We start from the raw sequence: 57671 nt of genomic DNA, 5'->3' as shown, positions 1-57671 counted from the left end.
GTGGATACCAACCTGAAACTGGTGACGCTTCCACTGTGTAAGTTCCAGGAGAAACCCACCATTTAGAGAAATAGCCAAACCAATCTCCAACCATTGAGTAAGGAGCGAAGTAATCGATGTTTCGAATACTTCCATTCAAGTAGAATGTCACTTGCTTACCTGGCCCATCTGTTTCGGCCACAATGTTGATATGTGAGAACACTGAAGAACTGATATCAATAACTGAGCTATCGCTAAGAGTCATTAACACCTCTCCTGATTGATTAACCACATTCAGTGCTGTAACTGCAGTAGGATTAACTAAACTGAAGTAAGCAGTTTTAGCTTTACCTTGCTGACCCTTACCCCACTTCTTAGTGAATGGAGTTGCTGTTACCGCATGTGTACCACTTCCTACTCCTAACCAAAGCAATGGGAATAACCTATATGGAGCTTTGCTATCAGTATTCATTTGATGACCATTCAGATCAAACTTCACACTACCCACTGTTCCTGGATTTGTATTGGCTTGTACTACATAATACAAGAAGTCAGTATCATGCACATTGATCTCTACTGAATCTGAGAAGTTAGTTACGACCTGACCAGTTTTACTGTTGATCAATGTGAAACTAGCAACACCATAAGCATCTACTGTCAATGCAAAGCTTGCAGTATCCATTGCCCCACGTCTATCTTCAGCAATGACATTTAGTGTATATACTCCTTCATCTCCAATTATAGGGTCTACGGAATATGTTGCCGTACCCATTGATGAACTACTCAAGCTCATAAACGACGGCAGATTCACGATACTCACATTCAACACCGAATCATCCACATCTGTAGCAAGTACAGTAATATCGATAGAACCAAGTTCAATAACTGAAGTGTCAGATATCGCTACTATTTCAGGAGCAAAGTTTTGATCTACTTCCAACATAATAGGAATTTGAGTTGAAGTAGCCAACGGATCATTTGACGCCAAATTCAACACATCTGTGTAGATTCCTTTTTCAGTATCTGTAGCATCAAAGAATACTGTTACATCAGCACTTTCACCCATATTGACTGTTCCAGACAAAGGACTCAATGAGAACCAAGGTAACGCTGGAGCGCCATCCCAAATACTCAAGTTGTCAACATCAAGAGTTGGGCCAGCTACTTCCATTAAAGAGAGCACCACAACTTGCTCAATATCACCTGCAAACCCTTGACCTGCATAGACAGGCACACCATCGAAGTAGATAACGAATGCTGATGTAGCACGTTCCACGTCTATTCTTAACTCAAAATAACCTGATGGTAATGATGCACTGATAGGATCATAATAACCTGAACCTAAACTATCAGCTACCAAAACCTCCATTGAATTATCGGGATTAATAGCAAACCTGGTATTAACCAAAGCCTCAGTATTAGATTGTGGAATAATTTGCCAGGTCGCTCCTGTACCTTCCACTTGCATCATTAGCGTAAAAGATGAAATGGCTTCCGATCCAACACCAACTTGTGGTGAGAAAGCCAAAGATTGTCCAAAGCCATCCGAAAGTCCTCTAAAGTGTTGAGATCCTTCAAATGCATCAATAGATTCCACTGTCCAGTTACCCCACTGGCCTGACCAGTCATTTTGACCATCTATATCACCAGGACTGAATTCCTCGAACCCTGTTCCATAAACCGTAGTACCAGCATTTTTAGAAGCAGATTTACTCTTAATGGCAGAGATATCAAGTAGATCTAAGGTTGACTGTGACTGTCCCGTACGAACCACTTTTGATGCAATTCTTTCTTTCGCTGAAACAGCCGATGGAATTGAAGCTCCAAAAGAAAAATTCAATGGGCTTTCTCCTGAATTCGATATCGAGAACGACTGATTCGAAGTTTCACCTACGAACAAATACTCATACAACGAATCAACTGAAACAGTCATTTCAGGAGCACCCATAACCGTCATAGATGCAAGCACCCCAACAACCGGTGTATTGGCCGCATTGCTGGTTACAATCGCACCCGCTACATAGAAACCTTCTTCTACATCTGACGCATCGAAAGTAGCAGTAAGCTCATCCGAACCTCCTACAGGTACTATACCAGAGGATGGATTAATCGACAACCATGCTTTTGGATCACCCAACACAACGATATCGTCAATCTGCGCATACCAATCCCAATCATCAGAACCTGGATTGTAATAATGCCATCTTAATCTGAACGAAGTAGCGGATCCAATGAAATCATCCAATTCGAGAATTACTTGCTCTCCCGGACCAGCGAATAAACTACCATGATCCTCTTCCCATCTCAACACATTCGTCCAGGAAGAATCACCAGCCAATTGAATATCTACATCCAAAATGTCTGTGCTGTAATTATTGTAGTTCGCATTGTATTGAACAGCTACATTCTTGAATCCATCTGTAGAAATAAATGGAGTGATCAATTCTGTATCATAATCCAGGAAGCCTGCAGCATCACTACTTACTGTTGCTGCTTCTCCAGTCCCTGCATAGTTTCCTTCACCGTAATCGGCAGCAAAGAACCATTCCACACCTAACCCTTCATTGTCAACTACCGTCCATTCTGCTGGAGGGAACGTAGCTCCTTCAAAGTTCTCTTCGAATAAGGAAATTCCAGCCAATAACTGAACTTCTGGAAGTTCTTGTTTAGCAGATGTACTCGTCTTATCAGATGCAATCTTTGCCGTAGTTTTAGCATCTACTTTCCAATTAGCCACTTTTACTGGACTGACTGGCAAACTAGCCAAATCTGTATCGGCACCTATCACTTGAATTCCATAAGTCAATGGATTACCGCCTGTATTGCTAATGGTAATGGTTTTAGTAGTGTCTCCTTGATAAGGCACTGTCGCTTGAAGTACAGTCGGATCAACAGAAATAGTAGGATCACCTACTACTTGTAGACTTGCCGGTACAACAAATGCCTGACTTCCAACTAATATATCAATGTCAGAACTGTACTGACCAAACTCCAAATCTGTAGAATTGAAAGTAACAGTCAAATTCAATGTCTGACCAGGTCCGATAGAATCAAGTACTGGTGAAACAGTGATGAATTCAGGAAGTGCACTTGCTGGTCCATCATTAATAGACAAATCATCAATATCCATTGTAGGACCTGCAGTCTCCATCAAAGAAAGAATCACTAACTCTTCCATATCACCTGCAAAACCAGTTCCTGAGTACACTTGTGTTCCGTTGAAAGAAACGGTGAAGTCTGCTGTAGAACGTACCGACTCAATAACCAAATCAAAGTAACCTGTTGGTACTGGAGCCGCAATTGCTTCAAATACAGGATTCCCTAAACTATCAGGCACCAACACACTAGCTGAGCCATCTGGATTGAACTGTACACGAGTTACGATAAGACTTGCCGTGGTAGATTGTGGAATCAACTGCCAGGTAACACCTGTACCAGTTAAGTTCACTTTCATATTCATTGAAGAAACCGGATCGCTTCCAATACCTACATTCGGGGAGAATGCTAGTGATTGACCAAAGCCATCAGACAATCCCTGGAAATGTTGTCCACCGCTGGCCGGATTAGCAGATTCTACGGTCCAATTCCCAAATTGACCGAACCAATCTCCTTGTCCTGAAATATCACCAACAGCAAACTCTTCAAAACCTGTCTCATATACAGCAGCACTTTGTGCTACCATGAATTTAGTCTGGGATGATGAAGACTTCTTGTTGACTTTATTCGCCTTGCTTGTAATTATTTTAGCACCATCCATAGTGATACTACTTTTCACCACTCTGGATCTCGTTGTTCTGGAAGGTGCCAGAGTTCTTACAGACAATTCAGATGAAGTGGCACGCAATGCAGAAAAAGTGCTAGAAAGAACACTAGACACATCTGAACTTGTAGAGACTACTCCACCTGATACAGAAGCACTAACTGGATATGTCCCAAGGCCATTATTAACTATACTAATGGTTTGTGTACTTGTCTGATCTTTCTCTAAAACTTCAGTTAATGATTCTGGTGATACCTCTATCTCAGGACCGGTAACTTCTAAAAATGCCGCAACAGAAACCAGCTCATCACCAGGAACATTGCTGGTAATATCGATAGTAGTTGCATAATTTCCAGACGATAATCCACTTGAATTAAAGGTTACAGCAACGTTTTCACTGCTACCTGCACCAATTACTCCTTCAGAAACTGAGAAACTTACAAATGAAGATCCACCTAAATATTCAATAGCATTATGATAAAGCAGAGCCAAATCACCTGACCAGGAGAATCCATTTCCATCGCCATAATCAGGCAACATATTCAAAGCAACGACATCACCATTTGCAGCTAAAAGCAATTCACCATTATCCCATTCTGCAATGGCAGTAGCTCCTGACGCAATACCAACATTTTGTACAAATCCTGTATAATCAAGACTGGTCACTCCAGATATGATTGAATTGGATGGATCAAGTATAGCACCTAAACTAACTGAAGTACTTTGATCTGTAGTAGATGGAACAAACGGTCCGTAGCCTTCATCAATGAATCTACCAGCCATCTGCCACGCATCGTATGAGTATGCAAACTGATTTACGATCACTTTACCTCCGCCATCAACATAGTCAGCCAAAGCATCTCCAACTACTACTGGATCTACTCCACCTGCTGCTAGCCATTGGGTGTTGTTGGTTGTAAATACTATATCATATGGAGCTAAATCACTTACAGTAAGTGAAGGTAAGCTTGCCAAAGACAACACATCCGCTTCCACATCTGGAAAACCATCCAACATAGCTTCTGTAGCCGTAAGATCTGCATCTGGTGAAAGTATTAAAACAGATGTAGTCACGGCTGACTGACCTAACCATTGAATATCTACTTTTGATGCAGACTTATAACCAGCTGATGGAGTCATTTTACCACTACCGGTGCTTGAGATGGCTACGCCACCGTTAACTGGCAAATTGACAGAAGCCTTACCAGCAAGGGTTGTAGAAACTGTTCCTGATGTTGCTAATGAAAACTCAAGATCTGAATCTCCTGTATTGGTAATCGTCAAATATTGCGTACTTGTCTGATCAATAAATAGGGATTCACTCAAAGTATCAGGCGCTATAGCAATACCTGGAGCTAAAAGACCCTCTCCTTTCAAATTCAAAAAGAAGTTACTATTCAGCGAATCTGAAGTTGGAATATTCATCCCTGCTATATTCAGGCCAACAGATGTAGGTGCATAAGTAACATCTACTATTAGTGAATCAAATGGGGCAATAAATACACTATCTGAAAGTGATGTTGTGAAATCCGAACTAGTGAAACTTGGTTCAAATACCACTAAGCTTCCTGTACCATCGTTGGTGATGGTCACAAATTCTGTAGTGGTAGCTCCAACAAACAAACCGCCAAATTCAAGTGTATCGCTTGGGCTAAACCCGGCAATTGGTACACCATTATCAGTAACATTGAGTGTCAAAGTAACTGACAGCACCTCTGAAACCGGATCGTTGGAGAAAATCTCAAATATTTGCTCGTAACTTCCTCCAAATAGACCAGAAGCATCAAAAACAACTTCCAATGACAAAGTATCTCCTGCTGAAACAGTACCAGCTGATGGTGAAACTGTCGCGAATGTCCCCGGCCCAACTTGATTAATAACAAAGTCCAATGGTCCCGCCCCATGGTTAATCATATCGATATAACCCGTTGTAGTCTCGGCAGTAAGTAAGTTTGCTACCAGAACTGAATCCTGTAAGAATATCTCTGGAGCTTCATTAGTTGTCTGTGAAATCACATTCGAAATATCCGATACATTACCAAAGAAGTCACTAGACTTAACAGCAAAATAGTACAACGTACCAGCACTCAATCCATCGATTTCCACTGTTTCCAAAGCTCCGGCATTCGAAGGAGTTGGCGGATTGGACAATGCTGTTGCACTATCGAAATTTCCACTATTAATAGGTGAAGTGGAATAACGAATGTCATAATAGCTAGCAGATCCACTTCCAGAATCAATTGGAGCTGTCCAATTCAACAAAATAGATGTAATCTCAACATCTGCAACAGCTAAATCAGTAATTTCCAACGGAGCTGCTCCATCATCAGACTGTAGTGCTTTAAATGCATTGATTCTTCCTGAGCCCAATAGTCCTTCAAAACCAGGATTTAAACCATCTACGTCATCAGTAGTAGTAACTAGTCGATCTCTTAATACAGTAGGATTGAACCCTGTACCTCCATATTGCGAAATGACTAGAGCAGCAAGTCCTGACACATGTGGACAAGCCATAGACGTACCCTGGAAGAAACCATATTGATCATTACTTAATGTACTCAATACTCCTTCTATAGTCACGGTATTCGTTTCTCCACCTGGAGCAGCAATATCCACCCAAGTTCCAAAGTTGGAATACCAGGACTTCTGATCATTATGATTTAAAGCGGAAACAGCTAATGTTGGCGTGTAAAATCCAGGGTACCATTCACCATCAAAATCATCATTACCTGCTGCAAATATTACGATACCACCGTTCATTGGACCTGTTTGAGTTCCAAACTCATCCTTACCAGCTTCGGCAATAAAGTAGTCAATACCATCCAATACTGCTTGTTCGAATACACCAGGACTTGTATATCCCCAGCTATTCTGAGAAATAACAGCTCCCATATCGGCACCATACACATAAGTTTCAGCGAAACCGCCAGTTCCAACCGCACCAAATGCAGCACAAGACATGATTCTGGCACCATCGCCAGTACCTGACCCGCCAGCTACACCAGAAACTCCAACACCATTATTGGTCACTGCGGCAATTGTTCCTCCCACATGAGTTCCATGAGGGTCTGGTGCAATATCCCCAGTGTCATCTCCGAATCCGTAGCCATTAACATCGTCAATGTAACCATTGCCATCATCGTCAATGCCATTTCCTGGAATTTCTCCTGTATTGATCCAAACATTGGCAGCCAAATCTGGGTGATCTACTTGCACACCTCCATCAGTTATAGCTACAATTACATCTGAATTTCCTGTTTCGATTCCCCAGGCTTGTAAAAGACTGATATCTGCACCAGGAGTTCCTCCGTTCTGTCCAGTGTTTTCATAGTGCCACTGATCTTCGAAAAATGGATCATTTGGCACACCAGATAGAGTGTTCACACTCATTTCGCTAGGCTCAACAACTTTTGGTCCGTAACTCGGTGAGTTTGAACCAACGATCGTTTTCTTCAGCACAGCTTCGGAAATATCAACCTGATCAACCTGACCGAAAGCTTCAATTACGTCCTCTACAGTGACATCCATGTCAAGTGACACTTCATACCATCTGTGAAGTCCGTATTGTTTGTGTTTAGCTTCGAATTTGCCTGCATCACGGAAGACGCGTTTCAATCCTCGAACGGAATACGTTTCATTCACCCGGTCTATCGACGATATACCAGTTAATAAGACATTATCCGCAGACCTTTGGAGCGATGCCGCCTCCAGTTCGGCAGCCAGACTTTCTGACACCTTGATCCTCAACACACCATTAAGCACATCTCGCTGTTGTGCATAGGTTATTGATTGACCAATCATCAGAAAAATAACAAATAAAGGAATTATGGGCACACGCGCCCATTCCATGTACTGTTTTTTCATAGAGTAAGTGGTTTTTAAAAAAGGTTAGTAAAAGATGACCATCATCTGATGGCAGTGGAGTTTTTGAGTAGAAATGCTATTAAGTACAGTTATGAAACTGATGACAAAAACATTTCATGCATTCACTAAAAAGTGATGAGTTAGTTAGGTTCCCTTTTGAACTAGACATAGCTATTCTTTTAATAAGATAAAAATCCAAAAATTGATTATAGCTGAATGGAATTCAATGAGTTAAGAACTTGCTGAAGGCTGCTAACTCACAACTGATTGTTCAATAAAATTAGCAATCTTTACGATTCATACCAACGTTATTTGATAATTATTGTAAAATATTCATTATCAGCTACGTATAAGCACTTTTTCAAATATCGAAGTTTTCCCTCCCTACTTGAACAAGAAAAGCACTTCATCTGCACATCAAATTGAAAATCATTTAAATCAATTAACTACTTCACCTAATAATCTGAAATAAGATCTAAATTTGTTAGTTTCGTTCGCGCAAAAAATCACATCCACTGCATGCAGTTAACACGGTTAGAAATTAAGGGCTTTAAGAGTTTTGCTGATAAAATGACCATCAACTTTGATGAGGGCATTACAGGCATCGTAGGTCCAAACGGCTGTGGAAAATCCAATGTAGTAGACTCCATCCGTTGGGTACTGGGCGAACAAAAATCCAGAGTACTCCGCTCTGATAAAATGGAGAATGTGATTTTCAATGGAACCAAAGCTAGAAAAGCCACTCAATTAGCTGAGGTTTCTCTTACCTTTAATAATACCAAAAACCTCATCCCTACTGAATATACTCAGGTAACCATTACTAGAAGGTATTTCAGAACTGGTGAAAGTGAGTACCTTTTAAATGGTGTCCCCTGTCGACTTAAGGATATCAAAGACTTATTTCTGGATACAGGTATTGCCTCTAACACCTATGCCATCATCGAATTGAAGATGGTGGACGATCTTCTGAATGATAAGGATGGATCTAGAAGGAGTTTATTCGAGGAGGCAGCAGGTATTTCCAAATTCAAACAGCGTAAGAAAGAAACTCTCAAAAAACTAGAAGATACTGATGCCGATTTGGATCGTGTAGAAGATCTCTTATTTGAAATTGATAAAAACCTTAAATCTCTGGAGAAGCAGGCAAGACAAGCCAAGCGATACTATGAGATGAAGGAAGAATATAAAGAGTACAGTGTTGCTCTAGCTAAAAAATCTGTAGAGGATCAAACAGCTGTGTTTGCTACAGTAGAGAAACGCATCCAGGAGGAAAGCGACAAGAAGGGTGCTTTGAATACTCAGATGTTGGAAAGGGAGGCCACCTTGGAAAAAACTAAAACCGATTTAGTTACCAAAGAGAAGCTTTTAGGTTCACGTCAGAAAACACTCAATGAGCACGTCACACGCATTCGTAACTACGAGAGCGAAAAGAAAATTAAAAACGAGCGTCAGCGCTACCTACAAGACAAGATTGAGAAACTACAAGATCAGATTTCTCAAGACAAGCAGAGCAACGAGCGTGCGGCTTTCTCCCTTCAGAGTTTAGATAAAGAAAGAGATAATGCACAGCAGATTCTTTCTGACATCAGCAAAAAACTAGAGGAGCTGCAAGAGGCATACGAATCTCAAAAATCTTCAACACAAGAAGCGCAGAATATTCTCAACGAGAATAGCCAACAGTACAACACCAAACGTGAGCGAGTTTATCAACTTGGTAAAGATTTGGAGATCAAAGAAGTTCAAATCAATTCACTCAGAAGTGAACTCACCAAATCAAGAGAAGACTCATCAGTACAAAGCGAAAGCTTGAAGAACTTTGATCATAAACTAGAGGAGATCACTCTAGAGAAAAACCAAAAAAACGAAGAATACCAAGCGCTAAAGAATAAAGAAGCTGATCTTAAATTTAAGATCGAGACCTACCAACAGCGTATTGACATCATAAGAGAAGAATTAACTCAGGTCAATCGTAAATTGGATTCAAAACAAAACGAGTATAACCTTACCAAGTCATTGGTTGACAGTCTGGAAGGTTTCCCTGAGGCTATTAAGTTTTTGAAGAAGTCCAAACAATGGCAAGATGCTCCTCTCCTTTCTGACGTAATCGCTTGTCCTGAAGATTACCGTATTGCTATTGAAAACTTCCTGGAGCCCTACATGAACTACTATGTTGTAGAAACTCATGATGACGCTCTAAAAGCAGTAAATCTGCTAAGTGATGCTTCAAGAGGCAGAGCTCACTTTTTCGTATTAGATAAGCTAACGAAATACCACGCAAAGTCATCGCATATATTCCCTAATACTACTCCTGCTACGGAAGTTGTCGAATATGATGAAAAGTACAAAAGACTAATCGCTCACCTTCTAGATAATGTTTACATCTATGAAAATGAGCTTCCAGATTCAGACACTGACGAAGTGGTTTTCATTTCTAAGAGTGGTCAGATCACACATAAGAAGTACAGTATTCATGGAGGATCTGTAGGCCTTTTTGAAGGTAAACGTATTGGTAGAGCGAAGAACCTGGAGAAATTAGCTACAGAAATAAAAGATCTTACTAAGAAGCAAGAAAAAGCCAAGTCAAACTTGAACGACAATCTTGCAGAAATAGAGCAATTAAAAAACTCAACTCAGGCAGAACTGCTTGAGGAATTGCAAGGTGAAATGAGTAGAATCAATGAAACGTTCGTTTCTATTCAAACCAAACAACAACAGTATAGTGAACTTCTCAATTCCAATGAAACGAAGAGAGAGGATATTGAAGAACGCATTCAAACCCTTGCTGAGGAACTGGAAACCATGCGTCCAGAATACGAGTCTTCATCTGCTCTATTAACTGAACTGGAAGCACAAACCGCTGAACAAAGAGAAGCACTATCAGAAATGAATGAGTTGCTTTCTATCAAGTCATCAGCATACAATGAGCAGAATGTTCTATACCATCGTCAGCAAAATAAGATCAGCAGCATCAAGCAAGAGATCAGCTATAAAGACGAAACCTTTGTAAGTAGTGCTGCTAGAATTGAGCAAAACACCGAAGAACTTCAAAAAGCCACACAAGACCTTAATGATCTTGTTAAAAAATCAGAAGAAAGTGATGATGATTTGGTGGCAATGTACGAGGAGAAAGAGTCCATTGAAAATGGTGTAAACGAAGCTGAAAAAGATTATTACAGTGTTCGAGGACTGATCGATGAGCAAGAGAAAGGTCTGCGAGAGATACAACGTCAGCGAGAGTCTACAGATCACGTCTTGATGGAATGGCAAAACAAGCTCAATGAGACTAAGATGCAATTGAATTCCATTAAAGATCGTTTATCCGTGGAATTCAATATTGACATGAAGCAAATAGAAAGCTTCGAAAACGAAGAACTGCTCACTAAAACTCAGGATGACCTTCGTGAAAGAGTTGACAAACTAAAGAATAGGTTGGATGGTATGGGACCGATCAATCCTATGGCTATGGAAGCCTATGAAGAGATCAAGGAACGCCATGATTTCATTGCCAACCAAAAAGAAGACCTCCAAAAAGCTAAAGAGTCACTTCTAACTACCATCAGTGAGATAGATGAAGTAGCTAAAACTACATTCCTTGATGCTTTTGAAAAAATTAGAGAAAACTTCATCAAAGTATTCCGCACGCTCTTCACAGAAGAAGATGACTGTGAGCTGAAGCTTACGGATCCAGATAGCCCATTGGACTCTTCCATTGAAATCATGGCCAAGCCAAAAGGAAAACGTCCATTAACGATCAACCAGCTTTCTGGTGGTGAAAAGACACTTACAGCAACATCTCTCCTGTTTGCGATTTATCTAATCAAGCCAGCACCATTCTGTATATTCGATGAGGTAGATGCTCCATTGGATGATGCTAACATTGATAAATTCAACGAGATCATTAGAAAGTTCTCTAAGGAATCTCAGTTTATCATTGTGACTCACAACAAAAGAACAATGGCTAGCACTGACGTAATTTATGGCATTACCATGATCGAGCAAGGCGTATCCAGGGTAGTTCCTGTTGATTTGAGAGAACTTGCTTAAATCCATTTATCGGAGAAATAAAGCCATTTATCGACGCGATAAGGTTAACTCTTAATTTCTGGTTAACTTTCCTTTGTGCCTAAAAAGATTTACCAAAGTCTAACAAGCATGCTCTGCATGATTCTAGTCTCAACTGCTGTGGCTCAGGATTTCTTTACCTACAGCTATCGTTCGGCTGATGGATTGGACACAGACGTCATCAAATGCATTACACAAGATAGCCTCGGTTTCATATGGATAGGATCAGATGATGGATTATATCGTTTCGACGGATTAAACTTTGAGCGATATGCAGACGGTGCCCCTGGCAATTTTTTCAAAAGCTTCCTAACGACTTCAGATGGAAGGTTACTAGGCGTTCACGACATGGGTATCACGCTGATCCATCCAGACATAAGCAACCCGCGCTTCGAAGTACTATTACAAGGAAACAGAGCTGTAACAGACTCTACAGTTTATTATCCAAAAACGGCACTTGAAGACTCCAATGGTAGAATTTGGATTTCGGAACCACATGCAGTAGTTATTTACGAAAAAAATGGAAGTTGGAAAAGGATTTCATTTGAACCTGAAGACAACACCAACTCATTTGTTCGATCCTTCAATTTCATTCAAATGGCAAATAAAGATGTCATTGTTGTATCGAACCCAGGAAACTACTATCGGTATGAAGAGACCTCCAATCAATTCAAAAGATTAACCATACCAAAAAGGTTTACCACAAATGACTTAAAACAAATAGGAGATAAAATACTTGTTGCTTCAGGAGATGGCATTAAGCAGGCAATTTTTGAAAACGACAAAGTGTCACTCATCCCCTTTGAAATCAACAACATAGACAACACACAAGAATATCAACACATTGAGCCATTGAATAATCATCAGTTTGTATTAAGCGGCATTTACAACAATACTTGTATAGTCACTATCGACTCCTTGATACATGGAATAAAACTCTCCAATGCAGAAATGTTTGTCAATCAATCGTATGTAGATAGCGAAGGAAATATTTGGTTGAGTACGGAAAAAGGAGTTTTGCTGATTTCATTACCTGAATTTCGAAAGGTTAATTTAAGTAAGCCCAACAATTACATTGAAGCTTTAGTGACCAACTCAACATCTAATTTCATATATACCTTACGTAGCAATAGCGTATGGAAAATCAATAAAGAGACTGAAGTATCATCAGCGGTATTAACAGGTAAAGAGGAAGACTATTTCCTAAGTGGTATCATGACCAATGACATACTGTATGTAACATCAGGACAAAACCTCTACAAGATCAAAGACGATCTTATAATTAAAAAGCAATCCTTTGAATCAACAGGACGTTACATGTTTGATATTGTCTATGACTCCATCAACAATGACCTCTGGACAAGCCAAGAAGGGTTCAATGGAGTACACCAAATTCAACCTGAGGATTTCACATATACTTCCTATGACAGTGACAAAGGGATTATTTCAGAAATCACTGGAATTAAAGCTACTTCTGACGGCATTTACGCATTGTCTTCTAACCCGGATCATTATTTGTATTTCAAAAGCCACTCAGACACCGTTTTCACAGACCTAAGCACCCCATTTAGCAATCCGAACAGAATTGGGTTAATAGTAGACGACATTGCCTTAATTGACGAGTTTCTGCTTCTAGCTACCAATTATGGGCTCTTTACACTTGAAAATGGAGAATTAGTCAAAATGAGTATCAATCAAAATTTTGATAATAGCGGGATTCGTGCCATAGTAAAAGAAGATGATTATTTATGGATTGCAACAACTGCCGGATTAATACGATATGGCATTAAAACACATAATTATGTGCAGTTTTCTGAAGCCTCAGGACTGCCTGTGAACACTGTTAATAAACAGTGTCTGGTAATCAACAACAATAAATTATGGGTCGGTACCTCTCAAGGTGTAGCTGTAACAGATTATAAAATCAATAACACTTCCAGTAAAACCAAGAAACCAGTAATTCTGGATTTTGTAGTGAATGGCAAATCAATCAATTTTCAACCAAATAGAAAGATCGAAGTTCCTTTTGAATCTTACCTTTCCATTTATTTCAGTTCATTGCTTTATCCCACCAATGATATGGAATACAGCTACAAATTGAATGACAAATGGTCCACACCAGAACCAAACTCAATAGTGAACCTGGCAGACCTTGGAGATGGGGAATACACATTTCAACTTAAAGCTAAAAAAGTAGGAAACCACAAATGGAGTGACCCACAGACTCTCATATTTCATGTTGCTCCCCCTTTTTATAAAAGAGCTCCATTTATTCTGACTTTGGTTTTGATCTTGGCAGTTGCGGTGTATTTCACCCGTTTTTTCACTTCTAAAATGGAAAAAAGAAGACAGTTGTTATTGACAATGTTAGTAGAAGAAAGAACTCAAGAGCTTAAAAAAATGAAGGCTCAATTGGAGACCATGGTTAAGCAACGCACCGAAGAGCTTGAACTAACCGTCTCTCAGTTGCAAAACACTCAAAATCAGCTTATTCAAGCCGAAAAAATGGCTTCCTTAGGTGTCTTAACTGCTGGCATTGCTCATGAAATCAATAATCCGGTCAATTATTTGCAAGCTGGATTATATAGCGTAGAAACCATCATGGCAGAGAATGATACCCTCATTGCTGATCATGAGTTGGAGGAAGTTGTCAATATGATGAAGTTAGGTATTGATCGCATTACCAACATCGTCAAAGGATTAAGTAGATACAGCCATGGAGGAGATCAGCTGATGGACAAATGTGATCTCCATGAGGTGGTGAAAACCTCTTTATTAATCATGGAGCATGAGCTAAAGGGACGAATTGACGTAATTAAAACCCTCAATGCCGAAAATCACTTCATCACTGCTAATGATGGAAGTATACACCAGCTATTAATAAATCTGATTTCAAACGCTGTTCATGCTATAGATGGCACAGGAACCATCGAAATACAAACAACTAACATAAATAACTCAGTTGAATTAAAAATTATTGATTCCGGATCAGGTATTGATCAGGAGTTCCTTGACAAAATCTATGATCCATTCTTTACAACCAAAGCGCCAGGCATAGGCACAGGACTTGGATTGTTTATTTCGAAAAGAATTGTCACTGAACATCAAGGTCAAATACATTTTCGATCAAAAAAGAATAAAGGTACCACAGTAATTATTACATTTAAATCATGGTCAAATGGAGATGCAAGTGAAAAAGAAAGTACTATACGTTGATGATGAGTATCCAAACCGCATTACATTTCAAATTACCTATAGAAATGATGTGGACATCATACTGGCAGACTCCGCTGATGATGCCTTAGACATATTGGATGAAGAAAAGGACATTGAGGTAGTGATCACTGACTTACGAATGCCCGGCAAAAGTGGGTTGGACTTAATTCGAGAAGCTAAAATAACATACCCTGATGTGAGATTTTGTCTATTAACTGGCTTTGAGGTGACAAGCGAAATCAAAGAAGCACTTGATTCTAAACTATTGGAGCAGTACTTCAGAAAACCTTTTGAAAGATCTCAAATATTGGATTTTGTCAAAGGCTAACGATCTAGCCATACTTTAAAATCACTAACTCGCTCTCTGGCTACTATTACCTGATCATCTGTAAAGCCGTCAATCATTATTTCCAAACGGGAATTGGTATAGGAAACAATGTCCTTGATGTAGTCTATATGTACTAAGAACTTCCTACTAATTCTGAAGAATTCTTTTGGAGACAACATCTCCTCTACCCGATCCATCGTGTAGTCTACCAAAAATCGTTTTCCATCATCGGTAAACAAATACGTCCCCTTATCCTGACTATAGATCAATTGTACATTCTTCGTTAGTACTGACTTAAGGTGCTCACCTACTTTCACAACAAATCGCTCTTTCCCTTCTGGCTTTAGAGATTGCATTAATTGAGTGACATCCTTATCATCTTTCACTGAATGCTTTTCAAACTTTGCAATTGCCCCTGCCAGCTCTACTGGATCTATAGGTTTTAGTAAATAATCTACACTATTCGATTTGAAAGCCTTCAACGCATACTCATCATACGCCGTGGTGTAAATGATCGGAGCGTCGAACTTGATTTGATCGAAAATATCAAATGAATTCCCATCAGCTAATTGGATATCCATAAAGACCAAATCTAACTTAAGTGCAGGCAATGAAATCACTGCCGACTCAACCGAATCCAAAGTCAAGACACAGTGATAATCTGGCCTTAGATTAGCAATCATTTCCTTAAGTCTATTGGAAGCTATTTTTTCATCTTCCAGAATTAAATATCTCATGAGTCTATTTTCAAAAGTGGGAGTATTACTTCAAAGGTTTTACCGTCATTATTGACCACTACCTTCTTATTGGACAGAAATCCATAGCGATCTCTCAGATTATTTAAACCGATACCGGTCGAGTCTTTGGAGAGTTTTTCTTGTATGTTGTTAGACACCTTAATTTCATCTTTTGTGATGGACACATTCACTATCAATGGTTTAGCCTCAGAGACAATGTTGTGTTTTATAGCATTCTCTAGCAACAGCTGCATTGCCACCGGGGGAACCATTCCATCCCCATTTCGCTCTACATGTACTTTTAAGTTATCACCAAATCGGATCTGTTGAAGAAAGGCATAATTGTCGAAAAACTTCAACTCATCCTCTAGGGTCACCAATTCTTGATCACGTTTATCTAACACGTATCGATATACTTCAGACATTTTCCGAATAAACTGAACTGCTCTAGCCTGATCTTCATACACTAATCCAGACAGCACATTGAGTGAATTGAACAAAAAGTGAGGATTAACCTGGTTTCTAAGAGATTCAAACTTGGTTTTCAAGGTCTCATTTTTGAGTTTCTCTTCACGATAAAGCGCTTGCTTCCAGTTCAGATAAAAAGATCTTCCGTGTAAAAACATCGAAATAATCAAAGTAATCAGGATACTAACCAGGTAGTTTTCAAAACCCAACCTTGCTAAAGTTACTGACGGTGAATCTCCATAGTAATACCATATGGTGGTTACCAAAATGAGCCCAAAAGCAAATACCGTGTAAACAATCATGGCCACCATGCCGACTGTCAGCCTCAGGATTGGTTGGTCTACCCAACTAATTCGCTTATCAATAATCTCAACCAACCAACCGTTTCCTCTACTAAGCGAAATCCAGATTAGAACAGTCACTGTAATATTGAAAGCATTCAGATCACCAACGAAAAGGCTGTACACCAGCCCAATCATTCCCATGATGAAGATCTCTTTTAGATGACCTATGAATTGTTCACGTGAGTATTTCATTGATTGCAGTTTGCTAATGCAGCTCTAGCACTTCCCATTCCCCATGATGGATAAATCGTAGGTTCAGATGGCTGATTCTCAAATATATCATAAGCTTTCTTAACATTCACACATGCCTCTTCAAAGCCTGTCCCAAAAAACTGTGCAGTCCCGTATTGAAACTGACCCAAAAAAAGACGTGCACGAGGATTTTGCGGGTCTATTGCTAATGCCTGATTGTACAATCCAAACACAACAGGGCTTAATTTTTGACCTCTAGTAGCTGGATCTACAGAAACACGTAGCATTTGAACAAAACCCTCTAACGCCAATAACTCCGCATTCTTTTCAATTTTCTTTCCAGCCTCGATTAGTTCTAATGCTTTGTTAAGTTGATTTTCCTTAGCGTCTAAATCAGAATTACTACTCGCCATGAAACAGATTATTTGAGCTTGATAATACCATGGTAACCACTCAGTTGTCTCCTTTTGTGCAATTCGTTGAAAGTAGTTCACCGCATTTTGCATTGCTGTGACTGTATCTGCATCATTAATCATTTGCTTTCCTCGAAGAATAGCAGATTCGAACTTTGACTGACTGAATCCTAAAGTAACTGTTAAAATGGCAATAGTTGTGAATAGCGTTTTCATGTTATTTTTTAGTTTAATTTGATTGAATGAATTTGGTTTTCTTGATCCAAAGTGAACTTGGATTCAGCATATTTCGCAGGTCCAAATCGACTAGGAGCATTATTGGAAAATGCATAGGGCTCAGATGGAATCCCCATGAAGTTAGCATCCAGCTTTCCATTATCATTTTCATCATGGTAGATGGAGATGGCATATTCACCTGCAGGCAGGTTTGCAAATAGCACTTCTACCTTCTCTTGACTATAGACAATTGTATCCGAAGCAAACTGACTGTCTTTCAAATAATTAGTCTCATCTGTAAAGAGAGCTACACGCAACTTCCCATTGGCATTTTTGAAATTGGTCACTTCTACTGTTAGGTTATTAGTTTGGGCATTAGCTGCAAGTCCAATACATGCAAATGCTAGAATGAATAGAGTTTTCATTGATTTTAAGTTTATGATTTGATTATAGATTTTCTAATTGTTTGTTGAATGCACCAATGGTGATAAAGCATCCTATGAAAAGGAATCGTTTAGCGGGTAAGCGAATAGCCTCCGATGCAATTACACCATTATCATTTGGTGTGTTGGCATAGCGGTAACCAAACACCTGATCCTGACCTAGAAGGTTCGTTGCTGACAAGTAGATGATCACTTCAGGGCGTGGTAAAAAAGCCATATTAAAGCTCAAGTCCTGGTATACATCCGTCTTGCTTTCGTTGAACCCTTCCTTATTCGGGTTTTCGTAAGGTCTTCCAGATGTCACAGAGTAGGTTGCTCCCAATTGACTTTTGATAGCTGGCACGAATTTCTTGAGAACAAAAGACATGTTGTGCGCAGTGGAAAATCCAGGAGTTGTCTTCTCAGGATAATCCTGAAACAAGCGTTCACTTTTTAACCAGGAGTATGACACCCAGTAGTCGATGTTTTTAAACCCACCACGATCTCTCCAAAACACATCTAGACCGTAGGCATAACCTTCTCCATTATTACTGAAAGTAGTTGGGTCATATTGATCCTGAAAACGAATAAGGTGATCATAATCCTTCAAATAAGTCTCCACACGAAAGATCTTACTTTCCTTTATTCGTTGAAAGTTCAAGATATAGTGTTGAGCTCGCTCCTGATCTATGGTGTTTGTCACGAGTAAATAGTCCTTCTTTGGAGTTTGATAAAACTGGCCAGTAGCAAGCGAGAATTGAGCAAACTCTCCTACTTGATAAGCCATAGAGAAACGTGGCTCCAAAGTGGTAGAGCTAACTACCGACTGATTAGACAATCTTGCCCCAAAACGCATCATCAACTTCTCTGTGATGTACTGATCAAATTCTCCATAAGCTGCCAGATTATAATTAGAGTAGTCAAGGGTCACAGAATCCGTAGCAGTGGTAATCTCACGATCTACATGAGTATAGAATACTTCAGCTCCTGTGTTGATAATCTGCTTGGCATTGAACTCATGAATGAATTTGGCCTTCCAATGCATGTTAAAATCTGGAGTAGACAACTCCGTTTCATCATAAGTAAGATCGTCACGATTCCAAGATGCAGAACCTCCGAAGTAAAAGCTATCCTTATCACCTACCGGCAAATTCACGTTCGATGTAATGAATGAATTTTGGTTAGCCATCTGTACATCATAGTATCCTTTCTCTGATAATGTAGAGTACTGCTCAAGGTGAAAACCAGAAGTATTAGTCATTCCCAATACTTTAAACATTCCACCATTAGTTAGCTTCTTCTTATATGCCAGCGTGCCATCCCAACTTTTGGTAGCATCTATCCAATTCACTCGTTGATTGATCAGGTCATTGTATGGGTTCAAATTCATGTATCCAGCCTTCACATAGAGTGATTGATCGTTCCAAGAGCGAGTCACACCTGCATCCAAACCAACCGACATAATCGACAAGTCAATTTTGTTCTCTGGATCTACATCATTAGTGTTCAAAATCAGTGCAGAGGATAAAGCTTGTCCAAACTCTGCTGAATACCCACCAGTGCTGAAGAAAGTCCCTTTAAAAAGGAATGGTGAAAATCGACTTCTTGTAGGAACACCATTAGCCGTAGCGCCATAGTAATTAGACGCTTCTACCCCATCTATGTAGATTCTTGTTTCATCAGAAGTACCACCTCTCACGAATAAACGACCTGACTCTCCTACTTTCTGTGTACCGGGCAGCGTATTTAGTGCTCCTGTTATATCAGCAGTGGCTCCAGCGGTCGTTGCGATATCCAGGCTTTTCATCACCACGGCCTTTTTCTCATCACTCGCTTCAAATGCTCCAGCAGTGATTGTCACAGCAGCTATACTGTTAAATGATTCTTTTAATTCTATCTGAAGGTTTCCAGCTGCTTCTATATTAATTGGAAGCTCCAAAGTCTCATACCCAACAAATGAAACAACTAGTATCTGATCTCCAGTCTCAAACGTTTCAAAGCGAAAGTGACCATCAAAATCAGTGGTCCCCCCATCATATGAATCTTTGATATAGACATTTGCTCCGATAAGGCCTTCAGAGGTCTTATCTTTTACATCTCCCTCAAGAATGGTTTGTCCTGTAGCTGCGAGTGTAAACAGTATGAATTGAAGTAGTAAAGTATAACGCATGGTTTTGATCGTTTTTGTTGATTCAAAAGTGCGTTTTGACAGTACGTTTTAAAATTTGACCTTACCGAACTGTCGAATATTCAGGATGAATTGTAACCAAATCCTTCATTCACGTTTCTATTGTATTGGATAAGAATATTTTTTCCATTTATTATGCATGCATAACATTTTTCTATATATTTGAAATAGTATGCATGCATAACATATTAACCTCATTATAAAACATTAATTGAAAAATGGAATCAGTAGCACAAAAACAAGCTATTAAAGGCGGTGAGTTCATCGTCAGAGAAACAGAAGCCCAGGAAATCTTCATCCCCGAAGAGTTTTCAGAAGAACAAAAAATGATGGCAGCTGCCACTCAGGATTTCATTGACAAGGAAATAGCCCCTATCGTAGATCGAATAGACAGCATGGAAGAAGGACTGATGCCTTCGTTGATGGACAAAGCTGGCGAACTAGGGTTGTTAGGAATTTCTGTTCCAGAAGAATACGGAGGAATGGGAATGAGTTTCAACACCGGTATGCTAATGGCAGATATCATCGCGGCATCAGGTTCATTTTCTACAGCGTACGGTGCCCATACGGGTATCGGAACCCTACCTATCTTGTATTATGGTACTGAAGAGCAAAAACAAAAGTACATTCCTAAACTTGCTTCTGGTGAGTGGAAAGCTGCTTATTGCTTGACAGAACCAGATGCAGGGTCGGATGCTAACTCAGGCAAGACAAAAGCCAAATTGTCTGACGATGGCAAAAACTACATCATCAATGGTCAAAAAATGTGGATCTCTAATGCGGGTTTTGCTGACTTGTTCATTGTGTTTGCCAAAATTGATGATGATAAAAACTTAACAGCGTTTATCGTTGAGAAAACTTATGGTGGCATCACCATGAACGATGAGGAGAGAAAACTCGGTATCAAAGGCTCTTCTACTCGTCAGGTTTTCTTCAATGACTGTACAGTACCAGTTGAGAACATGCTCTCTGAGCGTGAGAACGGATTCAAAATCGCTGTAAACGTATTGAACGTAGGTCGTATCAAACTAGGATGTGGAGTAATCAATGGCTGTAAAGACATAGCTTCTAAAGCCACCAACTATGCGAATGAGCGTAAACAGTTTGGTGTATCCATATCAAGCTTCGGAGCGATTCAAACGAAATTAGCCAACATGGCAGCAAAGACTTTCGCTATCGAATCTGCGGCTTACAGAGCCGGTCAGAACATTGATGACCGAATTGAGTCACTAATCAGCGAAGGAATGGATCCTAGCAAAGCGAAATTGAAAGCTTTGGAGCAATTCTCTATTGAGTGTGCCATCATCAAAATCCATGGTTCTGAAGTACTTGACTACTGTGTGGATGAAGGTGTGCAGGTATATGGTGGAATGGGATTCTCAGAAGAAGCACCTATGGCAAGAGCTTACAGAGATGCGAGAATCACTAGAATCTATGAAGGCACGAACGAGATTAATAGAATGTTGCTAGTCGGCATGATGTTCAAACGTGCTATGAAAGGTGAAATCGATTTATTAGGTCCAGCAATGTCGGTAGCTAAAGAATTGACTTCAGTACCTTCTTTTGAGATGCCTGACTTAAGTGCTCCTCTTGCAGAAGAAAAAGATGTATTGAAGAAGTTGAAAAAAGCTGCCTTAATGGTAGCTGGAAAAGCTGCTGAAACCTTTGGCCCTAAACTTACAGATGAGCAAGAAGTCTTAATGCATGTTGCTGATATGCTGATTGAAATCTATGTATTGGAATCATGCATCCTAAGAACTGAAAAGCTAACCAGTTTACACGGAGAAGCAGGAAGCAAGTTATACTATGACATGACTAAGCTTTATATGCATGAAGCTATTCAAAAAATAAAAAATCACGGAGACGAAGCTGTTGCCTGCTTCACAGATGGTGATGAACTAAAAGTAATGATGATGGGAATGAAGAGATTCACAAAATATAATCCTGTCAACACAAAGACGCTTAGAAGATCAATTGCTGAGAAAATGGTAGCGGAAAATAAGTTTCCTTACAGTCTTTACAATTAATTACCTTTTGCATATTTCTGAAACTAAAGCCGGCTCTGCCGGCTTTTTTATTTATGTCACTGATAAGTTTAAATTGAGCTTGTTATGGCATAATTTTAAGTGAAAATAAAAGGCAGGCACCCTTAATGGAATCATTCAAAACACTCACCACCAAAGAAAAAGCACTTTCGCTTAACCTTGACGACAAAATATACGGTACCATAGCAGAAATTGGAGGCGGACAGGAAGTAGCTGATTACTTCTTCAAAGCTGGAGCAGCTTCTGGTACCATTGCTAAAACCATGTCGGCATATGATATGACTTTTAGTGATGCCATCTATGGGAAAAGCTTGCGATATGTATGTGAGGACAAGCTCATGAAAATGTTGGATCGAGAATACTCACTTCTTGCTCAGCGCTTGACCAACAGAGCCAAACGATCTCATTTCTTTGCCTTTGCTAACACGGTAGAGACTTTAAATTACAAACGCACCAACCAAGGCCATGGCTGGATTGGATTAAGATTTCAGAAACACCCCAATTCTGACCCAAATGACTGTGTAATTCACGTGATTTTGAAAGACACAGACCCATTGTGGCAACAGCAAGTTTTAGGAATGGTTGGTGTAAATCTTATTCACGCTTGTTACAACTATTCGGAGCCTGAAGAGATACTTAATTCCCTAACAGACAACATCCACAAGTCTAGACTTGAGATAGATATGTTCCGAATAGAGGGTCCCGACTTCCATCATGTGGACAACAGATTGATGGTTTTGAAGTTGGTGAAGAATGGCTTGACTCATGCTGCCATGTTCGGACCTAAAGGGAATGTCTTACAACCTTCAGCTGCATTATATAAAAAGAACATCTTTGTTCTAAGAGGACGATTCCGTCCGGTTACGCATGTCAACGTGGACATGATGATCACTGGGATGCGGGCATTCAGAAAAGAATCGGATGTAGAAATACAGAACGTCACTCCTATTGTTGAATTAACACTAAATGATTTAACAATGGAAGGTGAAGTGGATGAAGCTGACTTCCTGGACAGAGTAGACCTATTGTGTTCGCTTGGACAAAATGTTTTAATATCCAACTACCAGGAACACTACAAACTAGCAGCCTATCTTTCTCAATTCACCAGACACAGAAAACTGGGGATTGTAATGGGCTACTACAACCTTGTTAGAATTTTTGATGAATCCTACTATGAAAATCTGAATGGTGGAATTCTTGAGTCATTTAGTAGATTGTTTGGAAGCAATGTGAAACTATACATCTACCCTACATTCAAGCCAGACACTAAAGAAATACAAACAACCGATTCTTTTGAGCCAGAACCGCATCTAAAGCACTTATATCAATACCTGATGGATAATGATAAGTTTCAGGATATCGAAGGTGCCAAAACGGAAAACCTACACATCATTTCTGATGATGTATTGGAAATGATCCAAAGAGGTGCAGTAGGATGGGAAAAATATGTCCCGAACAAAGTGGCAGATTCAATCAAACAAAATCACTTGTTCAGTTACCCATACGAGGTGCCATTGGACGATGACGACTTGTAAAATCAACTTATTAACAATCAACTTAATTACCAGCTAGTTGCTTTAGCTGGTTTTGCTATATTTGGCGTTTTAACAAACAAAACAACATGGCTGGAAGAGGCTCATTCTCTAATAAACTTGGATTCATTTTAGCTGCTGCGGGATCTGCAGTAGGATTGGGTAATATTTGGAGTTTTCCATTTGAAGTTGGTGCAGGCGGTGGAGCCGCATTCCTTGTAATGTACCTTATTTTCTGTTTCATTCTTTGTTTTCCAGTAATGGTAACAGAGATAGCAATCGGTAGAAAAACCCAATTGAATCCAGCTGGTGCATACAAAGCATTAGGGTTTAAAAAATGGAGCATTCTTGGCCTTCAAGGCATATTTAGTGGCTTTGTCATTCTTTCTTTTTATAATGTAGTAGCAGGATGGGCATTCGGTTATTTTATTGAATTACTCTTCGGACATTTTGAAATTGGGAAACAATTTGGCGACTTCACGAAAGATGTATTCAAAGTTGGAAGTTATGCCATGGTTTTTATGTTTGCTACTGCATTTATAGTATCTAAAGGAGTTGCAGGTGGTATTGAAAAAGCCTCTAAAATATTAATGCCGACATTAATTATCATGATACTTGGTCTGGTCGTGTATTCCCTGACTTTGGATAATGCAATGATAGGTCTGAGCTTCTATTTAGTTCCTGATTTCTCCAAATTGACACTGAGTGTAATGGGTAGTGCAATGGGACAAGCCTTTTTCTCACTATCACTTGGTATGGGTGCTTTGATTACTTATGGTAGCTACGTAGGCAAAGGAGACAATATCGTTAGCTCTGCGGCATTTATCACTCTAGCTGATGTTGGTATGGCTTTTATCGCTGGATTAATGATGTTCCCAATGGTAGCATATTTAACCGATGGAACCATGGAGGGCGCTGGTCAGGGCGCAGGATTAATTTTTACGGTATTACCAGGAGCCTTTGAAAGCTTAGGGTCAACCTTAGGCGTAATCATTGGAGCTTCGTTCTTTTTACTACTTTCCTTTGCTGCGCTAACATCTACAGTATCTCTTTTGGAAGTACCTGTAGCTTATGTTGTGGATGAGAAAGGTGTAAGAAGAAATAGAGCTGTTTGGTTAATTGCTGGATTGATTTTTGTAATTGGTATTCCTTCCTTATTATCTAATGGCTACTCAGGATTCTTTACCAACTTTATCACTTACATTGGAGCTGAAAACCCAACATCATTCATGGATTTTGCACAAAATGTAGCAAATGACACTTTACTCCCTCTTGGGGGTTGTCTCATCTCCATTTTTGCTGCTTATATATGGAAGACCAAAAATCTTAACGAAGAAATTGAACAAGGTTATCCCGGATATACAGGATCTTTTGTTCAGAAATATCTGAATTTCGCAGTTATGTTTTTATGTCCGACAGTGCTTGGAATTATGTTTTTACTAACATTCCTTCAAACATTCTTTGGCATTAATCTATTCTAAACATTACAGCTTTGTAAATACACCGGGGTCTTTATTATCAAAATAGATAATATAGTCCCCTCTTTTTAAGCTCCGAACATCAATGGTGGAACCAGCTCCTGAAAGCACCAAATTATCCCCACCATCATATATTTCATAATTAGCATATCTAGATAGTGTTAGAGATGTCTTGGTACCTTTTGGTGAAAAAGTCACGGGCTCTTCATAGAAGTGAAAATCAATCTCTCGGCTATACAAATAATCACCACTTGGAAAAGTATACTTCAATCGAAGCTTATTAGGTCCTTCCTGAAGTTGTGGAAAATGTACATACATTGCACCTCCTAGTCTTCCTTTTGAAGGAATAGTATCTTGAGTTTGCCAGATTCCATAATCATAGTAATCTAGCGAATAAACACCACCATCTTGATCTCCAATGGTCGACCAAACAAGCACAGAATCATTCATTGAAATCTCATGAAAAGCAAATGAGTATTTATATTGAATAGCATCAGGATTAAGAATCACAGGACTACAACTATCCGAATGCACTATTTGGATCGATATTGGTGAATTCTGTTCTATCCCTTGAAAATCCAGCTTGATTGCGCTGTGGCGATAATTAAGATTGATTCGCTTATTATTTAACCTAACTTCTGATATACAAAACTCTCTAGTCTCAGGGTTGTATGGGTTTTGAATAAATAATGTCTTGCCACGATACACACCGGTATAACGTGTCACCCCTTCCTGTGTAATGCCTAACATAACAGAAGAGACCAGAACAGACCATATGAGTAAATTATTCAACACTTTATCGGCGGAAGTGATTTGGATTTGAAGTTAACGAAATTTCATTTTCTGGTAACAATCGCAAGAAAATAATACAAAACGCGTGTTAGATAATAAGCTCGTCAAAACTTTGAAATGACCATATTTTATTTTAACTTTTACATAGAACCCAAAACATTGCAGAGATGAGACCCCAAATATTCCTTAGAATATCTCTTGCAGCAGTTGCAATAATATTCGCTACGACCCCTCAGAGCCAACCCAAACCTTCCAACAAACCTTTAATAGGTTCATGGAAGCTCACCAAATACATTCCCTACAGTGACGGAAGTAAAGAATGGAAAGAATATGGTGATAGTATCATTTATCAAAAGCATTTAACGGACCATCATTTTGTCTGGTATAAGTATGATGAAAAAAACCATAAGCTCCTGGGTATGGGTGGAGGCAGTTATGAAGTCAAGAATGGCAAATACATAGAGGATATTAAATTCTTCTACCCCCCAGGTAGTAGCGAGTTAGGACAAGCTATACCTTTTGATTTTGATCTGCCGAAGAATGAATGGCACCACACCGGCTATGCCAAAGTGATGGATATAGATGATAACACTGGCAAAATAGTAGTAGTAGATTCAAACAAAATTGAAGAGAAATGGGTAAGAACGGATAAAACTCCAGCGAAGAATTTAATGGTACAAGGAGCTTGGGACCTTATATCTTACCGAGATAAAAAAGATGGCCACTATATAGAGTACCCAGAGTATGCAGGATATATCAAATTGATAACACCAACGCATTTCACATGGGTTTATTACAACAAAAATGATGATGTCATTTATGCTGCAGGATCTGGCAAATATTCTTACAAAAACGGGAAGTATTCAGAAACAATAGACATGATCTATCCTGAAGATAATGGACAGCTTGGAGCAACTATTGTATTTGATGCGGACATTCAAAACAATAAATGGAAACACCTTGGTGAAATACCTTTGTATGTAGAAGATTCTGGAGGCAACAAATCACAACAGCTATCGTTAATAGATGAGATATGGAAAGCTCATCAGGATTGATAAAAAAGTTTAATTTATTGTTTCGATGAGGTTACTTTTCTTCGTATAATTGTATTTATGGGAGAATATTCATAGAAATTTGACCCACAACCCATTTTTGACTCTAAATTAGCATGCAATTTATTTGGTATAACCCGGACTTGAACGCTTACCAGAAAGGTACAATGAAGGAGTATGAAGCACTACTTCAGGCAAGTTCCAATGGTGACCGCTTTGATATATTATATGAGTTTCCTGAAGAATCTGACAAACTGATTGATAAAATTTTGAATTCTCTCAATACGGTAAGGGAATTTGGAATGACAGGCTGATTTAGATGAAATACAATCCAATACTCTCATTAGGAACATTGTTATTGATCCTGGGAGGTTGCTCTTCTAAAGTTATTCATTTTGCCAATTCAAATTCTACATTCTCATCTTATGAGGATTTCGGAATTGTCAATTATAAAAAGACTAAAGACCTCTCTCCTGAAGGAGAAGAGGTTTTTTCATTCATAGAGGATATGATTTCTGAGCAAATGACTAAAAGAGATTACCTCTTAAATCAAAAAGACCCTGACCTTGTGATTAGATATGAGCTAATCCGTAATCAAAAGAGTGAAGTAAACTCCTCCTACTATAACCCTTACAGTTATTATCGTCCCTTTCCAACATATTCTGTCACCACTTTCCAAGAGTCAGCATTACTTATAGAGCTATTCGATACGGAAACAAAAAAGCTCGTGTGGCAAGCAAGTCTAGACCTAGACAAGGCTTCCAAGAAAAATTCTACGGAACAAATACTGAATAATGCGATCGTAAAGCTTTTCAATACCTACCTTTATCGAGCAAAAACTAACTCAACCGACGAATCACTTATTGTTGAATGACAGACTTTGGTTTCTTATCACTCCTCCCGCCACTTATTGCCATTATCCTAGCTATCCGAACTAAAGAAGTTATTGTTTCCTTGTTTATTGGCTTGTTCATTGGATATATCATTATTTCCGGTGGAAATTTATTCGAAGGAGTTTTAGTCACTCTAGAAAAAACCGTGGATGTCTTTAAAAGTGGCGGAAATACACGTACCATTTTATTCACACTACTTATAGGTTCTTTAATTCAGCTTATTAAAATTTCAGGAGGAATCAATGGGTTTGTAGCTAAAATTCAGAACAGCATACTTAAAAGTAAAAATCCAAAATCTAAACTTCAAATTGCTGCAGGCCTTACGGGATTCTTCATTTTTATCGAATCGAACATCTCCATTCTAACTGTTGGAACTGTATTTCAATCACTGTTTGACAAATTTGGAATCTCACGTCAGAAACTTGCTTATCTGGCAGATAGTAGTTCAGCTCCCTCTTGTATCTTATTTCCATTGAACGCATGGGGCGCTTATATTATAGGATTGCTGGCAATGTATGACAACATTCCTCCTTTTCAGACATTACTCTATTCAATTCCTTTCAACTTCTATCCATTACTCACATTAGGTTTGGTTTTTTATCTAGCTAAATCAGGAAAGAGCTTTGGGCCTATGAAAGAGTTCGACAACAAATCAATCGCAGAATCTCCTTCAATTGAAAAGAGTAATCATACAGAATTAACAGCAGGAAAAGCAAGAAACATGCTTTTACCTCTTGCTGTGATGATTGTCTCTATGCCTTTATTCTTATTATACACTGGGTGGGATTCATCGCTAGATGAATCGTTCGGTGCTAAGATGTGGGCGGCAATTGGCAATGCTTCAGGATCTTCTGCTGTATTGTATTCGGTTACATTAGCGGTTGTTTTTGCTGGAGTCTATTTTGGCATTCAAAAAGTATTGAATCTAAAAAGTTTTGTAGACGAAAGTATCAATGGAATGAAAGACATGATTTCCATGGCCATACTGATGATGCTTGCCTTTGCTATTGGGAACCTCTGTAAAGAACTTGGAACTGGTCTTTATGTGGCCTCTATCACTCAAGAATGGCTATCTCCTTCTCTTGCTCCAGCCATCATATTCCTTACCAGCTGCTTTATTGCGTTTAGTACGGGAACTTCCTGGGGGACTTTTGCTATCATGATTTCCATTGCCGTTCCACTAGCGCAGGCCATTGATCTCAACATGTATGTAGCAATTGCTGCAGTACTTGGAGGCGGTGTATTTGGTGACCACTGTTCACCAATATCAGATACCACTTTGATTTCTTCCATGGCATCAGGTTCAGATCATATCGATCACGTAAGAACGCAACTACCATACGCATTAGTAACTGGAGGTCTAGCTACGCTATTTTACTTAATAGTTGGATTTGTAATGTAAGAAGGGGTCACTCAGAGTAATATCCCTGAGCAAGTGGTCTGAGATTGTATTCGTTTTTCATGGTTTCGCCATAAGCTCCTGCAGAACGTATAGCAATCAAATCACCTCTCTTCGACTCAGGAAGAACTAACCCTTTATTGAAAACATCTGATGACTCACAAACAGGGCCTACTACATCATAAGAAACTTGTGTTTCAGAATCGCTTGATATATTCTGAGCCAAATGCTGCGCGTCATATAGAGCTGGCCGCATGAGATCCGTCATTCCTGCATCCACAATTAAGAAGTTGGTTTGTCCACTTTTCTTAACGTAGAGAACTTTTGTAATCAAACTACCACACTGACCGACAATGGATCTACCTAATTCAAAGTGAAGTTCCTGACCTTCCAATAATTTCAAATTATCTCTAAAAACTTTAAAATAGTGCTCAAAGTCAGGTATTGCATTTCCATCAGGGTTCAAGTAATCGATTCCAAGACCACCTCCTACATTCAAATGAGGAAGTTCAATCCCTTTATCAATTAATCCTTGCTGAATCTCATTAATCCTGATGGCCAAATTCTTAAATCTGGTCAAATCCGTAATCTGAGAACCAATGTGATAATGCACACCGATAAAGTGTATATTCTTTAATGACTTGATCAGATCAACCGAAGCAAATAGATCCTCATCAGAGATACCAAACTTATTCTCTTTGGTTCCGGTCGTAATTTTATGATGCGTTCCCGCATCAATTGCAGGATTGATTCGAATAGAGATATTCGGTCGTTTGCCTTTTGATTGAGCGATCTCATTGATCACCACCAACTCCTCGATTGACTCTACATTGAATGAGAAAATATTTTGATCAATAGCATAAGCTATTTCCTGATCGGTTTTACCTACTCCAGCCAGAACAATATGAGAAGGATCAAAACCTTGCTCAAGAGCATGTTTAACCTCTCCACCACTTACGCAATCAATCCCCAGTCCTGCTTTCCTGATACGCTCAAGAATTTTAGGATTGTTATTGGCTTTCAGCGCATAATGTACATGATAATCTTCTGTATTTGCCTTGTTCAACGCAGCTAACGTATCATCTAACAATTGAAGATCATACCAATAGAATGGTGTCTCTAATTCTGAAAAACGAGTAAGTAATTCTTTCAATGCTTATTTGCAGTATTTCGTTTGTGCTTTGCTTGCTTCAGGAACTCCCAGGTTTACAGCTTTCGCGATATCTGAACATGCTGATTTGGATTGATTCTTACCAATCTTAATCGCTGCTCTGTAAAAGTACGCCTCGCCATAATCTTTGTTAATATTGATTGCCAGGCTATAAGACTCGAGCGCCTTGTCCATATACCCAAGTTGATGTTTTGCCCTGGCAGCAAGGAAATGCCCTTCTGCTGAGTTGTCATTTATTTCTAATGCTTTATCAGCGAAAATCAACGCCTTGTTATGGGCACCTTTCTTGTAATTCAATTGAGAAAGACTCAAATAAGCATTTAGATTTTTATTATCCAACTCTGTGATTTTCACAAAGTCAGCTTCTGCCTCCTTATACTTACCTAGTTCTTCGAAAGCTCTGCCTCTATTATACAATAGAGTTATATCTGAGGGATGTGTATCTAGTTTCTCATTAAATGCAGCGACAGCTTTTTCGTATTGTCCTTCTTTGAAAAGACGATCCCCTTCACTTTGGTTCTCGCTTCCTCCACAACTCCAACACAAACTCACTATGACTATCGCCAGTACGTATAATCTCATATTTAGTCCTTTAGGGCGCAAATATAGTCCCGGCTATTGATAATCCGGCCCGTACTTTATATTTCTATACGACGTTAAGTCACAATATGCCGTACCAAAAAACATTTCCGCCTCAATTCTTAATGGTAGCTGATTGGAATCAGCCGATATCCATGCAACGATTCCATCCTCATTTGGGAAAATCTCACTTGGAGGAATCAAAAAATTCAATTTATATGCCTTCAGATCTCCTACCTTACTATCAAAAGTCTCTATACCTCTCATCACCATATTGAAATTATACAGTGTGTCCTCATAGAAGGTATTCACTTTGATGGTATCCCCTTTTCCATACTTACTAAAATCTAAGTTTCGTAAATAAAGATATGAGCTCATCAAATCATACACCTCGCCTTTGATACCATATTCCTTCGCAGGTTTTCTCTTGTCTTTACGAGGGTCATATCTCGTCACCTCAACCCTGCCTTGCTCGTGATAGAAATCTGTTTTCTCTACCCGCATGTACTTACCTTCCTCAATGTTTCGATAAGCATGCAACGGTAGTAAATTATCATTTCGCACATAAGCGCCCCAGCGATCATCCACATGCGTGAAGACGCCAAGGAGGCCTGCGGTCTCACCTTTCACATCTACTTTATAGCAACGCTGATCTTTGTAGTCATGAAAAGTTTGATCAATATCCAGTGAAGCCTTGCCCACAGTGAACCAACCATAACTCAATTTGAAATCGAGATGCTCACCATTTTTGAAATTGAAAACATCTTTTGGAGTTTCAATGGTAGAATTATCGGGGTTCTGAGCAATTCCCACCAGGAACGCTAAGATTAAAGAGATATTCAACATATACCTGTGCTGTTGGCTCATCATTTAGGGCTAAACAACTTACATGCCAACAACGAATTAAACAGCTACATTATTCTCTCTAAGTGCACTATTCAAAGAAGTCTTCTTATCAGTGCTCTCTTTTCTCTTTCCGATAATCAATGCACAAGGAACTTGATATTCACCAGCTGGGAACTGCTTCGGCATTGTTCCTGGGATGACCACAGAACGCTCAGGCACATATCCTTTGTATTCTACAGGTTCAGGTCCAGTTACATCAATAATTTTGGAGCTTGCTGTAAGTACAACATTTGCACCAAGCACAGCTTCTTTTCCTACACGAACACCTTCAACTACAATACATCTAGAACCAAGGAAGGCATTGTCTTCTATAATTACTGGAGCCGCTTGAACTGGCTCTAAAACTCCACCAACACCTACACCACCACTTAAGTGGACGTTCTTACCAATTTGAGCACAACTACCAACAGTTGCCCAGGTATCCACCATAGTGCCAGCATCTACATATGCTCCGATGTTCACATAAGACGGCATTAACACAGTTCCGGCACTGATGTATGATCCATAGCGAGCAATAGCATGAGGAACCACTCTAACTCCTAACTGGTCGTAGCCTGATTTTAATTTGATTTTATCATGCCACTGAAAAGGACCTACCTCTATCAATTGCATTTTCATCAAAGGAAAATAAAGGATTACCGCTTTTTTCATCCACTCGTTTACGACCCATCCAGATCCATCAGCAGCAGGTTCAGCTATTCTGCGCTTACCCATATCCAAATCATCAATCAATGTTTTGATAGCAACTGCTACTTCCTTTTCTTCGATCAACGAGCGATCTTCCCAAGCTCCTTCTATGATTTCCTTTAAATCCATATGTCTATCTAAATCTTAATTCAATCTTTTATTCTCAGCAATATTAATCAGCATTGCCAGATGCCAAAAAAAATAGACCACTTTTTAGAGGAATAATTTCATTTTTCATTTTCGCTACACTAATTAAAAACCTTTCTTCATTAGCAAAAATGTGTTTTTCACAAATTTGAAATAGCGAAACAGGAAAAGTAATTGATTGAGTAGACTATCAAATTTCAATTAATCACATTATTGAGTGAAAGTTTAATAGATCTCAACTAAACCACTCATTGATAATAGCTTATGCAATACTCAAAACTTAAGCATAAACTTATTTTTAGATATATCTAAATTATTTTTTAACTTTGATATTATGAAATTAAGCTTGACAGAGGAGAATTATCTTAAAGCGATCTACCATCTCTCTGATGATTCAGCTGAAGGTGTTAGTACTAATGCTATTGCTGAAGAATTAAGCACCAAAGCGGCATCAGTCAGTGACATGATTCGAAAACTCTCGAAAAAGAAAGTGATCGATTATCAGAAATATAAGGGAGTTCAAATCACTGAAGCAGGAAGAAAAATTGCTCTTCAGATCATTAGAAAACATCGCCTTTGGGAAGTCTTCCTTGTAGAAAAGTTATCATTCAACTGGGATGAAGTACATGATGTAGCTGAGCAATTAGAGCATATTAAATCAACCACTTTAATCTCCAGGTTGGATGAGTATCTAGGGTTTCCAACCATGGATCCTCATGGCGACCCTATTCCCGATGAAAATGGAGAGATCAAAGAGAGTCCTCAACTGCCATTATCTGAATTTTCTGAAAACACTATAGGCATCGTAGTGAAGGTTCCAGATAGTGACCCTTCACTCCTACGTCACCTGGATAAAATCGGAATGAAACTAGGATCTAGAATACGTGTTATTGAGAAAGTGGAATTTGATAATTCTGCTTTGATAAGTATAGATCAATCGAAGGAGCTTTATTTATCGGGTGAGATCGCAAAGAATATCATGTTAGCAATTAAAGAATGATAAGATGATAGACAATCCATATCTTTTATTGGGTCTCTTTTTTGGATTAGTGCTACTTATTTTTGTAGGTATCAAAATGAAGTGGTCTAAAATATTTGTCAGTCCCGAAACCAGACGCAAAACTGCTATTGAAGACATTTTGAAACAGCTCTATCACGTAGAGTACAGTGGCAAAACTGCTACGCTCAATGCTATGGCTGGAGCACTTAAGCTGACCCACAGCAAACTAGTAGAACTAATCGAAGAGATGAGCCTCTTGGGTTTGATCCGCAGAAGTTCTGACACTATAGAACTTTCTGAATCCGGAAGAGATTACGCACTTAGGATCATCAGGGTTCACAGACTATGGGAGAAGTACTTGTCTGAAAAAACAGGTATTCACAAATCAGAATGGCATGGACTAGCGGAAAAGATGGAACATAATCTATCCAGCAAAGAAGCTGATGAGCTTTATAAATCATTAGGAAGTCCTCGTTTTGACCCTCATGGTGATCCTATCCCAATGTCCACAGGAGAAATCATTGAATCCAATGAAGAAACGCTTTCTCACGTAAAACCAGATGCCACTGTAAGAATTACACACATCGAAGATGAGCCTGATGCTATCTACCAACAAATAATCGATCAAAAACTGCACATGGGTCAACAGCTTAAAATCACCCATTCAGATGACCAATTTGTGAAGTTTCTATCTGAAGGAGAAGAATACAAACTATCAACAATTGTAGCTAGCAACATTGGAGTGAAAGAATTGAATGCGGAAGAAATATCGGAAGCGGAAACTATCAGGCTCTCTTCTCTTGGAGTCGGAGAAAAAGCCAAGGTGATTGGCATTTCATCTGAATGCCGTGGCGCCAATAGGCGAAGACTACTGGATTTTGGGTTTATTAAAGGGACTTTGATTGAAACCGAAATGGAAGGCCCAACCAAAGAACCTAAAGCTTTCAAAATAAGAAATACGCTGATTGCTTTGAGAAATGATCAAGCTGATTTGATATTAATAGAAAAAACGAGTTAAGCATGGAAGAAGTAAATAAAGGGTGCGAAGACTGTGCATTTTACAACGCTGCAGAACTCAAAAAATTAGGCATTAGTGTTGAAAACGCCGATTATGTGATTGCTTTAGCAGGTAATCCTAATACTGGGAAAAGTACTGTTTTCAATGCACTTACAGGCTTAAGACAACATACTGGCAACTGGGCAGGCAAGACTGTCACAAGAGCTGAAGGAGGATTTAAGTACAATGACAAACGCTATAAACTAATTGACCTTCCTGGGACCTACTCTCTTCTCTCGACATCCGAAGATGAAGAAGTGGCAAGAAATACCATTTTATTTGGAAGACCTGATGTGACCGTGGTAGTAGCCGATGCATCACGTTTGGAACGTAATTTAAACCTGGTTCTTCAAGTGCTAGAAATTACCGATAAGGCGGTGCTTTGTCTAAACTTGATGGATGAGGCCAAACGTCATGGTATTGAGATTGATGACAGAACTTTAGCCAAAGATCTGGGCATTCCGGTGGTTGTAACCAGTGCCAGATCCAATGAAGGTATTCCAGAACTTATTCAAACAATCTCACAAGTAGCATCTGGAGAAATAGTTTGTAAACCTCACCGTATTAAAAGCCTTCCTAAAAAAGTGGAGCAAGCAGTTCAGTCGCTGAGCAAAAAAATAAATGGTTTGTACCCTGAACTTCCGAACACCCGGTGGATTGCTATGAGATTGTTAGATGGTGATCAACAAATATTGAGTGCAATAAAGAGTGGAGACTTTATAAGTAGTGGCAATGGACAATAAAAGTGGACAAATAGATGAGTTGATAAGTCAGGCTTCGGAACTCCGTTGGAAAATAGGTAGTGACTACCATGATAAATTAACCGAAGGTATTTATGCGGATGCGGCTTCAATAACGCAAAGAGCAGAGATTCGCAAAGACAATTCAGCATCCTACAATTTTGACCGAATGCTGGATAAAGTACTGACTAGTAGAACATTTGGGTTTCCGATCATGGGACTGATTTTATCCATCATACTATGGTTAACCATTCAAGGAGCCAACTATCCATCCAGTATGCTGGATAGCCTACTTTTGGGAACAGTTTATCCATTTCTAAAAGACCTCTCTAGCCAACTGGGTATTGTGTGGTGGATAGACGGATTACTACTAGATGGCATTTATATGGCTGTAGCCTGGGTAATTGCGGTAATGCTCCCTCCTATGGCTATTTTCTTTCCACTATTCACTTTATTGGAGGATTTTGGTTATTTACCACGTGTTGCTTTCAACCTTGATGGATTATTCAAGAAAAGCGGTGCGCATGGCAAGCAGGCACTAACAATGAGTATGGGTTGGGGTTGTAATGCAGCCGGAGTAGTCGCAACAAGAATCATTGACAGCCCACGCGAGCGATTAATCGCTATAATCACTAACAACTTCTCTTTGTGTAACGGCCGTTGGCCAACTCAAATCCTAATTGCTACCATTTTCATTGGTGCTTTGGTTCCAGCTGGTTGGTCTGGACTAGTCTCTACAACTGCTGTGATTGGAATAGCCTTCCTTGGAATATTCTTTACCTTTTTCACATCCTGGTTTCTATCTAGAACTATGCTGAAAGGCGAAGTATCAACATTTACCCTAGAGCTTCCACCTTACAGACCACCTCGATTTTGGAAGACCATTTATACTTCATTAATTGATCGAACAATCATCGTGCTATGGAGAGCGATTGTTTTTGCAGCTCCCGCAGGTGCAGTCATTTGGTTAATCTCTAATATTGACATTTCAGGCCATTCAATTGCTTACTACAGCATCAACTTTCTAGATGAGTTTGGATTCTTAATTGGCCTGAATGGAGTCATTCTTTTGGCTTACGTAGTTGCCATCCCAGCTAATGAAATTGTTATTCCAACGGTTTTGATGCTGACAGTAGCACATTTTGGCATTTCCAATTTTGGCGCCGGTGATGGAGTCATGTTTGATCTAGACTCAGAAACACAAACTGCGGAGATACTTCAAACTGGTGGTTGGACGCTCTTAACGGGAATCAACCTGATGCTGTTTAGTTTACTGCATAATCCATGTAGCACGACCATTTTCACCATATACAAAGAGACTAAAAGCTGGAAATGGACAAGCGTAGCCACTATTCTACCAATCATTATGGGTATAGTGGTTTGTTTTCTTGTCGCTCAGCTTTATCGTATTTTGATGTAACAAAAAAAAGGCAGCCGATCGGCTGCCTTTTTTGATTCGTTCTAATACTTACTTGAAGACATAACGGACATTGAGTCCGAAATACCCAAAGTACATATCGGTGGTTTCTACAAGTATCAATGCTGGCCTCCAATCTCCACTGATTGATAATGGAATATCCTTAATCTTGTGTGACAAACCCAATTCGGCCATTCCTGCAACCGTAGGATTATCTCCAATAAAAACACTTGGACCTACACCTGCATACCAGTTTAGTGGCAAATCACCCAATGGACGATACAAAAAATCCCACAACACATCCAGACCTAGACCGCCATGTCCAAATGACGCATCTGCATGAATAACGCTATTCTTACTGGTAGAAAACAAAGCGTCTACAGCAACATCACCTCCAGTTACATCCCCGAAACGAATACCAAGTTCTTGTGCATTCGAAAAGCCAACAATACCTAAGGCAAATACAGTGATAAGTAATACTTTTTTCATAAACATTCTGGTTATTAATATTTAGCTACTAATCTAAATTGATTCGATCAATTTTGACCTACTAACTAGCAAATGGTCACATAAGTTTTAACCTTGTTAATGATGCTCTAACTTTGCCGCATGAATTTGGATACGATTGTAGCATTGGCAACACCTCCAGGTGTCGGAGCGATTGGAGTAATTAGAGTTTCTGGTGTCAAAACCATTGAAATTGTTAATTCCGTTTTCAAAGGAAAAGACTTAACATCTGTAGCTAGCCATACCATTCACTTAGGAACCATTCGTGATGGAGAAACCATCGTAGATGAAGTATTGATTTCCATATTCAAAGGTCCAAATTCATATACTAAAGAAGATGTCATTGAAATCTCTTGTCACGGGAGTCAATTCATCATCCAACAACTCATTAAACTACTCCTTAGAAAAGGTGCCAGATTGGCTAAGCCTGGAGAATTTACCCAAAGAGCATTCATCAATGGACGATTCGATCTTGCACAAGCCGAAGCAGTTGCAGACTTGATCGCATCAGAAAATGAATCCATGCACTCAGCGGCAATGAACCAGATGCGTGGTGGATTTTCTCAAGAAATTAAACGATTAAGAGAGGAGTTGATCCACTTTGCTTCGATGATCGAATTAGAACTGGATTTTGCTGAAGAAGATGTGGAGTTTGCTAGTAGAGACGACCTAAAGCAGCTCATCTTCAAACTCAAAACGTTGATCACACGACTTACCGAAAGCTTTACGCTTGGCAATGCCATTAAGAACGGTATTCCAACAGTCATTGCCGGAAAACCAAACGCTGGGAAGTCTACTCTACTCAATGCGCTTTTGAACGAAGAGAAAGCTATTGTATCAGACATACCGGGTACAACAAGAGATGTTATAGAAGATGTGATTAATGTAGATGGCATTGCTTTCCGATTTACGGATACTGCGGGAATCCGAACTACAGAAGACAAAGTGGAAGCAATTGGTGTGGAACGAACCTATGCTAAAATGAAAGATGCTTCTGTCATCATCTATTTGATTGACATGATCAATGATGATTTACACGACATAGAAACACAACTAGCCTATTTGCACGAGTTAGAAGTCCCCTACTTGCTGATTGGCAATAAAATGGATCAAGCTCAACCGGAATTAAAAGAGGCACTGGCAAAGGAAAAGGCTCTGTTCATCTCAGCTAGCCAAAAAGAAAACCTAGAAAACCTAAAAGATGCCTTGAAAGAACTGGTTTCTCTCGACAGTTTCAAAACTGGGAATACCATCGTTACTAACTTGAGACACTATGAGAGCTTAGTGCAAACCAATGACGCTCTGGATAGAGTTATTACGGGTATTGACCATCAGGTAACCAATGACTTTGTAGCTATGGACATCAGAAACGCCCTTCATCACCTAGGTGAACTCACTGGTGAGATCACCACAGATGATTTGCTTGACAACATCTTCAGCAAGTTCTGTATCGGCAAGTAACTTTCCAAACAACTCATAAACACCTCTAAACAAACCTAAATAACAGCCTATATAATCATTTATTGATGTTTTTAGCCTGTTTTTATTTAGCTCATATTCTCGATTTTTAGTAGCCTTTTGTATCTAATTTGTACCTAATTGTTTATCTTTATATAAGGTACAAAAGCGGAGAAATCATGTTACATAATGATACATTAAGATACATATTGATACTCTCCTTTAGTAAAGCTTATAGAGAGATAATATGAGTTCTAATATTTACATCCAGAGAATCTGTCAACATTGCGGCAATGAATTCACAGCACGAACTACCGTAACCAAGTATTGCAGTGACATTTGCGCCAAGAGAGCATACAAGCTGCGCAAGAAAGAAGAGAAAGTTGATCAATCTAACCAGGAGACTTTAGCTATTAAGTCAGCACCTATCAAAGCCATTCAGGAACAAGACTTTCTCAATATCCAGGAAACATGCGAACTACTCGGCATTAGTAGGATGACTTTGTATCGAATGATTAAAGATGGCCGAATTCCTGCTACTAAGATTGGAAGACGCACCATCATTGCCAGAAAGAATATTGATCAACTATTTAATACAGCATCATGAAAGTTACCCTACGCCAAAAGAAGATATCCAAAGGCATGATCAGCCTATACCTCGACTTCTACCCTCCTTTAGTGGATCCGGAAACTCGGAAGTCCACCCGAAGAGAATTCCTCGGAATGCATATCTACGAGAAGCCTAAAAGCCAGATAGAGAAACATCACAATAAGGAAACCAAAATACAAGCTGAGAGCGTTCGATCTGCTAGGCAGCTGGATATCCAACGCAACAACTATGACTTCATCTTCAAAAAAGCCAAACAAGTTGACTTCCTCCAGTTCTTCAAGAAGTTGACAAACAAGAAATGGGAAAGCGAAGGTAACCATGGCAACTGGCTCAGTGCCTATAAGTACCTAGAGAGATATGCTCATGGACAATGTAATACAGGAGATATCAATCAGAATTTCTGCGAAGGATTCAAGGAATTTCTAAAAAATACCACCACACTAAAAAGCAAAGCCAAAAAACTTTCCCAGAATAGCCAGTCTTCCTACTTCAGTAAATTCTCAGTAGCAATAGAAGAAGCATTCAAGAAAGGATACCTTGAGGAAAACTACATGCTGCGCATTGACAGAATTTCCCAGAAAGAAACACAGCGGGAGTTTCTTACTCTTGAAGAGCTGAGAGCGCTCTATGCCACAGAGTGTGAATTACCAGTTCTAAAGCAAGCAGCTATCTTCTCATCCCTTACAGGTCTCCGCTGGAGTGATCTCATCGGGTTAACCTGGAAAGAGATTCAATACTCAGAAATCAACGGCTATTTTATCCGCTTTATCCATGAAAAGACTGATCGGCCCCAAACCCTCAATATTCCCGAACAGGCTGTCAATATTATTGGCTATCCAAAAGAAAAAGAGTTCAAGATTTTTGAAGGTTTAAAATATTCCGCCTGGACTAATCTCAAACTCTCCGAATGGGTAATGCGTGCAGGGATCATTAAGAAAATTACCTTCCACTGTTTCAGGCATACCTATGCCACACTACAACTCTCACTCGGAACCGACATATACACAGTTTCCAAGCTTCTTAATCATAAGAATGTCAAGACTACCCAGATCTATGCTAAAGTGATAGATCAACGTCGAAAAGAAGCAGCTGATAAAATCCCAGAATTAGGAATAAAAAAACCGGACATGAGGATTGCATAGTAGGTTTCCCATCAAACAAAACTGTTAACACTCAAGAAACATTAGCTTAATAATTAAGAAATAATACCGATTTATCAAATTTTATTCCTCATAACGCAAATATGCTGGCAAGTATTTTCAATACTTTAGAAATTTAGTACTCAACCTATTGATTTCATTTCAACCAGCATACAATCACATATTGTGGCAGCCCCTACCAGAAGTGAAATACACTTTTTAGGTTTTAAAAATTAATGCAATGCCGCATAGACTAATATCAGTTTCTTCTCCGAAATACGGAGAAGTCCCTTTAAAACTCGTGCAAGAATCTGAAGATTCCGACCTTACCATTTTAGAAGCTCTACAGCCCTTTGGAAGCATTCGATTTACCATTACCAATCATAAAAAATTCAGACTATGGCATGCCACATATAGAATCACAAAACCAACACGATTAATAATAACAATCAACAGACAATATCTAGGGTTCCTTTTTGCACTGAAAAACAATCCAAACTATAACCTCAAAGGCTTAAGCCCTATGAGTATCCAGGAACATCAATGTGACATATTTTATACACCCTCAATCAATTTCGAGTATAATTTTGATTCCGAAACATACATAGTTTGTGGCTTCAATTTTAGAACTAACTCTTTCATTAAATGGAGCAACCTTTTTGATCCACTAAACACATTAATCTCACACATCTCAGAAAACACAGCATATCGTCTAAAACCATCACCGATTAACACCACCCCCAGAATACTTGTACCTCTCTCCCACATTTTACAATGCGAATTCACAGGCAACAAGAAAACAAAGTTCCTAAGCTTTAAAACCACCGAGCTTACCTTCTATATCCTACAAAATACCATTTCATCAAACGATCATTCAAAACTTGGATCTGCAGAATTTGAATTAATGACACAAGTCAAAGATCATCTACTACGAAATCTCACGAACCCAGGTACGATACATCAAATAGCACTAAATTTTGGCTTGAATGACTTCAAGCTAAAGACATACTTCAAACGAGCATTTGGCACATCAATCTATGCATTCATCCTGGCAGAGCGGCTACAAAAGGCTCAGGCTCTCATTACAGACACAAACACTCCTTTGAAGCAAGTAGCAGAAATAGCCGGATATAGCGACTTATCTGCTTTCTCTAACGCCTTTCATAACAAATTTGGGTATCGACCAAGCACACTACGAAAGAAGCTCGAGAAATAGGATTAACCTAATGAACTAAAAAACTATAAAGTGAATAGAAAAGAATTGGACATCAACCTCAATATCAGCTTAGATCTCAGCAAACCTCAAAAAATTAAAGCCTCAGCTACAACACACATCGATTTACCGAAAGTAGAAACCTCCCTTACAGTAGCTCAGCTCGCATACTTATGTAGAATCTTCCACGACCTGGGATATTTTACAAATGGCACTCAAATAGAAATTCTAAAAGTCATGTCCACCCATTTCGTAACAGCAAACTCCAATGATATTTCACTAAATAGCCTGAGAGCCAAATATTACAGTCCCGATGATATTACTAAACAGAACGTGAAATCCAAAATAATTGAAATTCTTAACCACATCAATCATTCGCGCAAATAATCTAACCTTTCTCACCACCTCTCTTTTAACCACCAAAACATAATCGGGTTTTAAACCCAAACCTCACCTCATACCAAACAGTCAATGAGTCAGGCCTTCTGTAGTCTGTTGACTAACAAGCACTATGTTCATTTACCACATCCACTCTCAGTGCTAGCGACAGACTTCATCACAATATATCCACCCTGCAGACATATGCTTATACTCTCAATCACAAAGAGTTACACAGAGGGTGACGTCACCCCTGCTACTAACATTACATGAAGTATTTGCAAATATTTGTTTTGCCCACCGCAAACTTCACACATTTCTGAACCAACATTTATGCTATGAAACTCAACCTCATGACTTCAGAAGAACTTCTTCATTTCAAATTCGAATTGATCAAAGAAATCAAGCTCATGCTACAGACTCGCTCCAGACACAAACCCCAGTGGCTCAGAAGTCAAGATGTCCAGGAGTTATTGAGTATCAGTGCCGGTACCTTGCACAACCTTAGAGAAAAACGCATCCTCCCCTATTCCAAACTAGAAGGTGTTATCTTCTACGACTATGACGACATCATTGAGGTACTTAAAAGGAATAAGGTTACTTAATCCATTGAATAGGATGCAATCAATCAGAACTAGCGTATTTAGAAGACTCATATAAAAATGAACTAAGTCACACCATCTAGATGGATGTGTTTTACTTCACTTATTGGAAAAGTATATCCAAGTTCCTTTTCATCTTCTATTTTATACCCGGTCACATAATAGAAATCATCCTGTGATTCAATGATAGGTCTCAGAGCCTTCATGGCTGTTACTTTTCCTTCAGGAAAAAAACGATACCCACTGCGTTTGGTTCCATCTTGGAACCAAACAGTAATCTTATAAGCCTTCGTGTAACTCGGGTTTTGCATAATCAGTCACCCTTTTTGTGATCATGCTTTTTTAGCGGAGGATAATCCTTTTTCTTGTCTGGAGTTACCCTTCTACGTTTATCCAAAGAACCATCATCTTTCTTAGGCTTTGGACCAGGTTTAATTGCTAGAATATTCATCACAGTATTGGGTTTTGATTCTCAATAAATTTAAACAATAACAAGATAATTTACACCACTCCTTTTTTTTAGGATTTCCAGTTTCAGAAACAAAACTCCCGCTTTCAGAAAAAAACTTCAAAAATCCAGCTCTTAATCACTTGATTTATTGATCAATAGATAAAGTAGTTATTAATAACCACAATCAATGAACCCTTTCGGTAAATGACAGCACTTAAGACTCTTCACCAACAAAACATAACTATTCCATGATTTAAAAGCACACAACCGTTCTCTGCATAATACTTACACAAATTTTAACCGTGGATTCATACAAACACTTGCAGCTGAATTTTAATAATGATAATTTCATCTCCAATTGCTATAACATTCAAACCCCCATTAATGATATTAAATTACTTCCCTATTACTTTCGATTTAGAGAATTATCAGATATTTTCTGTATCATACAGCGAAGAGCGACTTTCTGAACTAAGAAAAAAACACAACTCAACACATTCATTTTTTAGAAATGGTGACCATATATACATATCCAATAAAGAAGGTCAGGAAGACTCTGAATTAGGTATACCTGTTGAAAAAAACCTTTATGACGATGATTCAATTACATCTTCATTAATAAAGCATATTTTTTTTCGAACCTTCAAGGATAGATTTCCAGACAGAACACCAATAGATTTTTATCCTTTCAGATTTTTTTCTGAAAAACCTGAAGATGATATTATAAATTCTCTTCTTCCAGATGACTTAAAGAACAAAATTGCTTATAAAAAAATGATAGAGCTCCAGCTGCGCAAAACAGAAATAGCTGGAAAAACCCGGTTCGGGTTTATAGTTAACCTTAAAAGTAACTGGATTCTCAATATTAATTGTGAGACAATGTACGATGAAGGGTTCGACTTACTCGGCATGGATATCCTACATGTAGAAATACTTCCCGGATTACAAAACATTCTCGCACCAAATGAAGAATATATAGGCACTATTCATGAAATAGAGGGCAAAGAGGCTATGGTTTTCACCAATGATGGATTACAAAAGTACCCATTAAACAAGCTCATTCTAAAAAAAACCCATTTCAATATTTCTAGTTATCTAAGCTTTAAGTTATCAGAATCTTCAAGTTCAAAAATATTCAATGAGGTAAGAAACAAAAGGAGAATTAGTCTAGATGCCCAGAGCTTAAATATGGAATTCATCAAAATTGCAAGAGCGCTATTTACAGACAAAAGAGTTCCTATTCTATTTCAAAATCAAGACGGATTCTGTTTTCATGTCTCTGAGGATCCGCTCGCTGTATCTAATACAATCGAGATTAAAACGCCAACTTTCATATATGATCCTGCAGCAACTAAGACTCGAAATGATTACCCTGATATGGGCCTAAATAATTATGGGCCATACGACAGTATAACATTTGACATTAAATCACCTAAAGTATTGGCAATATGCTCAGGATCATTAAGAGGTCAATTCACCAATTTCCTATCTAATCTACGTGATGGACTTCCTTCATCAAAATGGTTCCAAAAGGGTTTACAAAAGAAGTATGACCTTCAAGATGTTCAGTTTGATATTAAAGAATTAGACAGTTATAATTTTGAGGCTTATCTGGAGATCATTAGAAACTATGAGGAAAGTCGACCTGATCTTGCCATAATTGAAATCCCAGATAACTTTAAAAAGCTAGATAACCAATCTAACCCTTATTATAAAATCAAAGCGAAGTTTCTGTCGTTGGAAATACCAGTTCAATTTATCACTACTGGCTTAATTAAAAATCACGATGAGTATAAGCTCAACTCTATAGCACTACAGCTATATGCAAAACTTGGTGGAACACCTTGGGTCTTACCTTCTCAACGTTCAGTTGATAGAGAAATAGTTATAGGTATAGGACATAGCTGGATCAGAAATAATGAATTCAAAGGCTCTGACAAAAATAGAGTCGTTGGTATTACTACTTTTTTATCTGGAGATGGTCAATACTTATTAGGTGATCGAATAAAAGATGTCCCATTCGAAGAGTATTTTCAAGAGCTACTAAAAAGCCTTAAAAATTCAATAATAAGATTATCCAAAGAACAAGCTTGGAACAACGGTGACACACTTAGACTTATATTTCATATTTTCAAGCCAATTAAGAATACTGAATTTGATGTTATTGCACTTTTAATTTCGGAATTCCCTGAGTACAACATCAAGTTTGCTTTTGTTAGCATCAGTGAACACCACCCTTTTATCCTTTTCGATCCTAGTCAAAACGGAATCAATCAATATGGAAAAGGATTGAAAGGACAATTTATACCAAATAGAGGCAGTATAGTTTTTATTGATTCGCAAACTGCCATAATTCAAATGCTTGGAGCAAAAGAGTTAAAAACTTCCAAGCAAGGGATGAGCAATCCTATTCAAATTAAGATTAGAACTCCTCAAGGCAATCATGATAATAAAGAATTAAATAATATGCTTTTTTATGACTTGAGCTATATCTGTCAACAAGTATTCTCTTTCACATACCTATCCTGGCGTAGCTTTCTTCCAGGAGAAAGACCTGCAACCATGTTATATTCAAATCTCATTTCCAGGTTATTGAGCAAAATGAGAAACATCCCTGGATGGGATCCAGACAAATTGAACTATTCAATGAAAAGAAAGAAATGGTTTCTTTAGAAGAAAGATCAAATTACATTTTATATGTAAAAGAAAGGCCTAAGCTTAAAGCTTTCTATAGTTTGTTATACACAAAGCAATTAATAATAAATCATGATGCCAGACATAATGAAACCGAAATAATCTATTATGATTTGTTATCATCGCTCCTCGAAAAGGACAAAAATCAGTTCAACAAGTCCTATAACATAATTAGTAAACGCCAACCTTCTCGAGATTCTATTTCCCCCTTTGTCCATGATGATTTTCTAATTTTCATATTGATTCTAGGCATTAAAATTTACAACATAAACCGTGATTGGATAACAAACATCATAAATATTCGAAATAGGAATCCCATAACTATAACTTTTGAAAACATATTAAATGACAATTTCGCAAGTACTAGTAATTGTTCTGAAGTCATTGTATCATTTCTTAAGCTGTATAATACTTCCTTCCTCAGCCATGAATTATTAAATAAAAGCTATGATAATTTGATCAGTAATGATACTCTATTAGAAGAGCAAAATGACATATTGATATTATGCTCACTAAGAGCATTTGATACAATTATTGAAATGTCCAAACCTGCTAACGGAAGTGAAATTGAATTTCTAAAGAACTTTGAAAGTAAATTTATAAATCGTCTCAAAATCCTATCTCTGATTTTATACAATGCCACTATGTTGGGGCTATTATTTTTAGTTTCAAAACTCATCAGTCAGTTACCAAATAATATATTAGATCAGTTAAAACAATACAATCTGATCATTGGCACCATCGGAGCTGGAATATTAAGCAGTAATTTTTTTAAAGCTGTAAGGCATAAAATAACATCTTTTATAGGACTATTACTCGGTTATAATTCTGAAAAAATAGAATCGATTAGGAATGACAATTAAATACTTAATTACCTACTAATCAATAATTCTTCGAAAGATCATTTTCGAATCGAGAAATTGCAAAACGAAATTAAATCATCAACTATAATTACAAACAATGATAGAAGTATCTGGCAATCAGATAGCCACAAATAAAATTCAAATCAAAGACGTATTTGCCGACGACATGTGGTATTCTATACCAGGTTATCAAAGACCATATGTTTGGGGTGAAGATGAAATAATCACACTATTGGATGACATTGCTTATGCAGCCCAAAACCAGCCTGAAAATCAATATTTTCTTGGGTCAATGGTACTTCATTGTGACAAGCAAATTCAAAATGATACAGAATTCCAAGAGAATATAGTCTTAGATGGACAACAGCGACTTACAACATTGTATCTTATTCACTCTGTTATCAGAGACAGAACGAATAATAAAACACGTCACAAGACATGTCACAATGCTATATTTCAAGAAGGGAATGAAGATTATGGAATCCCGGAAAAAATGAGACTGGAATTTGCCGTTCGCCAAGAAGTAAGTGATTTCATGAATCAGTTTATCGTAGCGGAAGGTGGTACTCAGAAGCTATCAGAGATAATTAACTTCTCATCTGAATCGAACAATGTTTCTATAAGAAATATTGGTGAAGCTTTAAGAATTATTAATCAATGGTTTGATAATGAAAATAACTTATCAATGGATTTATTATTTCCATTTCTAAGTATGAAAGTCATTTTAATCTATGTTGCAAGTGCAGAATTGGATGATGCATTCAGACTTTTCACCATTCTAAATGATCGTGGAATTAAATTACGAAATAGTGACATTCTAAAAGCTCAAAATTTACGAGAAGTATCAAATGAAATAAAGGAAAAGAAATACGCAAGATTCTGGGAAGAATTAGAAGGTGATTTAGAAGAGGATTTTGATCAATTCTTATCCTACATCAGAACCATTATTGTAAAAGAAAAAGCACGAGTCAATCTTCTGAAAGAATTTCAAGATAATATCTACACACCTTCCTCTTATGATAAGACAACCAAAACAAGAACATCACTGCCACCTCTATTAAAAAAAGGAGAAGAAACATTTGAATTAATATCAAGGTACAAAAAACACTATGATGAAATATTCAGTGGTAACAATTTTGACATTTCAAACAATCATGCTTTTGATAATTTAATAAAAATTTTAGAAGACACTGCTGCATCAGATATATGGATACCTCCACTTTTATCCTATCGTGAGCATTTCGGAAAGGAAAAACTATTTGATTTTTTAAAATTACTTGACAATAAATTTTCAGGAGATTGGATCAGCCGTGAAACACCGACAACCAGAATTGAGAACATGAATGACATACTTAAGAAAATTGAATATCACTACAAAGCCGAAATAACTAAATCAGAACAAATCGATAATTTACTTAATGATGAAGTATTTAAAATCAACCTTAATTACTTCATGGCAATTGTTGATGATTCTAAAGTATACAAGAAGAAATTTGATAGATATTTATTAAGAAAAGTTGATTATCTATTAGATGCACCAAGATATAGTGAAAAACGCATTTCCTATTCTACTATGTCAGTTGAACATATTCTTCCTCAAAACCCACGAGAAGATAGCCAATGGCTTACTCATTTCGATGAAGAAACCAGGACTGACTGGACAAACGCATTAGGTAATTTGGTCCTTATTAGTAGAAGAAAGAATTCTAGTCAAGGTAGGCTAGATTTTCAAGACAAAAAATTCAGATATTTCAAATCCTGCATAGAGACCTTTCCTAATTCATTAAAAGTTTTATCGAAAAATCAATGGACATTTGATGAATTGCAAGATCATCACAACGAGATATATGACTTAATAAATGATTATTATCAGATAAATTCATAATAAATTCGTTAACCGCATTAACTTCTCATGTTACATAATCGCTTCAGTCGTTTCGTATACCTATTCTCTTCCATTATCGAAGAGTAACTATAAATTGAATATTAAAATTGAAGAAGGACTCGGGAGATTTTAATGAATAAAAACAGACCTAAAAGGCATTGATACCAGGTTTGCAACTAAATTTCTTTTAATATCCCTCTTAGAGAAAAACAAATCTAAGTACATCGCACGTATGTGCAACACATCTTATCTAGCCATCCCCTCCTCTCCATTTTCATTATATTACAGTTAACTAAAAATAAAGGACTATGGAAACACCAGAATCATTACAGTGGTATCACATTCCTGTTATTATTGTGATTATTGTCGGAGGACTCTGGCTCAGAATGAAAATTGATGAAAAGCTCGGACGGTTTAATCATCGAAGGAATAAACGTAAGAAGTACTAAGCTTGCTCAATAGATTATTCAATTAGATTGTAAAATCAAACTCATAATTAATCAACTCCATTGGGTGAACCTTTAATCCTCTTGCTAATTCAAATAGTGTAGTAAGGTTAAGATTTGATTTCTCATTGATTTCAAGCTGACTAATTTTAGTATGCTTCACATCACATCTGGTTGATAATTCTCTTTGACTAAGACCTTGTTCTTCACGTAGTTCTCTTAATTTTTTACGAAATGGTTTTAATCTGTCTTCGTCACGTTGGTTCAATCTTGCTGCCATAAAGGCAAGCTGAAAAAATTGATTAAAAAATATGTACCCATTTCATGGTACAAATAACTGAAATTTATATATTTGGGTTAAACGTTTTCAGTTAAGTATTACTTTCAATAAAGTACTGATTACATACTTTTGTAAATACTTCAAGTCACTAAGTGACTTATGAGCATTTGCAACTATTAGTCTCGTTCTAGAAAACTGGTAATTTAAAAGGACTCGGGATGAAATAGGTGTAATAGCTCACGCCGATAAAATTGGCGTGGGCTCACTTATTCGTGTCCTGGTATACCAGTACCTCTAGAACGATAAGTTGAGTTCCACGCCATCCTTTTTTAAGGCGTGTTCTTTTCTTATCCTTCGGAGACTTTCCATATAGATCACAATGCATTGGAAAGTGCCTACATATCGTCCACTCACACAGCTTAGACCAGATCTCAGCTTCAGCGTCCTACTTCAGGAAGGCCACTTCATGCATGGTGCAATTAATTCATTCCTTAATTTCGGAAGAGAAATCCTGTCACTAATCTCCGGTCACAGACACACCGATCACTGGCCAACCGATTACCGATCTACCGGCGTACCGATTACTGACACACCGGTTACTGATCACCAATCAGCTGTGGACTATGGACTGACTGATCGATTATTGACTACCCTGTACGATGTACCCTTTACAATGTACTCAGTACTCACTTCCAAGGAAATCCTCTTCCCCCTCAAACCCAAAAACCCAGTCTGATATTAAAAAAGGATCACCCTTGAAGGTATTTTGAAAAAGAGGACCGGCCTTGAAATCAATTGAGTAAACAAGTAGATAGGCCTGGCCTTGCTCAAAAGGTGTCAGAAAATTGAAGGGACAACGGTTAAAAAAGCTATACTGTCTGACCGTAGGGAATTTATAGATTTTCAGTTGGCCTGCCCAATTTTTAGCCTTTTGTGCACAGCCTTGATCTTTTGGTTCTTTTGTATCAAGGCAAAAGAACAGTAACGATCCTCTTCAAAACACATCCCCAAATCCTTGAATCATCAATCAGCTATCGACCTAGTGACTTGCGGCATTTTCACTTAAGGTCAACAAGCAGACAGGGAGAGCCATGCCTTTACTTTTCTATGGAAAAGCAAGGCGGGGAGTGTACTTCTCCTCCTTCGAAGATTGCGCAACGACAGTGGTGCCTGTAAGACGGAGGAAGTAATAAATGCTTTTGAGCATCACAGGATAACTACGCCCAATTCAATGTATAACATAAGACAATAACAATATGAAAAAATCAAGACATAAATCCCCCACCAGAAACACACCCAAAAGGAACTTAATGAAATAAAGTTTTGCCTGCCTTAAAGACTAAAAAAGGACCGGCCTTAAGAAATTAGGAAATTAAGGATCGGCCTTGAAATCAATGCGATTAGTAGAACCAACTATGAAGCGGTGAAGAAAGGTTTAGTGTTTGAACGAAGTGAGTTTAAACATTTCTAGCGGAGGAGTTGGGTATACCGCAGTTGATTTCACAGCCTTGACTTTTGCTCCACTTTTTGTCAAGAAAAAGTGGAAAGGAAGATTGCTCTATTAGTATCACAAAGCTTTTGCAGTAGCGACAAAAACAGAATACAACTACCAAACACATGAAAAACCTCATACCAATCATCATCACCTTCTCAACCTTCAGCATACTTACACTAGCTACAGTAGCCTTCCAGTCCCTGCATGACTCCCCTACTGCTGAGCCATATCCACTCACCGTAGGAGACCCAATACCTCCCATCAGCACTACTATTAGTATCAACGCACAAACCAACAAAGACATCCTAAAGACCTCTAGCAACAAGTTGATGATACTACAGTTCATCAACACACATTGTGGCACTTGTCGTCAATCCATCCCTCACCTCGAGAAACTACAAAGCAAGTTTCCAGATAGCCTCACCATCATACTCGCCACACGTCAGCAAGCAGCTCCGGTACAGGACAAAGCACTAAAATACAATTGGACATTACCAATCATTACAGAAGACACCACACTCAACAGACTATTCCCCTATCGTGCCGTACCACATCAGGTTTGGATCAAAGACCATAAGGTCATTGCCATTACCAACTGGGAGTATGCCAATGAGACAAACATTCAAACGGTACTTTCCGGACAAACCCTATTATCTCCACTCAAACACGAAGAGGACATAGATCTATACCAACCATTACTACAAATGCCTGGCGCCACCCCACTCTATCAGTCCGCTATTACGGGTCCACTTCCCAACGGACTCCAGGGTATCAAAAGAACAGACCACTCCTACCTGCTATATAATTATTCAGCCTTAGCGTTGTATGAACATGCATTTAACCTACCTACTTTTCCTTCAGGTGCTTATTCCAGAGTTCAGCTAAATGACTCCCTCAAATTTCTCCTCTGTGGGCCTTCTCAAAAGAATACAGGCCTGTTCCATTTAGATCAGCAAGCTATTAGTTGGAAACAAAAGCACAATTTCTGTTACAACATCGTCTATCCCGACAGTAGCAAAATCTCCACTACCCAGTACTGTCAGCAGATGCGTGCTGACCTTAATGCTTTCTTCAATAGCTATTGGGGCATTATGGGAGAAATACAAACGATACTGACAGAAGCACTAGTACTGGAGCAAGTAAGCAATGGTAAAGAATGGCGTGCAGATCAAAGCACTATTGTTCCTGAGGATAAAGAAGCCAAATATCAGCTCATCAATAAATCCATTAAACTCTTTATTTCCAACACTGCATTCTACCACAGACACCTCAAGCTTCCAGTTGTCAACAATACAGGATATGAAGGCAATATCAATTTATCCCTCGATTCAGGTCTCACAGATCTTCATGAACTCAATAAAGCCTTGGAACCTTACGGCCTCAAATGGTCCATCAAAAAGACCAATGTCGAACTGTTGATGATCAAAAAAGCAACAGCCAATGACCCATATACCCAATTCTAACTACCCTGCACTAAATACTCAATTCTAAACACTATAAACATGAAACACTTACTACTATTCTTCAATTGCACACTTTGGCTAGCCATCACAGCACACGGCCAAACCAACACCACCATATTACGTGGTGTCGTCACATCCGAAACAGATGGTCAGCCACTCCCGGGAGTCAATGTCATTATTAAGGGGACACCCAATGGTGTCATTACAGACTACAACGGTGAGTACAGCCTGTCTTGTCCCGATCAATCCACCATTTCATTCTCATACATTGGATATGAAACCATCACCATAGAGCGTAATGGACGCACCACACTACACATTCAGCTAAAAGAAAACATAGAGCTGCTTAGTGGCGTGGAAATCTACTCTACAGGGTACCAGGAAATACCCCTCGATAGAGCAACAGGCTCATTCGAGCACATCGACCAGGAACTTATCCAGAGATCCACTGGCACAGACATCATCAGCAGGTTAGAAAACGTCACCAGTGGCTTACAGTTTGATAAAAGACTCGCAGGTGATACATATGGAGACACTTATAGAAACCTACGCATACGAGGCATCTCCAGTATCGATTCAGACAACAGTCCACTAATTGTGGTAGACAATTTTCCATACGAGGGTGACATCAACAGCATCAACCCCAATACAATTGATCACATCACCGTACTGAAAGATGCTGCTGCAGCTTCAATCTGGGGAGCCAGAGCTGCCAATGGTGTCATTGTGATCACCACCAAAAAAGGTCAGACAAACCAACCCATGAAAATCAGCCTGAATAGTAATATCACTTGGGTGCAACAACCTGACTTCCACTACACCCCAGACTTCCTCCCATCCAAAGACTTCATCGAAGTAGAACAAACCCTCTTCGATAGAGGCTACTATGACAGCAAAGCAAACAGCTATCGCCAGTATCCCCTGTCTCCAGCAGTAGAATTGATGCTAAGTCACCGAGATGGCAGTTTATCGGATCAGGAGCTAGATGCACAACTCTATAATTTGAGTCAGTTCGACGTTAGAGATCAGGCAGAAAAATACTTCTATCGCCCAGCCATCTATCAGCAATACGCCCTGAGCCTTCAGGGAGGCACCAGTAAACACACCTACTTCATCGCAGGAGGATATGATCACAATGCACTTTCCATAGATGGCAATAACAAAGAGCGATTCACACTCAATGTCAATAATAGCATTCGCCCCATTGAGGCACTAAACGTAGCTGCTGCCATCAACATCAATCACAATCAGCAAACATCCAATGGACTAAGATGGGGCAATATAGAAACCAAATACCCATACAATCATTTTGTCGATGATCAGGGAAATTGGTCTTCAGTGGTTAATGATATCAGGTTAACTTATGCAGCACTGGCTACAGAGGAAGGACTGTTAGACTGGAGCTATCGACCCATGCAGGAAAAACACCTCAATGATGTTTCTGGTCAAAATACAGAATACCGAATTGACCTCAATACCGATTACAGCTTTACTCCCGAACTGTCCGTTGGAATCAAATACCAGTATCAGCAGATTCAGGGTACAGATGAACAAATACTAGACAAAGACAGCTACGCCGTTCGCAGTAGAGTAAACAGGTACACCCAGGCAGATGGATCCAGAGTGTTCCCTTATGGTGCCATTCGGAGCAACGAGTTTTCTCAGCAAGCAGCACAAGCCCTTAGATCACAAATTTCCTACAACAAACGTATTGCCAAACATAGAATCACAGCACTAGCCGGCGCTGAAGCCAGGAATATAAAACAAACCCAGCAGGGTTTGCAAGTCTATGGCTATGATGAAGAGACACTCATTTTCAGCACAGACCTGGACTACACCACGCGCTATCCACTGAAGCCAGCTGGATCGCTTTGGATCACCCCTCCTGCCAACTACTTTGGAGAAACATTAGATCGATACATATCATACTTTGCCAATACCTCCTACATGCTCAAAGACACCTATGGACTCTCTGCAAGTGTCCGATGGGACGCTTCCAATCTCTTCGGTGTGAAAACCAATCAAAAAGGAGTACCTCTTTGGTCGGCAGGTGCCAGCTGGAACATAAGTAATGAAACCTTTTATAATGTAAACTGGCTTCCATACTTGCGTCTTCGCACCACTTATGGTTACAATGGCAACATCAACAAATCGCTAACGGCTTATCCTACTGCTTCCTATACTGTAGACAATATCACCAATCTGCCCAAAGCTATCCTTAGAAGCCCAGGCAACCCACAGTTAAGATGGGAAAGAGTCAGCATGGTCAATGTTGGAGTTGATTTTGAAACCAATGACCAACGAGTTGCAGGTAGTTTTGAGTACTACGATAAGTTTGGTACAGACATGATCGCAGATACACCTATAGATCCTACCACTGGCTTTCTGGATCCATACAAAACCAATTTTGCAGAGACAAGAACATCAGGGTTCGATATTCAGATTCATACACGCAATACTATCAACGACTGGAAATGGTCTACTGACATATTATGTTCTTACACCTCCAATAAAATACGCAAAGCCTATCCAGATGCCATTACCAGTTCCAGTCTCATCAGCAGACTCACACTCAACACAGCTATCATTCCTATAGATGGCAATTCCATCGATGGAATCTACAGCCTACCTTGGGTTGGTTTAAATCCTGACAATGGCAATCCTCAGGTTATCATTGAAGGACAGCAATCCGAAGAATACCGTGATTACATACAAAACCTCCAGTTAGAAGACCTCATCTATAATGGACCTTCAGTGGCTCCTATTTTCGGGGCTATTAGAAACAACCTGTCTTGGAAAAACATCGGCATTAGTTTCAACGTCTCTTGGAAGTCAGGGTACTATTTCAGACGCTCAGGCATCAATTATTACGACCTTTTTGAAAGTGCGGCAGGTCATAAGGAATACGTCAACAGGTGGCAAAACCCTGGAGACGAAGCTCACACGCAAGTACCATCAATGCCAGAAATCGTCGATTTTAATCGCGACCTGATATATAATGCCTCTGAAATTCTCGTGGAACCAGGTGATCACATAAGATTAGAAGATATAAACCTGAGCTATGCTTTGACACAACTGAACACTCCCAAACTACCATTCTCAGAACTTAGAGTCTTTTGCTACGCTCGAAACTTGGGTATCCTTTGGCAAGCCAGCAAATCAGGCCTTGACCCAGATTATCCCAATGCATCTTATCGCTCACCAAGATCATATTCCATCGGCCTAAATGCTACCTTCTAATCATCTTAGTCTTCTCCCTCGATTCGGGGGAGATGTCCGCAGGACAGAGGGGGACTCTAACCTAAAACCCAGAACCTAAAACATAAAACATAAAACATGAAATCAATAAAAATCACATACATCATACTACTCTTCATCCTGACTTCCTGTGCAGAAGACTGGCTAGATATCAAGAATGATAAGCAATTAGTTGTTCCATCTACTCTTCAGGATTTACAAGCACTATTGGATAATACAGAAGTTATGAATTTCTCTTCAACTCCAGCTTTAGGTGTGATATGCAATACAGACTACTACCTCACTGATCAGGAGTGGCAGACACTTGCAAACCCAACCTATAGAAACGGGTATATCTGGGCAGAAGACATATACCAGGGTGAAACCTGCTATAGTTGGAACTTTCCTTATGAGGTCATTCTTTATGCAAACCTTGCGTTGGAAGGACTTAATAAAATTAATCCCAGCGATGCTTCACAATCTGAATGGAACCAAATCAAAGGACAAGCTCTATTCTATAGAAGCTGGACTTTCTTCCAGTTGGCTCAAGTCTTTTGTAAACCATACAATGCAAACACTGCAGCCACAGATTTGGGCATACCCCTAAAATTACACTCAGACATTAGTATTACCACTACCAGGTCTACTGTCCAGCAAACATATGACCAGATACTTCATGACCTCCAGCAATCCCTACCTCTGCTTCCTGAATCACCAGATATTGCTACCAGACCAGGTAAGGCCGCTGCTCATGCGCTATTAGCAAAGACACACCTCCAGATGTCCAATTACCAATTAGCTTTGAATGAAGCAGAGGAGTGTTTAAAGATCAAGAACGAACTAATAGATTACAATACACTAGACAGTACAGCTAACTATCCCTTCGAGCGTATGAATTCAGAAGTGATCTATCAGTCTACCATGGCACCTACTTATGCTTTGTTGTCTGCGGGGCAAGTGGACAGTACACTATTCCAGAGTTATCAGACAGATGACCTCCGAAGGGTAATGTATTTTAGAAACGAAGAAAACCGAATCAACTTTAAAGGCACCTATGATGCATCCACAAGGCAGTTCAGTGGCATTGCCGTAGATGAAGTCATTCTCATTAAGGCCGAATGTTTGGCAAGGTTAAACCAACCATCTGAAGCAATTAATAGTTTAAACCAGCTTTTAGCCAAACGATGGAAAAGCAACAAATTTATTCCTTATCACACAGCAGAAGTAAATCAAGCTTTGAACGTCATTTTAGAGGAAAGACACAAGTCATTAATCTTTCGAGGCATTAGGTGGATGGATCTCAGGCGTCTGGGTAGTGACCCCAATCGGGCAGTAACGCTTACCCGACAATTGGAAGATAAAACATACACATTACCTCCATTACATTCCAGATATACCTTGCCGATTCCAGATGAAGTCATCGAAATCTCAGGAATACAGCAAAATGTGAGGTAAAAAGAAAGAGGCCGTCTCAAAAGTATTTGAGTCGGTCTTTTTGTTTTGAGAGGTTCAAGATTGGATTCATCAGGATATTATGAGATTTTTAGATTTGAGCAAATGCTTCTTAGCATCAAGCAGCCTTCTTGGCCAGGTTGTGAGCTATAGCGAGTAACCCTGCCTCTATTTCTACCTTATCGGTGCCTTTGAGCATAAACCTTCGGAAGCCTCGATTGTGTTTAATTGCTGCAAAGACAGCCTCAACATCCCAAGGTCTTTTGGATCTATGAGCCAATCCTTGTTCAGAGAATAAGTTTTGCCTCACGTTCTGCTTATGCCTCCTGAGGTTATGATTAATTTCAACGATTCGATTGCCTTTACTCTTGTGACAAGAGCCTCTCAAAGAACATCCATTGCAGTTTTTAGTCT

At 38.9% G+C, this 57671-nt stretch carries 44 protein-coding genes (1 of these 44 running past the window's edge); 28 read left to right on the top strand and 16 right to left on the bottom strand.

Annotation, left to right across the window (positions count from 1 at the left end; genetic code table 11):
• Positions 1-7603 carry the 5' portion of a S8 family serine peptidase gene (locus tag NXS00_RS00220; RefSeq protein WP_258097087.1) on the bottom strand. The gene continues 353 nt to the left of window position 1, outside the view, so 7603 of the gene's 7956 nt are visible here — the first part of the coding sequence; its start codon is at positions 7601-7603; the stop codon falls past the left edge of the window.
• A gap of 519 nt (positions 7604-8122) precedes the next feature.
• Between NXS00_RS00220 and smc the strand changes: the two genes are divergently transcribed.
• The 3 genes from smc (at position 8123) to NXS00_RS00205 (ending at position 15209) form a co-directional block, all read left to right on the top strand.
• Positions 8123-11647 carry a chromosome segregation protein SMC gene (gene smc / locus NXS00_RS00215; RefSeq protein ID WP_258097086.1) on the top strand — a complete coding sequence of 1175 codons (3525 nt, stop codon included), beginning with the start codon at positions 8123-8125 and terminating at the stop codon, positions 11645-11647.
• Between the two features lie 117 nt (positions 11648-11764).
• Complete coding sequence (locus NXS00_RS00210) at positions 11765-14881, top strand: sensor histidine kinase (RefSeq protein WP_258097085.1); 3117 nt, start codon at positions 11765-11767, stop codon at positions 14879-14881.
• Positions 14856-15209: a response regulator gene (locus NXS00_RS00205; protein WP_258097084.1), complete on the top strand. Its 354-nt coding sequence runs from the start codon at positions 14856-14858 to the stop codon at positions 15207-15209. Before NXS00_RS00210 ends, NXS00_RS00205 begins: the two co-directional genes overlap by 26 nt.
• On the opposite strand, the gene NXS00_RS00200 is transcribed toward NXS00_RS00205, so the two are convergent.
• The 5 genes from NXS00_RS00200 to NXS00_RS00180 are packed head-to-tail and all read right to left on the bottom strand — an operon-like array spanning position 15206 to position 20171.
• The gene (locus tag NXS00_RS00200; RefSeq protein WP_258097083.1) at positions 15206-15946 is read right to left on the bottom strand and encodes a LytR/AlgR family response regulator transcription factor; all 741 of its coding nucleotides are present in this window, start codon (positions 15944-15946) and stop codon (positions 15206-15208) included. The genes NXS00_RS00205 and NXS00_RS00200 overlap by 4 nt on opposite strands.
• Positions 15943-16950, bottom strand: a complete 1008-nt coding sequence (locus NXS00_RS00195; protein ID WP_258097082.1) for a sensor histidine kinase — start codon at positions 16948-16950, stop codon at positions 15943-15945. The genes NXS00_RS00200 and NXS00_RS00195 overlap by 4 nt, the downstream gene beginning before the upstream one ends.
• Entirely contained in the window at positions 16947-17579 is a 633-nt protein-coding gene (locus NXS00_RS00190; RefSeq protein ID WP_258097081.1) for a tetratricopeptide repeat protein, read from the bottom strand. The genes NXS00_RS00195 and NXS00_RS00190 overlap by 4 nt, the downstream gene beginning before the upstream one ends.
• Before the next feature lie 8 nt (positions 17580-17587).
• Entirely contained in the window at positions 17588-18004 is a 417-nt protein-coding gene (locus NXS00_RS00185) for a DUF2141 domain-containing protein (RefSeq protein ID WP_258097080.1), read from the bottom strand.
• Between the two features lie 22 nt (positions 18005-18026).
• On the bottom strand, positions 18027-20171 hold the full coding sequence (locus tag NXS00_RS00180) for a TonB-dependent receptor (RefSeq protein WP_258097079.1): 2145 nt from the start codon (positions 20169-20171) through the stop codon (positions 18027-18029).
• Between the two features lie 236 nt (positions 20172-20407).
• Between NXS00_RS00180 and NXS00_RS00175 the strand changes: the two genes are divergently transcribed.
• The 3 genes from NXS00_RS00175 (at position 20408) to NXS00_RS00165 (ending at position 25247) form a co-directional block, all read left to right on the top strand.
• A complete protein-coding gene (locus tag NXS00_RS00175) occupies positions 20408-22216 on the top strand; it encodes an acyl-CoA dehydrogenase FadE (protein ID WP_258097078.1) in 1809 nt (602 codons plus the stop codon).
• Positions 22217-22341: 125 nt separating this feature from the next.
• Entirely contained in the window at positions 22342-23769 is a 1428-nt protein-coding gene (locus NXS00_RS00170) for a TonB-dependent receptor (RefSeq protein WP_258097077.1), read from the top strand.
• An 86-nt stretch (positions 23770-23855) separates the two neighbouring features.
• Positions 23856-25247: a sodium-dependent transporter gene (locus NXS00_RS00165; RefSeq protein WP_258097076.1), complete on the top strand. Its 1392-nt coding sequence runs from the start codon at positions 23856-23858 to the stop codon at positions 25245-25247.
• Positions 25248-25250: 3 nt separating this feature from the next.
• Here the strand turns inward: NXS00_RS00165 and NXS00_RS00160 are convergent, their stop codons facing one another.
• Positions 25251-25994 carry a hypothetical protein gene (locus NXS00_RS00160; protein WP_258097075.1) on the bottom strand — a complete coding sequence of 248 codons (744 nt, stop codon included), beginning with the start codon at positions 25992-25994 and terminating at the stop codon, positions 25251-25253.
• A gap of 209 nt (positions 25995-26203) precedes the next feature.
• Between NXS00_RS00160 and NXS00_RS00155 the strand changes: the two genes are divergently transcribed.
• The 4 genes from NXS00_RS00155 to NXS00_RS00140 all read left to right on the top strand — a co-directional run bounded on the left by NXS00_RS00155 (position 26204) and on the right by NXS00_RS00140 (position 29383).
• Positions 26204-27091, top strand: a complete 888-nt coding sequence (locus NXS00_RS00155; protein ID WP_258097074.1) for a hypothetical protein — start codon at positions 26204-26206, stop codon at positions 27089-27091.
• 113 nt (positions 27092-27204) lie between these two features.
• Positions 27205-27402 (top strand): hypothetical protein, encoded by a 198-nt coding sequence (locus NXS00_RS00150; RefSeq protein ID WP_258097073.1) that lies wholly within the window; start codon positions 27205-27207, stop codon positions 27400-27402.
• A gap of 5 nt (positions 27403-27407) precedes the next feature.
• The gene (locus tag NXS00_RS00145) at positions 27408-27962 is read left to right on the top strand and encodes a DUF4136 domain-containing protein (RefSeq protein ID WP_258097072.1); all 555 of its coding nucleotides are present in this window, start codon (positions 27408-27410) and stop codon (positions 27960-27962) included.
• Positions 27959-29383 carry a Na+/H+ antiporter NhaC family protein gene (locus NXS00_RS00140; RefSeq protein WP_258097071.1) on the top strand — a complete coding sequence of 475 codons (1425 nt, stop codon included), beginning with the start codon at positions 27959-27961 and terminating at the stop codon, positions 29381-29383. Before NXS00_RS00145 ends, NXS00_RS00140 begins: the two co-directional genes overlap by 4 nt.
• Positions 29384-29390: 7 nt before the next feature.
• Here the strand turns inward: NXS00_RS00140 and lysA are convergent, their stop codons facing one another.
• From lysA to NXS00_RS00120, 4 genes are read right to left on the bottom strand one after another with little or no spacing between them, the layout of a single operon-like run.
• Positions 29391-30533 carry a diaminopimelate decarboxylase gene (gene lysA / locus NXS00_RS00135; RefSeq protein ID WP_258097070.1) on the bottom strand — a complete coding sequence of 381 codons (1143 nt, stop codon included), beginning with the start codon at positions 30531-30533 and terminating at the stop codon, positions 29391-29393.
• 3 nt (positions 30534-30536) lie between these two features.
• The gene (locus NXS00_RS00130; protein ID WP_258097069.1) at positions 30537-31133 is read right to left on the bottom strand and encodes a tetratricopeptide repeat protein; all 597 of its coding nucleotides are present in this window, start codon (positions 31131-31133) and stop codon (positions 30537-30539) included.
• A 33-nt stretch (positions 31134-31166) separates the two neighbouring features.
• Complete coding sequence (locus tag NXS00_RS00125) at positions 31167-31976, bottom strand: DUF3108 domain-containing protein (RefSeq protein ID WP_258097068.1); 810 nt, start codon at positions 31974-31976, stop codon at positions 31167-31169.
• 57 nt (positions 31977-32033) lie between these two features.
• Positions 32034-32852: a 2,3,4,5-tetrahydropyridine-2,6-dicarboxylate N-succinyltransferase gene (locus tag NXS00_RS00120; RefSeq protein ID WP_258097067.1), complete on the bottom strand. Its 819-nt coding sequence runs from the start codon at positions 32850-32852 to the stop codon at positions 32034-32036.
• Between the two features lie 352 nt (positions 32853-33204).
• Between NXS00_RS00120 and NXS00_RS00115 the strand changes: the two genes are divergently transcribed.
• From NXS00_RS00115 to NXS00_RS00100, 4 genes are read left to right on the top strand one after another with little or no spacing between them, the layout of a single operon-like run.
• Positions 33205-33870 (top strand): metal-dependent transcriptional regulator, encoded by a 666-nt coding sequence (locus NXS00_RS00115; RefSeq protein ID WP_373418649.1) that lies wholly within the window; start codon positions 33205-33207, stop codon positions 33868-33870.
• 4 nt (positions 33871-33874) lie between these two features.
• Complete coding sequence (locus NXS00_RS00110) at positions 33875-34888, top strand: metal-dependent transcriptional regulator (protein ID WP_258097066.1); 1014 nt, start codon at positions 33875-33877, stop codon at positions 34886-34888.
• 2 nt (positions 34889-34890) lie between these two features.
• Positions 34891-35670 (top strand): FeoB small GTPase domain-containing protein, encoded by a 780-nt coding sequence (locus NXS00_RS00105; protein ID WP_258097065.1) that lies wholly within the window; start codon positions 34891-34893, stop codon positions 35668-35670.
• A complete protein-coding gene (locus NXS00_RS00100) occupies positions 35660-37087 on the top strand; it encodes a nucleoside recognition domain-containing protein (RefSeq protein ID WP_258097064.1) in 1428 nt (475 codons plus the stop codon). The genes NXS00_RS00105 and NXS00_RS00100 overlap by 11 nt, the downstream gene beginning before the upstream one ends.
• A gap of 48 nt (positions 37088-37135) precedes the next feature.
• Here NXS00_RS00100 and NXS00_RS00095 read toward each other — a convergent pair whose 3' ends face one another.
• Positions 37136-37573 carry an outer membrane insertion C- signal gene (locus NXS00_RS00095; RefSeq protein ID WP_258097063.1) on the bottom strand — a complete coding sequence of 146 codons (438 nt, stop codon included), beginning with the start codon at positions 37571-37573 and terminating at the stop codon, positions 37136-37138.
• Positions 37574-37693: 120 nt separating this feature from the next.
• Here NXS00_RS00095 and mnmE point away from each other — a divergent pair, with 120 nt between their 5' ends.
• The 6 genes from mnmE to NXS00_RS00065 all read left to right on the top strand — a co-directional run bounded on the left by mnmE (position 37694) and on the right by NXS00_RS00065 (position 42994).
• Positions 37694-39052, top strand: coding sequence for a tRNA uridine-5-carboxymethylaminomethyl(34) synthesis GTPase MnmE (gene mnmE, locus NXS00_RS00090; RefSeq protein WP_258097062.1), 1359 nt, complete (start codon positions 37694-37696; stop codon positions 39050-39052).
• A gap of 244 nt (positions 39053-39296) precedes the next feature.
• A complete protein-coding gene (locus NXS00_RS00085) occupies positions 39297-39656 on the top strand; it encodes a helix-turn-helix domain-containing protein (protein WP_258097061.1) in 360 nt (119 codons plus the stop codon).
• The gene (locus NXS00_RS00080; protein WP_258097060.1) at positions 39653-40801 is read left to right on the top strand and encodes a tyrosine-type recombinase/integrase; all 1149 of its coding nucleotides are present in this window, start codon (positions 39653-39655) and stop codon (positions 40799-40801) included. Before NXS00_RS00085 ends, NXS00_RS00080 begins: the two co-directional genes overlap by 4 nt.
• A 238-nt stretch (positions 40802-41039) precedes the next feature.
• Positions 41040-42014 carry a helix-turn-helix transcriptional regulator gene (locus NXS00_RS00075; protein ID WP_258097059.1) on the top strand — a complete coding sequence of 325 codons (975 nt, stop codon included), beginning with the start codon at positions 41040-41042 and terminating at the stop codon, positions 42012-42014.
• 30 nt (positions 42015-42044) lie between these two features.
• Positions 42045-42398: a hypothetical protein gene (locus NXS00_RS00070; RefSeq protein WP_258097058.1), complete on the top strand. Its 354-nt coding sequence runs from the start codon at positions 42045-42047 to the stop codon at positions 42396-42398.
• Positions 42399-42727: 329 nt separating this feature from the next.
• Positions 42728-42994, top strand: coding sequence for a helix-turn-helix domain-containing protein (locus NXS00_RS00065; RefSeq protein WP_258097057.1), 267 nt, complete (start codon positions 42728-42730; stop codon positions 42992-42994).
• A 62-nt stretch (positions 42995-43056) separates the two neighbouring features.
• Here the strand turns inward: NXS00_RS00065 and NXS00_RS00060 are convergent, their stop codons facing one another.
• Both NXS00_RS00060 and NXS00_RS00055 read right to left on the bottom strand, forming a co-directional pair.
• Complete coding sequence (locus tag NXS00_RS00060; protein ID WP_258097056.1) at positions 43057-43302, bottom strand: hypothetical protein; 246 nt, start codon at positions 43300-43302, stop codon at positions 43057-43059.
• A gap of 2 nt (positions 43303-43304) precedes the next feature.
• Complete coding sequence (locus tag NXS00_RS00055; protein ID WP_258097055.1) at positions 43305-43442, bottom strand: hypothetical protein; 138 nt, start codon at positions 43440-43442, stop codon at positions 43305-43307.
• A 384-nt stretch (positions 43443-43826) separates the two neighbouring features.
• Between NXS00_RS00055 and NXS00_RS00050 the strand changes: the two genes are divergently transcribed.
• The 4 genes from NXS00_RS00050 to NXS00_RS00035 all read left to right on the top strand — a co-directional run bounded on the left by NXS00_RS00050 (position 43827) and on the right by NXS00_RS00035 (position 49333).
• Positions 43827-46115, top strand: coding sequence for a Piwi domain-containing protein (locus tag NXS00_RS00050; protein ID WP_258097054.1), 2289 nt, complete (start codon positions 43827-43829; stop codon positions 46113-46115).
• Positions 46061-46999 (top strand): hypothetical protein, encoded by a 939-nt coding sequence (locus tag NXS00_RS00045; protein WP_258097053.1) that lies wholly within the window; start codon positions 46061-46063, stop codon positions 46997-46999. Before NXS00_RS00050 ends, NXS00_RS00045 begins: the two co-directional genes overlap by 55 nt.
• A gap of 97 nt (positions 47000-47096) precedes the next feature.
• Complete coding sequence (locus NXS00_RS00040) at positions 47097-48884, top strand: DUF262 domain-containing protein (protein WP_258097052.1); 1788 nt, start codon at positions 47097-47099, stop codon at positions 48882-48884.
• Between the two features lie 308 nt (positions 48885-49192).
• Entirely contained in the window at positions 49193-49333 is a 141-nt protein-coding gene (locus NXS00_RS00035; protein ID WP_258097051.1) for a hypothetical protein, read from the top strand.
• Between the two features lie 22 nt (positions 49334-49355).
• Here NXS00_RS00035 and NXS00_RS00030 read toward each other — a convergent pair whose 3' ends face one another.
• Positions 49356-49610 (bottom strand): helix-turn-helix domain-containing protein, encoded by a 255-nt coding sequence (locus tag NXS00_RS00030; RefSeq protein WP_258097050.1) that lies wholly within the window; start codon positions 49608-49610, stop codon positions 49356-49358.
• Positions 49611-49989: 379 nt separating this feature from the next.
• Here NXS00_RS00030 and NXS00_RS00025 point away from each other — a divergent pair, with 379 nt between their 5' ends.
• The 4 genes from NXS00_RS00025 to NXS00_RS00010 all read left to right on the top strand — a co-directional run bounded on the left by NXS00_RS00025 (position 49990) and on the right by NXS00_RS00010 (position 57260).
• On the top strand, positions 49990-50346 hold the full coding sequence (locus NXS00_RS00025; protein ID WP_258097049.1) for a hypothetical protein: 357 nt from the start codon (positions 49990-49992) through the stop codon (positions 50344-50346).
• An 881-nt stretch (positions 50347-51227) separates the two neighbouring features.
• A complete protein-coding gene (locus NXS00_RS00020) occupies positions 51228-52568 on the top strand; it encodes a TlpA family protein disulfide reductase (RefSeq protein ID WP_258097048.1) in 1341 nt (446 codons plus the stop codon).
• Between the two features lie 39 nt (positions 52569-52607).
• Entirely contained in the window at positions 52608-55808 is a 3201-nt protein-coding gene (locus NXS00_RS00015) for a SusC/RagA family TonB-linked outer membrane protein (protein WP_258097047.1), read from the top strand.
• Between the two features lie 96 nt (positions 55809-55904).
• Complete coding sequence (locus tag NXS00_RS00010; protein ID WP_258097046.1) at positions 55905-57260, top strand: RagB/SusD family nutrient uptake outer membrane protein; 1356 nt, start codon at positions 55905-55907, stop codon at positions 57258-57260.
• Between the two features lie 115 nt (positions 57261-57375).
• Here NXS00_RS00010 and NXS00_RS00005 read toward each other — a convergent pair.
• A partial coding sequence (locus NXS00_RS00005) for a transposase (RefSeq protein ID WP_258097045.1) occupies positions 57376-57671 on the bottom strand: 296 nt, incomplete at its 5' end.

Origin of the sequence: Marinoscillum pacificum, from assembly GCF_024714495.1 — a bacterium.
Classification (GTDB): Bacteria; Bacteroidota; Bacteroidia; order Cytophagales; family Cyclobacteriaceae; genus Marinoscillum; species Marinoscillum pacificum.
Note: the sequence above shows the minus strand (reverse complement) of the source record. Positions and strands in the feature narration are given on the sequence as shown.

What these genes read in the sequence shown, in the direction of transcription:
- smc (WP_258097086.1), top strand. Translation starts at nt 8,123, where the DNA reads ATGCAGTTAACACGGTTAGAAATTAAGGGCTTTAAGAGTTTTGCTGAT.
- NXS00_RS00210 (WP_258097085.1), top strand. Translation starts at nt 11,765, where the DNA reads ATGATTCTAGTCTCAACTGCTGTGGCTCAGGATTTCTTTACCTACAGC.
- NXS00_RS00200 (WP_258097083.1), bottom strand. Translation starts at nt 15,946, where the DNA reads ATGAGATATTTAATTCTGGAAGATGAAAAAATAGCTTCCAATAGACTT.
- NXS00_RS00195 (WP_258097082.1), bottom strand. Translation starts at nt 16,950, where the DNA reads ATGAAATACTCACGTGAACAATTCATAGGTCATCTAAAAGAGATCTTC.
- NXS00_RS00190 (WP_258097081.1), bottom strand. Translation starts at nt 17,579, where the DNA reads ATGAAAACGCTATTCACAACTATTGCCATTTTAACAGTTACTTTAGGA.
- NXS00_RS00185 (WP_258097080.1), bottom strand. Translation starts at nt 18,004, where the DNA reads ATGAAAACTCTATTCATTCTAGCATTTGCATGTATTGGACTTGCAGCT.
- NXS00_RS00180 (WP_258097079.1), bottom strand. Translation starts at nt 20,171, where the DNA reads ATGCGTTATACTTTACTACTTCAATTCATACTGTTTACACTCGCAGCT.
- NXS00_RS00175 (WP_258097078.1), top strand. Translation starts at nt 20,408, where the DNA reads ATGGAATCAGTAGCACAAAAACAAGCTATTAAAGGCGGTGAGTTCATC.
- NXS00_RS00170 (WP_258097077.1), top strand. Translation starts at nt 22,342, where the DNA reads ATGGAATCATTCAAAACACTCACCACCAAAGAAAAAGCACTTTCGCTT.
- NXS00_RS00165 (WP_258097076.1), top strand. Translation starts at nt 23,856, where the DNA reads ATGGCTGGAAGAGGCTCATTCTCTAATAAACTTGGATTCATTTTAGCT.
- NXS00_RS00160 (WP_258097075.1), bottom strand. Translation starts at nt 25,994, where the DNA reads ATGTTAGGCATTACACAGGAAGGGGTGACACGTTATACCGGTGTGTAT.
- NXS00_RS00155 (WP_258097074.1), top strand. Translation starts at nt 26,204, where the DNA reads ATGAGACCCCAAATATTCCTTAGAATATCTCTTGCAGCAGTTGCAATA.
- NXS00_RS00150 (WP_258097073.1), top strand. Translation starts at nt 27,205, where the DNA reads ATGCAATTTATTTGGTATAACCCGGACTTGAACGCTTACCAGAAAGGT.
- NXS00_RS00145 (WP_258097072.1), top strand. Translation starts at nt 27,408, where the DNA reads ATGAAATACAATCCAATACTCTCATTAGGAACATTGTTATTGATCCTG.
- NXS00_RS00140 (WP_258097071.1), top strand. Translation starts at nt 27,959, where the DNA reads ATGACAGACTTTGGTTTCTTATCACTCCTCCCGCCACTTATTGCCATT.
- NXS00_RS00130 (WP_258097069.1), bottom strand. Translation starts at nt 31,133, where the DNA reads ATGAGATTATACGTACTGGCGATAGTCATAGTGAGTTTGTGTTGGAGT.
- NXS00_RS00125 (WP_258097068.1), bottom strand. Translation starts at nt 31,976, where the DNA reads ATGTTGAATATCTCTTTAATCTTAGCGTTCCTGGTGGGAATTGCTCAG.
- NXS00_RS00120 (WP_258097067.1), bottom strand. Translation starts at nt 32,852, where the DNA reads ATGGATTTAAAGGAAATCATAGAAGGAGCTTGGGAAGATCGCTCGTTG.
- NXS00_RS00115 (WP_373418649.1), top strand. Translation starts at nt 33,205, where the DNA reads ATGAAATTAAGCTTGACAGAGGAGAATTATCTTAAAGCGATCTACCAT.
- NXS00_RS00110 (WP_258097066.1), top strand. Translation starts at nt 33,875, where the DNA reads ATGATAGACAATCCATATCTTTTATTGGGTCTCTTTTTTGGATTAGTG.
- NXS00_RS00105 (WP_258097065.1), top strand. Translation starts at nt 34,891, where the DNA reads ATGGAAGAAGTAAATAAAGGGTGCGAAGACTGTGCATTTTACAACGCT.
- NXS00_RS00100 (WP_258097064.1), top strand. Translation starts at nt 35,660, where the DNA reads ATGGACAATAAAAGTGGACAAATAGATGAGTTGATAAGTCAGGCTTCG.
- NXS00_RS00095 (WP_258097063.1), bottom strand. Translation starts at nt 37,573, where the DNA reads ATGAAAAAAGTATTACTTATCACTGTATTTGCCTTAGGTATTGTTGGC.
- mnmE (WP_258097062.1), top strand. Translation starts at nt 37,694, where the DNA reads ATGAATTTGGATACGATTGTAGCATTGGCAACACCTCCAGGTGTCGGA.
- NXS00_RS00085 (WP_258097061.1), top strand. Translation starts at nt 39,297, where the DNA reads ATGAGTTCTAATATTTACATCCAGAGAATCTGTCAACATTGCGGCAAT.
- NXS00_RS00080 (WP_258097060.1), top strand. Translation starts at nt 39,653, where the DNA reads ATGAAAGTTACCCTACGCCAAAAGAAGATATCCAAAGGCATGATCAGC.
- NXS00_RS00075 (WP_258097059.1), top strand. Translation starts at nt 41,040, where the DNA reads ATGCCGCATAGACTAATATCAGTTTCTTCTCCGAAATACGGAGAAGTC.
- NXS00_RS00065 (WP_258097057.1), top strand. Translation starts at nt 42,728, where the DNA reads ATGAAACTCAACCTCATGACTTCAGAAGAACTTCTTCATTTCAAATTC.
- NXS00_RS00060 (WP_258097056.1), bottom strand. Translation starts at nt 43,302, where the DNA reads ATGCAAAACCCGAGTTACACGAAGGCTTATAAGATTACTGTTTGGTTC.
- NXS00_RS00055 (WP_258097055.1), bottom strand. Translation starts at nt 43,442, where the DNA reads ATGAATATTCTAGCAATTAAACCTGGTCCAAAGCCTAAGAAAGATGAT.
- NXS00_RS00050 (WP_258097054.1), top strand. Translation starts at nt 43,827, where the DNA reads ATGATATTAAATTACTTCCCTATTACTTTCGATTTAGAGAATTATCAG.
- NXS00_RS00045 (WP_258097053.1), top strand. Translation starts at nt 46,061, where the DNA reads ATGGGATCCAGACAAATTGAACTATTCAATGAAAAGAAAGAAATGGTT.
- NXS00_RS00040 (WP_258097052.1), top strand. Translation starts at nt 47,097, where the DNA reads ATGATAGAAGTATCTGGCAATCAGATAGCCACAAATAAAATTCAAATC.
- NXS00_RS00035 (WP_258097051.1), top strand. Translation starts at nt 49,193, where the DNA reads ATGGAAACACCAGAATCATTACAGTGGTATCACATTCCTGTTATTATT.
- NXS00_RS00030 (WP_258097050.1), bottom strand. Translation starts at nt 49,610, where the DNA reads ATGGCAGCAAGATTGAACCAACGTGACGAAGACAGATTAAAACCATTT.
- NXS00_RS00025 (WP_258097049.1), top strand. Translation starts at nt 49,990, where the DNA reads ATGCATTGGAAAGTGCCTACATATCGTCCACTCACACAGCTTAGACCA.
- NXS00_RS00020 (WP_258097048.1), top strand. Translation starts at nt 51,228, where the DNA reads ATGAAAAACCTCATACCAATCATCATCACCTTCTCAACCTTCAGCATA.
- NXS00_RS00015 (WP_258097047.1), top strand. Translation starts at nt 52,608, where the DNA reads ATGAAACACTTACTACTATTCTTCAATTGCACACTTTGGCTAGCCATC.
- NXS00_RS00010 (WP_258097046.1), top strand. Translation starts at nt 55,905, where the DNA reads ATGAAATCAATAAAAATCACATACATCATACTACTCTTCATCCTGACT.